General features: G+C 43.3%; 47 protein-coding genes (1 of these 47 running past the window's edge). 22 read left to right on the top strand and 25 right to left on the bottom strand.

All coding sequences use genetic code 11. The annotated features are described in order from the left end of the window. The 3 genes from BACCOP_RS07895 to BACCOP_RS07885 all read left to right on the top strand — a co-directional run. On the top strand, positions 1–213 hold the end of the coding sequence (locus BACCOP_RS07895; RefSeq protein ID WP_007568022.1) for a glycoside hydrolase family 28 protein. Its footprint begins 1,395 nt before the window's first position; the window shows 213 of its 1,608 coding nt (coding positions 1,396–1,608); the start codon falls outside the window, past its left edge; its stop codon occupies positions 211–213. 196 nt (positions 214–409) lie between these two features. After that, positions 410–1,636 (top strand): DUF4861 domain-containing protein, encoded by a 1,227-nt coding sequence (locus tag BACCOP_RS07890; protein ID WP_007568018.1) that lies wholly within the window; start codon positions 410–412, stop codon positions 1,634–1,636. A gap of 153 nt (positions 1,637–1,789) precedes the next feature. Beyond that, complete coding sequence (locus tag BACCOP_RS07885; protein WP_007568015.1) at positions 1,790–3,457, top strand: glycoside hydrolase family 43 protein; 1,668 nt, start codon at positions 1,790–1,792, stop codon at positions 3,455–3,457. 140 nt (positions 3,458–3,597) lie between these two features. On the opposite strand, the gene BACCOP_RS07880 is transcribed toward BACCOP_RS07885, so the two are convergent. Continuing rightward, entirely contained in the window at positions 3,598–4,572 is a 975-nt protein-coding gene (locus BACCOP_RS07880) for an ROK family protein (RefSeq protein ID WP_007568014.1), read from the bottom strand. A 155-nt stretch (positions 4,573–4,727) separates the two neighbouring features. Between BACCOP_RS07880 and BACCOP_RS07875 the strand changes: the two genes are divergently transcribed. From BACCOP_RS07875 to BACCOP_RS07855, 5 genes are read left to right on the top strand one after another with little or no spacing between them, the layout of a single operon-like run. Beyond that, complete coding sequence (locus BACCOP_RS07875) at positions 4,728–5,447, top strand: ABC transporter ATP-binding protein (protein ID WP_007568013.1); 720 nt, start codon at positions 4,728–4,730, stop codon at positions 5,445–5,447. An 18-nt stretch (positions 5,448–5,465) separates the two neighbouring features. Continuing rightward, entirely contained in the window at positions 5,466–6,716 is a 1,251-nt protein-coding gene (locus BACCOP_RS07870; RefSeq protein WP_007568012.1) for an ABC transporter permease, read from the top strand. Position 6,717: 1 nt separating this feature from the next. Further along, positions 6,718–7,962, top strand: a complete 1,245-nt coding sequence (locus BACCOP_RS07865) for an ABC transporter permease (protein ID WP_007568011.1) — start codon at positions 6,718–6,720, stop codon at positions 7,960–7,962. 50 nt (positions 7,963–8,012) lie between these two features. Beyond that, positions 8,013–9,110, top strand: a complete 1,098-nt coding sequence (locus BACCOP_RS07860; RefSeq protein WP_007568009.1) for an efflux RND transporter periplasmic adaptor subunit — start codon at positions 8,013–8,015, stop codon at positions 9,108–9,110. 13 nt (positions 9,111–9,123) lie between these two features. Next, a complete protein-coding gene (locus BACCOP_RS07855) occupies positions 9,124–10,443 on the top strand; it encodes a TolC family protein (protein WP_007568007.1) in 1,320 nt (439 codons plus the stop codon). A 111-nt stretch (positions 10,444–10,554) separates the two neighbouring features. Here the strand turns inward: BACCOP_RS07855 and BACCOP_RS07850 are convergent, their stop codons facing one another. The 17 genes from BACCOP_RS07850 to BACCOP_RS07775 all read right to left on the bottom strand — a co-directional run bounded on the left by BACCOP_RS07850 (position 10,555) and on the right by BACCOP_RS07775 (position 31,870). Beyond that, complete coding sequence (locus BACCOP_RS07850) at positions 10,555–11,205, bottom strand: hypothetical protein (RefSeq protein ID WP_007568006.1); 651 nt, start codon at positions 11,203–11,205, stop codon at positions 10,555–10,557. A 120-nt stretch (positions 11,206–11,325) separates the two neighbouring features. After that, positions 11,326–12,090, bottom strand: a complete 765-nt coding sequence (locus BACCOP_RS07845; protein ID WP_022125662.1) for a glycerophosphodiester phosphodiesterase — start codon at positions 12,088–12,090, stop codon at positions 11,326–11,328. Between the two features lie 30 nt (positions 12,091–12,120). Further along, entirely contained in the window at positions 12,121–15,321 is a 3,201-nt protein-coding gene (locus BACCOP_RS07840) for a TonB-dependent receptor (RefSeq protein ID WP_007568004.1), read from the bottom strand. Positions 15,322–15,585: 264 nt separating this feature from the next. Then, a complete protein-coding gene (locus BACCOP_RS07835) occupies positions 15,586–16,251 on the bottom strand; it encodes a hypothetical protein (protein WP_040311928.1) in 666 nt (221 codons plus the stop codon). Positions 16,252–16,385: 134 nt separating this feature from the next. Next, a complete protein-coding gene (locus tag BACCOP_RS07830; RefSeq protein WP_007568001.1) occupies positions 16,386–17,156 on the bottom strand; it encodes a hypothetical protein in 771 nt (256 codons plus the stop codon). Positions 17,157–17,565: 409 nt separating this feature from the next. Next, positions 17,566–18,849, bottom strand: coding sequence for a DUF4302 domain-containing protein (locus BACCOP_RS19250; protein WP_007567997.1), 1,284 nt, complete (start codon positions 18,847–18,849; stop codon positions 17,566–17,568). A gap of 16 nt (positions 18,850–18,865) precedes the next feature. Next, the gene (locus BACCOP_RS07820) at positions 18,866–19,747 is read right to left on the bottom strand and encodes a zinc-binding metallopeptidase (protein ID WP_040311938.1); all 882 of its coding nucleotides are present in this window, start codon (positions 19,745–19,747) and stop codon (positions 18,866–18,868) included. A gap of 24 nt (positions 19,748–19,771) precedes the next feature. After that, the gene (locus BACCOP_RS07815; RefSeq protein ID WP_007567994.1) at positions 19,772–21,358 is read right to left on the bottom strand and encodes a RagB/SusD family nutrient uptake outer membrane protein; all 1,587 of its coding nucleotides are present in this window, start codon (positions 21,356–21,358) and stop codon (positions 19,772–19,774) included. A 21-nt stretch (positions 21,359–21,379) separates the two neighbouring features. Next, complete coding sequence (locus BACCOP_RS07810) at positions 21,380–24,694, bottom strand: SusC/RagA family TonB-linked outer membrane protein (protein ID WP_007567992.1); 3,315 nt, start codon at positions 24,692–24,694, stop codon at positions 21,380–21,382. Between the two features lie 399 nt (positions 24,695–25,093). Further along, entirely contained in the window at positions 25,094–25,534 is a 441-nt protein-coding gene (locus tag BACCOP_RS07805) for an N-acetylmuramoyl-L-alanine amidase (RefSeq protein ID WP_007567990.1), read from the bottom strand. A gap of 137 nt (positions 25,535–25,671) precedes the next feature. Continuing rightward, positions 25,672–26,082, bottom strand: a complete 411-nt coding sequence (locus BACCOP_RS07800) for an HU family DNA-binding protein (RefSeq protein ID WP_007567986.1) — start codon at positions 26,080–26,082, stop codon at positions 25,672–25,674. Between the two features lie 251 nt (positions 26,083–26,333). Further along, on the bottom strand, positions 26,334–28,637 hold the full coding sequence (locus BACCOP_RS07795; RefSeq protein ID WP_148315624.1) for a SusC/RagA family TonB-linked outer membrane protein: 2,304 nt from the start codon (positions 28,635–28,637) through the stop codon (positions 26,334–26,336). A gap of 62 nt (positions 28,638–28,699) precedes the next feature. Then, positions 28,700–30,148, bottom strand: coding sequence for a metallophosphoesterase N-terminal domain-containing protein (locus BACCOP_RS07790; RefSeq protein ID WP_227994719.1), 1,449 nt, complete (start codon positions 30,146–30,148; stop codon positions 28,700–28,702). Further along, on the bottom strand, positions 30,145–30,315 hold the full coding sequence (locus tag BACCOP_RS21055; RefSeq protein WP_227994717.1) for a hypothetical protein: 171 nt from the start codon (positions 30,313–30,315) through the stop codon (positions 30,145–30,147). The genes BACCOP_RS07790 and BACCOP_RS21055 overlap by 4 nt, the downstream gene beginning before the upstream one ends. A 594-nt stretch (positions 30,316–30,909) precedes the next feature. Further along, positions 30,910–31,131, bottom strand: coding sequence for a hypothetical protein (locus BACCOP_RS07785; RefSeq protein ID WP_007567980.1), 222 nt, complete (start codon positions 31,129–31,131; stop codon positions 30,910–30,912). Further along, positions 31,128–31,601: a DUF3990 domain-containing protein gene (locus BACCOP_RS07780; protein ID WP_007567978.1), complete on the bottom strand. Its 474-nt coding sequence runs from the start codon at positions 31,599–31,601 to the stop codon at positions 31,128–31,130. Before BACCOP_RS07780 ends, BACCOP_RS07785 begins: the two co-directional genes overlap by 4 nt. After that, entirely contained in the window at positions 31,598–31,870 is a 273-nt protein-coding gene (locus tag BACCOP_RS07775) for a DUF3791 domain-containing protein (RefSeq protein ID WP_235776952.1), read from the bottom strand. The genes BACCOP_RS07780 and BACCOP_RS07775 overlap by 4 nt, the downstream gene beginning before the upstream one ends. Before the next feature lie 269 nt (positions 31,871–32,139). Between BACCOP_RS07775 and BACCOP_RS07770 the strand changes: the two genes are divergently transcribed. Next, positions 32,140–32,409: a helix-turn-helix domain-containing protein gene (locus BACCOP_RS07770; RefSeq protein WP_444875203.1), complete on the top strand. Its 270-nt coding sequence runs from the start codon at positions 32,140–32,142 to the stop codon at positions 32,407–32,409. Beyond that, the gene (locus BACCOP_RS07765; protein ID WP_007567972.1) at positions 32,402–33,817 is read left to right on the top strand and encodes a type II restriction endonuclease; all 1,416 of its coding nucleotides are present in this window, start codon (positions 32,402–32,404) and stop codon (positions 33,815–33,817) included. The genes BACCOP_RS07770 and BACCOP_RS07765 overlap by 8 nt, the downstream gene beginning before the upstream one ends. Here BACCOP_RS07765 and BACCOP_RS07760 read toward each other — a convergent pair. From BACCOP_RS07760 to BACCOP_RS19245, 6 genes are all read right to left on the bottom strand, one after another. Then, complete coding sequence (locus BACCOP_RS07760) at positions 33,809–34,972, bottom strand: DNA (cytosine-5-)-methyltransferase (RefSeq protein WP_007567970.1); 1,164 nt, start codon at positions 34,970–34,972, stop codon at positions 33,809–33,811. The genes BACCOP_RS07765 and BACCOP_RS07760 overlap by 9 nt on opposite strands. Further along, positions 34,969–36,816 carry an Eco57I restriction-modification methylase domain-containing protein gene (locus BACCOP_RS07755; protein WP_007567968.1) on the bottom strand — a complete coding sequence of 616 codons (1,848 nt, stop codon included), beginning with the start codon at positions 36,814–36,816 and terminating at the stop codon, positions 34,969–34,971. The genes BACCOP_RS07760 and BACCOP_RS07755 overlap by 4 nt, the downstream gene beginning before the upstream one ends. A gap of 115 nt (positions 36,817–36,931) precedes the next feature. After that, positions 36,932–37,171 (bottom strand): DUF4248 domain-containing protein, encoded by a 240-nt coding sequence (locus BACCOP_RS07750; RefSeq protein ID WP_007567966.1) that lies wholly within the window; start codon positions 37,169–37,171, stop codon positions 36,932–36,934. Further along, entirely contained in the window at positions 37,158–37,604 is a 447-nt protein-coding gene (locus BACCOP_RS07745; protein WP_227994712.1) for an HU family DNA-binding protein, read from the bottom strand. Before BACCOP_RS07745 ends, BACCOP_RS07750 begins: the two co-directional genes overlap by 14 nt. Continuing rightward, the gene (locus tag BACCOP_RS07740; protein WP_007567962.1) at positions 37,558–38,967 is read right to left on the bottom strand and encodes a replicative DNA helicase; all 1,410 of its coding nucleotides are present in this window, start codon (positions 38,965–38,967) and stop codon (positions 37,558–37,560) included. Before BACCOP_RS07740 ends, BACCOP_RS07745 begins: the two co-directional genes overlap by 47 nt. Positions 38,968–39,167: 200 nt before the next feature. After that, positions 39,168–39,782, bottom strand: coding sequence for a hypothetical protein (locus BACCOP_RS19245; RefSeq protein WP_007567960.1), 615 nt, complete (start codon positions 39,780–39,782; stop codon positions 39,168–39,170). 345 nt (positions 39,783–40,127) lie between these two features. Between BACCOP_RS19245 and BACCOP_RS07730 the strand changes: the two genes are divergently transcribed. The 12 genes from BACCOP_RS07730 (at position 40,128) to BACCOP_RS07675 (ending at position 56,925) form a co-directional block, all read left to right on the top strand. Continuing rightward, on the top strand, positions 40,128–40,556 hold the full coding sequence (locus BACCOP_RS07730; protein ID WP_007567958.1) for a hypothetical protein: 429 nt from the start codon (positions 40,128–40,130) through the stop codon (positions 40,554–40,556). Positions 40,557–41,035: 479 nt separating this feature from the next. Then, positions 41,036–41,575 carry a UpxY family transcription antiterminator gene (locus BACCOP_RS07725; protein WP_148315623.1) on the top strand — a complete coding sequence of 180 codons (540 nt, stop codon included), beginning with the start codon at positions 41,036–41,038 and terminating at the stop codon, positions 41,573–41,575. A gap of 37 nt (positions 41,576–41,612) precedes the next feature. Next, positions 41,613–43,997 (top strand): SLBB domain-containing protein, encoded by a 2,385-nt coding sequence (locus tag BACCOP_RS07720; protein WP_007567953.1) that lies wholly within the window; start codon positions 41,613–41,615, stop codon positions 43,995–43,997. 106 nt (positions 43,998–44,103) lie between these two features. Further along, complete coding sequence (locus tag BACCOP_RS07715; protein WP_007567952.1) at positions 44,104–45,222, top strand: GumC domain-containing protein; 1,119 nt, start codon at positions 44,104–44,106, stop codon at positions 45,220–45,222. A gap of 15 nt (positions 45,223–45,237) precedes the next feature. Beyond that, complete coding sequence (locus tag BACCOP_RS07710) at positions 45,238–46,776, top strand: lipopolysaccharide biosynthesis protein (protein ID WP_007567951.1); 1,539 nt, start codon at positions 45,238–45,240, stop codon at positions 46,774–46,776. 15 nt (positions 46,777–46,791) lie between these two features. Next, complete coding sequence (locus BACCOP_RS07705) at positions 46,792–49,989, top strand: polysaccharide pyruvyl transferase family protein (protein WP_007567950.1); 3,198 nt, start codon at positions 46,792–46,794, stop codon at positions 49,987–49,989. After that, positions 49,986–51,104, top strand: a complete 1,119-nt coding sequence (locus BACCOP_RS07700) for a glycosyltransferase family 4 protein (protein ID WP_007567949.1) — start codon at positions 49,986–49,988, stop codon at positions 51,102–51,104. Before BACCOP_RS07705 ends, BACCOP_RS07700 begins: the two co-directional genes overlap by 4 nt. A 21-nt stretch (positions 51,105–51,125) precedes the next feature. After that, positions 51,126–52,283 (top strand): EpsG family protein, encoded by a 1,158-nt coding sequence (locus BACCOP_RS07695; RefSeq protein ID WP_007567948.1) that lies wholly within the window; start codon positions 51,126–51,128, stop codon positions 52,281–52,283. A gap of 7 nt (positions 52,284–52,290) precedes the next feature. Next, positions 52,291–53,526, top strand: a complete 1,236-nt coding sequence (locus BACCOP_RS19240) for a glycosyltransferase (RefSeq protein WP_185150258.1) — start codon at positions 52,291–52,293, stop codon at positions 53,524–53,526. Positions 53,527–53,528: 2 nt separating this feature from the next. Beyond that, on the top strand, positions 53,529–54,563 hold the full coding sequence (locus BACCOP_RS07685) for a glycosyltransferase (protein WP_007567946.1): 1,035 nt from the start codon (positions 53,529–53,531) through the stop codon (positions 54,561–54,563). Next, entirely contained in the window at positions 54,560–55,735 is a 1,176-nt protein-coding gene (locus tag BACCOP_RS07680) for a polysaccharide pyruvyl transferase family protein (protein ID WP_007567945.1), read from the top strand. Before BACCOP_RS07685 ends, BACCOP_RS07680 begins: the two co-directional genes overlap by 4 nt. Further along, positions 55,732–56,925, top strand: a complete 1,194-nt coding sequence (locus BACCOP_RS07675) for a Coenzyme F420 hydrogenase/dehydrogenase, beta subunit C-terminal domain (RefSeq protein WP_040311927.1) — start codon at positions 55,732–55,734, stop codon at positions 56,923–56,925. Before BACCOP_RS07680 ends, BACCOP_RS07675 begins: the two co-directional genes overlap by 4 nt. Before the next feature lie 32 nt (positions 56,926–56,957). Here the strand turns inward: BACCOP_RS07675 and BACCOP_RS07670 are convergent. Then, a partial coding sequence (locus BACCOP_RS07670; RefSeq protein ID WP_007567942.1) for a transposase occupies positions 56,958–57,671 on the bottom strand: 714 nt, incomplete at its 5' end.

Below are 57,671 nucleotides of genomic sequence, written 5' to 3'. Positions count from 1 at the left end.
CCTATCAAAAATATCCACATCGAAAACGTAACCATGTCGGATGCTAAAGACGGCGTAATACTGAACCGTGCAGATGGAGCTACACTGAAAAACGTGAAAGTCATTACTACTAAAGGTGGAAACAACCTGAAAATGCAGAATGTAACAAACGTTACTGTAGGCGACAAACAATATAAAAAGGTAGGAAACCAGGCAGAATCGTATAAATTCTAACCCGAATCCTTCCGTTATCAGAAATAAGAACGACGAAGGGTCTGTAAACATCCGGTTCAAGTCACGCAAGCTCGGTTCTCATGTTTACAGATCCTTTCTTCCTTTTCGGAACTTCCGACTATAAAATCATATACTACTCCGACAAGTTCTTTGATATCCGGAACTTATCGGATACCGATAAAATGCTGAATATATTATGAAAACATTCTCTGCAATCTGTCTGGCACTGCTGGCAGGAGAACTGAGTGCATCGGCACAAGGTCAGGAAAAGAAAATAGAAGTCATCGTTGAAAATCCGTGGAACGCTGAAAAGGTGGACGAGCCTGTCGTTATTGATCTCAGTTCCCTTGGAGCAGGATTTACTGTCAAGTCGGCTACTGTTTTCGACGGGACAAACGAAATTCCCTCACAGCTCGACGATATGAACGGTGACACCCGTGCCGACGAACTGGCTTTTGTCATCAACCTGCCGGCTTCGGGTAAGAAGACACTCAACGTCACACTATCCAGTCTTAAAAGCGACAAAACATATCCGGCACGTGTGTATGCCGAAATGTTGTTCCGTACTTCCAAGAAAAACAAATATGCCAAAGGATATGCCATCTATGCCGACGGTGCTTCGGACACTTACAACGTACAGCATCACCACGGAGCGGCTTTCGAAAGTGAGCTGGTAGCATACCGCATTTATTTCAATGAGAAACAGACTACCGACCTGTACGGAAAATTCCACAAAGGTCTGGAGCTGGAAGAAAGTCAGTTCTACCCTACCGGCGAACAGTTGAAGCGCGGCTTCGGCGATGATGTCATCAAGGTAAACAGCAGCTGCGGAGCCGGAACACTGAGAGGATGGGACGGTACACAGTCTACACTTATCAAACCGGTTGCCGTACGCGGACAGCGTATCCTAGCTTCAGGACCGGTACGTACCATTGTCGATGCAGAGGTAAAGGGCTGGCAGTATCAGAACAAGGAACTGAACATGATAAACCGCTATACACTGTATGCCGGACACCGCGATGCACAGGTAGATGTGCTGTTCGATGCTCCGCTGGATAAGGAAGTATTCTGTACCGGTGTACAGAACATTACAGGACACGCCGACATGTTTTCCGACCATAACGGGCTGGTTGCAAGCTGGGGTACAGACTGGCCGGTAAACGATACAGTGAAATATAAAAAAGAAACCGTAGGACTGGCTACTTATATTCCCAAGAAGTATGTGGTAAAAGAAACATCCGACAAGGAAAACTTCCTTTATACCATCAGCGCTCCCGGAAAAAGTTCGTTCCGCTACTATACATCATTCACCTCGTGCAAGGAAACCTTCGGTTATCCCGACAAGGAAAAATGGTTTGCCTACGTACAGGAATGGAAAAAGGCGTTGGAACAGCCGGTCAAAATTACAGTCGTCAAGAAATAGTCACAACATAAACACCACATCGGAACACAGAAGTTAAAAAAGACAAAGCGAATGGATGTTTCAGGCACTCCGGACGTATTTTATAAAAGTCAGACGATGTGAATAACACACAAATGCGAACAAAATAATTTATTAACTAAATAACCATAATCCATGAAATCAATCGTATTCTCAATCTTACTGGGAAGCTGCCTCGTACCCTCGGTACAGGCACAAAACTATGTATCGAAGGTATGGGTTGCCGACCAGGGTGACGGAACATACAAGAATCCGGTACTATATGCCGATTACTCCGATCCCGATGTTTGCCGTGTAGGCGATGACTTCTACATGACCTCATCCAGCTTCGGATGTCTGCCGGCTTTGCAGATTCTCCACTCCAAAGATCTGGTAAACTGGAGTATCGTGAGCGCAGCCGTTCCGGCTTCACTTCCACCTCATACAGATGTGACGCCTCAGCATGGCAACCGTGTATGGGCTCCGTGTATCCGTCATCACAACGGTGAATTCTATATATTCTGGGGAGATCCTGATCAGGGTATCTTCATGACAAAGGCTAAAGATGTAAAAGGTCCGTGGTGCGAACCGGTACTGGTAAAGGCTGCCAAAGGTATCATTGATACTACTCCGCTATGGGACGAAGACGGACGGGTATATCTGGCACACGCATATGCCGGAAGCCGTGCCGGACTGAAGAGTGTGATCGCCGTATGCGAACTGAGTGCTGATGCTACCCGTACCATCAGTCCGTCACGTATCGTTTTCGACGGTCATGAGGCACATGAAACTTGCGAAGGACCGAAGTTCTACAAGCGCAACGGATATTATTATATCTTCCATCCGGCTGGTGGTGTTCCTACAGGCTGGCAGGTCGTACTGCGTTCGAAAAACGTATACGGACCGTATGAATGGAAAACCGTGCTGGCACAAGGCAACAGCCCTGTCAACGGACCTCATCAGGGAGGCTGGGTAGATACCCCAAGCGGAGAAGACTGGTTCCTGCACTTCCAGGATGTGGGTGCAGCCGGACGTCTGGTTCACCTGCAACCGGTAAAATGGGTAAACGACTGGCCTGTAATCGGTGAAGACAAGGATGGCGACGGTTGTGGCGAACCTGTACTGACTTACAAAAAACCGAACGTAGGAAAGACATATCCTATCTGTACCCCGCAGGAAAGCGATGAGTTCAATACAAACGAACTGGGCCTGCAATGGCAATGGAATGCCAATATCAACGACAAATGGTACTTTGCCGATCAGGAACATGGAGTATTGCGCCTCTATTCTTATCCGGTTCCCGAAAACTACAAGAGCCTGTGGGATGTGCCCAACATGCTGCTGCAAAAATTCCCTGCTCCAAGCTTCAGCGCTACCATGAAGATGAAGTTCTCTCCTATCGCCAAGTACAAAGGCGAACGTACAGGACTGGTAGTTATGGGTATGAGCTATGCAGGTATCGTGCTCGAAAATACCGAAAACGGACTGGTTCTCTCTCAGGTAGAATGCAAGAAAGCCGATCGTGGCGGTCAGGAAACCGTAAACGAAACCCTTCCGCTGAAAGGTAATGAAATTTACCTGCGTGCCGAAATCACTACTACGGGTGAAAAGATCGGCAAGAGCGAAGGCGGACACGACCTGGTGGTAAAATGTCAGTTGAGCTACAGCACCAACGGAAAGAAATTCCACAAGTTCGGAAAAGAATTCCAGGTGAAAGAAGGCAAATGGATAGGTGCCAAAGTAGGTACATTCTGCACACGTCCTGCCATCAAGACCAACGACGGCGGCTGGGTAGATGTTGACTGGTTCAGAATCGACAAGTAAAAACGTACAAAAAAATAAAAAACTTGCCCACGTTTATCACAAAACATGGGCAAGTTTTTTTATATATATCAGCATAAAAAAAGCCCGGAAATCTCACGACTTCCGGACCCCAAATATGCTAAAATACAAAATATTCTATCTTATGATTCTCTTACTTCCCATCCCAAAGCACTAGCTCCGAGTACGGCAGCATCAGCATCTTTCAACTGAGAAAGAAGCAATTTTGTTTTTCCTTTATAGATATTCAATACATTTTCTTCCAATGCTTTCTGGATAGGCTTCATGATATAGTCACCCGACTTAGCCAGACCACCGAAGAGAATGATTGCTTCAGGGCTAGAGAATGCAACGAAGTTAGCCAATGCAGTACCCAAAACTTTACCGGTAAATTCGAAAATTTCCAAAGCCAGCTTATCGCCTTTTACAGCTGCATCGTAAACATCTTTAGACTGGATTTCTTCTGACGGGATGTTTCTCAACAAGCTTGGTTCAGAACGTGCAACAAGGAATTCGCGAGCTGTACGTGCCACACCTGTAGCCGAGCAGTAAGTTTCCAGACATCCTTTACGTCCGCATCCGCACTGACGTCCTGCCGGATCAACAACAACATGACCAAGTTCACCAGCAAAACCATCATGACCGTAAACCAGCTGACCGTTGATAACGATACCGCTACCTACACCTGTACCCAATGTAATCATGATAAAATCTTTCAGACCGCGTGCTGCACCGTATGTCATTTCACCGATAGCCGCCGCATTTGCATCGTTTGTAAGCGCTGTAGGAACACCCAGACGTTCTTCGAACATAGCAGCCAAAGGAATAACTCCCTTCCATGGCAAGTTCGGAGCAAATTCGATTGTTCCACTATAATAGTTACCGTTAGGAGCACCTACTCCCACACCTTTAATCTTTTCTGCACCGCCAAACTGCTGGAGCAACGGAAGAAGCTTCTTGCATACAGCGTCCACATATTCGCTTACTTCAGCGTACTGCTGTGTTTTTACAGAATCGGAAGCCAATACATTACCACGAGAATCTACTACTCCGAAAACAGTATTAGTACCACCGATGTCCATTCCCACTACGTAGGGTTTTTCCATATTTATTGTCATGACATTAAATTGTTAAAGGTTAGTTATATGTGGCAAATGTACGCAATCGGAGAAAACCGAACAAATTTTTTTATAAGTTTATTCAACCCTTGTGTAACTTTTTATATCTTAGCCGCGTCTAACGACACGTAACCTGACACAAATCAATCTTAATCATGATACGCTTACAAGGCATCAACAAGACATATCACAACGGAGCACCGCTACACGTGCTGAAAGGCATAGATCTCCGCATCGAGAAAGGTGAATTCGTTTCTATTATGGGGGCCTCCGGATCGGGAAAGTCTACCTTACTAAATATATTAGGAATTCTCGACAACTACGATTCGGGCGAGTATTACCTGAACGATGTGTTAATAAAAAATCTGAACGAAACCCGTGCGGCGGAATACCGGAACCGCATGATCGGATTCATCTTTCAGTCGTTCAACCTGATTTCGTTTAAGAATGCCATGGAAAATGTGGCACTGCCGCTGTTTTATCAGGGAGTGGGCAGAAAGAAAAGAAACGAACTGGCTATGGAGTATCTCGACAAGCTGGGACTGAAGGAATGGGCACACCACCTGCCCAACGAGCTTTCGGGCGGACAGAAGCAGCGTGTGGCCATAGCCCGGGCACTGATATCGAAACCTCAGATTATCCTTGCCGACGAACCTACGGGTGCACTCGACAGCAAGACGTCGGTAGAGGTAATGAACATCCTGAAGGAGCTGCACGACAAAGAAGGACTGACCATCGTGGTTGTGACGCACGAAAGCGGAGTAGCCAACCAGACCAACAAAATCATCCACATCAAAGACGGAGTGATAGAACGGATAGAAGACAACATCGACCACAATGCATCTCCTTTCGGCAAGAACGGATTTATGAAATAAACGCACACAGAACCAGCCATGACCGACTTGATACAGGAAATATACGGAACCATCATGCGCAACAAGCTGCGCACCATACTGACGGGATTTTCCGTAGCATGGGGAATTTTCATGCTGATTGTATTGCTGGGGGCAGGAAACGGACTTATCCATGCTTTCGAGGGACAATCGCAGAACATGAAAATGAACTCTATCAAAATTTATCCGGGATATACATCGAAACCGTTCAACGGACTGAAAGAAGGCCGAAGACTCTCGCTGAATGAAAGCGATCTTCAGCTTACCGCAGAGGCTTTTCCCGATAAAGTCATCACCACCGGAGCCAGCATCAGCAAGAGCGACGCCATCCTCACCTTCGGCAAGGAACACGTTTCCATTTCGCTGGAGGGCGTCTTTCCCAACTATACGGAACTGGAAGCTGTAAAACTGAAACAGGGACGTTTCATCAACGACCGCGACATGAAGGAACGCCGGAAGATGATCGTACTGCACGAAAAGACTGTCAAGATGCTGTTTCCACGTACCCAGGCGATAGGAAAGTATATCGATGTACAAGGAGTGGCCTATCAGGTAATAGGCATCTACACCGACCAGAACAGTTTCTCGCCCTCGGCACTTGTTCCCTTCACGACACTTCAGCTTGTATACGGCAAGGGCGACAGTATAGACAACCTGACATTCACTACGCAAGGGCTGACAGACGAAGTCACCAATGAGAAATTCGAGCAGAGCTACCGCCGTGCCATGGGGCTCCACAAAAACTTCGATCCTACCGACCAGAGTGCCATCTGGATGTGGAACCGCTTCACTCAATATCTCCAGCAAGAATCGGCAGCCCGTATGCTGCACATAGCTATCTGGGTAATCGGTATATTCACCCTGCTGAGCGGCATCGTGGGGGTAAGCAATATCATGCTTATCACCGTACGCGAACGTACCCACGAGTTCGGCATCCGGAAAGCTCTGGGAGCCAAACCGATGTCTATCCTGTGGCTCATTATCTCGGAGAGTGTGGCCATCACTACTTTTTTCGGCTATATCGGCATGGTGGCAGGCATTGCCGTCACAGAATATATGAATCAGATAGCAGGCAGACAGACCGTCGATGCGGGTGTGTTCAGCGTAACGGTTTTCGAAAACCCGACAGTAGACCTCAGCATAGCTGTTCAGGCCACACTCACACTGATAATCGCCGGCACGCTTGCCGGACTCTTTCCGGCACGTAAGGCAGCCCGTATCCGTCCTATTGAAGCATTAAGAGCAGACTGACATGAGAAGAGTAGATTTTGACACCTGGGAGGAAATCCTCCTTACCATTACACGTAACAAGACACGAAGCGTGCTTACTGCCTTCGGTATCTTTTGGGGAATATTCATGCTGGTTGCCCTCATGGGCGGAGCTCAGGGTATGCAGGACATGCTTTCACGCCAGTTTCAGGGATTCGCCACCAATTCCGGCTTTATGGCGACAAACAAGACCTCGAAAGCCTACAAGGGTTTTCAGCAGGGAAGGGGGTGGAACATGGAAAATCAGGATGTGGAACGCATACGCAACTCTGTGCCAGGCATCGATGTGGTGACTGCCACCATCGCACAATGGGGAGTAAATATCGTACGCGAGGAATACACGCTGTCGGGAACCCTGAAAGGACTTTATCCGGAATACGACAAGATAGAAGAACCGATTATCCGTATGGGACGTTCGCTGAACGAAACCGACATACGCGACCGCCGGAAGGTGTGCGTCATCGGGAAGCGTATCTACGAAACGCTCTTTCCCAAGAAAGACAATCCGTGCGGACAATTCATCGAGATAAATGGCATCTATTACCGTGTAGTAGGTGTAAACGAGGCTACAGGCAACATGTCGGTCAACGGACAGTCGGAAACCTCGGTGGTTATCCCGTTCACCACCATGCAGCAGAACTATAACCGTGGGAAGCAAATCGACATGCTGGGATATACAGCCAAGAAAGGATATTCCATCAGTCAGGTGGAAAAGGATGTGGAACGTACCATCAAGCTGGCACACGCCATTCATCCCGACGACGAACAGGCAGTCATCCGTGTAAATGCGGAAGCAATGTTCAGCATGATGGACAACCTGTTTACGGGCATCCGGATGCTGGGATGGCTCGTAGGACTGGGTACACTGCTCGCCGGAGCCATCGGAGTCAGCAATATCATGATGATAACCGTCAAGGAACGAACAACTGAAATCGGTATCCGCCGCGCCATCGGTGCACGTCCCGACGACATTCTGCAACAGATTCTGCTGGAAAGTATGGTACTTACTACGCTGGCCGGTATGGCGGGCATATCGTTTGCCGTCTTCCTGCTCAACATCGTAGAAACGGCCACTTCAGAACCAGGACTTCCGGCACATTTCCTTATCAGTTTCTGGCAGGCTGTCGGAGCTTGCATCCTGCTCGTTGTTCTGGGACTGCTTGCAGGACTGATACCTGCTTACCGTGCCATGGCTATCAAACCGATAGAGGCGATACGCGACGAATAAACGCTTACCTGCTGTTAGTAATGAAGAAATAAAAACATAAACCAATTTATATGAAGAAGTATATCAAAATAGGCATATTGGTGCTCATCGCACTGATATTTATAGGAACATTCGTTTTCCTGTATCAGAAGTCACAGCCTAAAGACACGAAGTACGACATTCAGAAAGTAGAAACCACCAATCTGGTACAGACTACCGTAGCAACGGGAAAGATTGAACCGCGCGACGAGGTACAGATCAAGCCGCAGATTTCGGGTATCATTGCCGAAGTATACAAAGAAGCGGGCGAGAAAGTAAAGAAAGGTGAAATCATAGCCAAAGTAAAGGTTATCCCCGAACTGGGACAACTGAACTCTGCCGAAAGCCGTGTCCGCCTGGCAGAAATGAACGGACGTCAGGCAGAAACCGACCTGACACGTATGGAAAAGCTTTACAACGATAAGCTGGTAAGCAACGAGGAATACGAAAAGACACTGCTGGCTGCCCGTCAGGCACGTGAAGAGATTCAGGCAGCCAAAGATAATCTGGAGATTGTAAAAGAAGGTATCACCAAAAACAGTGCTTCGTTCAGCAGCACTCTTATCCGTTCTACCATCGACGGTCTGATACTGGACGTACCTGTCAAGGTGGGAAACTCGGTTATCATGAGTAACACATTCAACGACGGTACGACCATCGCTACCGTAGCCGATATGAGCGACCTGATTTTCCGCGGCAACGTAGACGAAACGGAAGTAGGACATATCCGTGAGGGAATCCCCGTAAAGATCACTCTGGGAGCCTTGCAGAACATGAAATTCGATGCCATACTGGAATATATCTCGCCCAAGAGCGTAGAAAACAACGGAGCCAACCAGTTTGAAATCAAGGCAGCCATTACCGTTCCCGACAGTGTCACCATCCGTTCGGGCTACAGTGCCAATGCCGAAATGGAGCTTCAGCGTGCAGATAATGTGCTGGCTGTACCGGAAAGCACACTGGAATTTTCGGGAGATTCTGCCTTTGTCTACGTACTGACCGACAGTGTTCCGCTACAGAAGTTCGTACGCCGTGCTGTCAAAACCGGTATCAGCGACGGAATCAAAATGGAAATCAAACAAGGTGTCAGCGCCGGCGAACTTGTCCGCGGACTGAAACACGAAGACTAATCTTTATGCAATCATGAAACTGAAACAATTATTTATCATAGCTTCCGTTGTCACAATGCCGGCTTATGCCCAGCAGAAATGGGACTTGAAGCAATGTATCGACCATGCCATTGCAAACAATCTGACCATCAAGCTACAGGAAGCCCAGCGCGAGCAGAGTAAAGTAGAGTTGAGCACAGCCAAAAACAGCTTCCTGCCCGACTTGAACGGAAGCGCATCGCACTCATTCAATTTCGGCCGGAGTCTTCAGGCAGACAATACCTATCAGAGCCTCAACACCCAAAATACGGGACTGAACCTGAGCACCAGCATTCCACTGTTCAGCGGACTTCAGAAAATAAACAACGTAGCACTCTCGAAACTGAATCTGCAAGCGGCTATGGAAGACCTGAACAAAGCCAAAGAAGATATCAGCATACAGGTAGCTTCGGCCTACCTGCAAGTGCTTTTCAATGAAGAACTGGTGAAAGTAGCCAACGAACAGCTTGCGCTGAGCAAGGAAATGCTGGAGCAGAAAACAGCTTTCTACAAAAACGGAAAGGCTTCGCAAGCCGAGTGGTATGAAGCCAAGGCTCGTGTGGCACAAGACGAACTATCAGCCGTACAGGCGGAAAACAACCGGCGTCTTTCGCTGCTCGACCTGAGCCAGCTGCTGGAGCTTCCCTCTCCCGATGATTTCGCTATCGTATCACCGGCTACCGACTCCATTGCCGGCCTCAAGATACAGACATCACCGGCCGAGGTATATGCCGAAGCGGTTCTGACCAAACCTTCCGTCAAGGCAGCACAGTACCGGCTGGAGGGAGCAGAAAAGAGCATCCGCATGGCTAAGGGAGCCTATTATCCGCAACTCAGCTTCGGAGCAGGTATCAGTACCAATTTCTATAATGTCTCGGACATGGAGAACGGTAATTTCGGTTCACAGTTGCGCGACAACTTCAGCCAGTATATCGGTTTCTCGCTCAGCGTTCCAATCTTCAACCGTTTTGAAACCCGTAACCGCGTACGCAGCGCCCGTATCCAGCAACATACATACTACTGGCAACTGGAGGAAAGTAAAAAGAACCTCTACAAAGAAATACAGCAGGCGTACTACAATGCCGTCAATGCCGAAACCCAGTATCAGAGCAGCCTTACTGCCGACGAAGCGGCACAGGCTTCCTTCCTGCTGATGAAAGAGAAGTACACCAACGGCAAGGCAAACGCTACGGAGTACAACGAATCGCGTACGGCCTGGATGAAAGCCGTATCCGACCGTCTTCAGGCCAAATACGACTACCTGTTCCGCACCAAGATACTCGATTTCTACCGGGGTATTCCACTTACGCTGTAATACAACCCGAAACGATATACGTCTATATAAAAAGAGAGCCGCAGGCGATACTCCACGTACGACCTGCGGCATTTTTGTTGTGTATATTTCGGAAACTCGATATCGTGCCTACTATTTATCGATGCTTTTTATGATAGTTGATGCAATTTTCGATGAACTTTTGCGGCTAGCCTTGCTCAGTTTGTCAGCTTTTTCCAGATTCATGCAAGTAAAGTAATTGTTACCTTTCGTCACTTCTTTCTGGTTTTTGTCGTAAAGCGAGTAGCTCACAAAGTGGAACAATGTGCGCAAAGGTTTTTCCTGCCACTTCAAATAATGCTGGTTCAGGAACAATACATAATCGGCATGCGCTTCGTCCAGCAGCTGCTTGTAATTCTGGCTGTCTATCTGGCTCACATTAGCATAACTCTCTTCGTTTTCTCCACTCACCTGTATGTTACCCAACAACTTCTCTGCATCAGCAAATTTCTCTGAAGAGATAAATGCAAATTCCTTATTCTTGTTTGCATGGATGATATTGTCCGTAATAATCCGGTTGTAAGTATCGCCGATACTGTCTTCCGGAATACCCGTTTCTTCAGTAATCATGCTTTCAGGAAAGTAGTTCGAGCTGACATTGTCGAGTCCTACTACCAGCACCTTAACCGTAGCACTGCTTTCTTTACCGACAGCCTCTTTACCGGCCTCTTCAGCCTGTACGGTTGCAACGGAAGCCATAGCAAACAATCCTAAAATAATGCTTTTCACAAATGTTGTTTTCATTGTTTTTCTGCTTTTAGTTTGACGATACAAAAATAGGGATGTCATGTTACATCCCTATTTCCTGTGTGTGATAATATTATTTAGAATCGGTTACAATCGGAGCAATCCATGCTTCCGCCATTACTTTCCTGCCACCAGAGCAGCAGCTTCCAAAGGTTGGTCGGTCGTGATATAATCTACATTCAGGTCTATCATCTTTTTCATGTCTTTCTCATTGTTCACAGTCCAGACATTAACCTTCATGCCCAGTTCGTGAGCCTCTTTCACCCATTCCGGATGTTTTTCGAATGCTTTATAATGATAGTCTATGCCATTAGCACCCTTTGCCTTTACGTCCTTGGGAGCGATGTCACTCTTCAGGTAAGCGATTTCCGATTTGGGAGTAAGACGAGCAAGCTGCTCACAGATATTCATGCTGAATGAGATATATTCCACCTGCTTTTCCAATCCGTATTCCTTTACCATTTTTACAGTAGTTTCTGCAATCTGGTCTTCCTGTGCCTTTGTTTTATGAGGCTTGATTTCCAGAATCAGCTGTACATCCGGCAATTTCTTTCCGGCTTCCAGATAATCGGCAAGCGTAGGAAGTTTCTCACCGTTCTTCAGTTTCAGGTCCTTCAGCTTATCGTAAGCCGTTTCACCGATAACCAGTCCGTCTATCGCATCATCGTGGTTTACTACCACCACTCCGTCGGCTGTGAGCTGTACGTCAAATTCAGAACCATACACTTTAGCTTCGGCAGCTTTTTTCAATCCTGCAATAGAATTCTGTGCCGAACCTTCTGCTTTCCAGAATCCGCGGTGAGCGATCACCTGTGTCTGAGCCTGACCTGCCAGTGTAAAGAGTGCACAGGCACAAGCCATCAGTAAATTTCTTGTTTTCATAATCATCGTTATTTATTTTCAGTTTGTTTATCAGAACGCATATCTCAACCCGATCTGAACCTGATAAGGAGTACCGTTCAGACTAGACACACCGGTATTTGCATTGACATTGTATACATACTCTTTTTTCTCCTTATCGAAGCTCTTGATGGTATAAATCTTCTGAGCTCCCAAGTTATGTCCTGCACCCCAGTCCTTGTTCAGCATATTCAGTACGTTGAATATATCGACCGAGAGTTCCAGACTGTGTTTCTTGTAGAACTGGAATTTCTTAGCCAGACGCAAGTCGAGTGTACCGTAGAATCCGTTTACTCCACCGTTACGTTCGGCTACCTTTCCGAAACTCTTGCGAATATAATCTTTTGTACTTTCCTCTACATCCGGATTAGAAAGAATATTGTTAATACCGTCTTTCAGATACTGCGGAGTATTCGGATCGTTCGGATTGTAAATATAAGCCAAATCATTTGAATCTACAAAGTCACCGTTCACATTTCCACCTACGATGAGTGAATAGCGTGTACCGCCGATACCTGAGAAGCGTGCACCCACACTGATTCCCCAGAAAGTAGGAGCTGTACCATATACTACCACTTTATGACGGAACTGATTGCTTGAATAGCTCATCTGGCTCAAATCACGCGGATCGTCTACAACCATCTGAGAAAGTGTAGCCGAGTTTGCCACGTTACCGTTGTAAGAAGTATTGTCTTTTGTATCGTTCCATGTATAGCTGAATGAAAGTTCTCCATCCTTGAAATAACGCCATGTACCATCGATAACGAAAGCAAACTGATTAACCTTACCTTCACTTACCATTTCGAGCACACGTCCTACCTTGTCGCTCTTTCTGCTCTCTTTCCAGTCGGCTACCCCCTTATCGTCGATCGTATTTGCAGGGACATACACTCCACGGTTTCCTTCGGAAGCGATACGGAAGTACGGTTCATCCACCATGTTACGGTCTACATACATATAGTTGTTGCGTCCCAGTGTCATATATCCGGCTACACTCATTTTCAGGCGGTCGCTGAAGAAATGTGTATACGAGAGGTTAGCCTTATAGATAACCGGCACCTTACAGTCAGCACCATTCATGTTAATGGTAGAAAGTTTTTCCACATTCGGGTTATTGAAAAGTCCGGCTCCCGGTGCTGTAGACGGATCCTTGCGGTACGAAGGGAAATCCGGACGGATGAGGTTCAGCATTTCCTGATAGTTGGAAGCTGTTTTGTCAAGTGTAATATCCAGCGAAGCAGTACGTGTACCGTCGAACACCATGTTGTTGATCATGGCATAGTTGTTGATATCGGAAGCAAAGATACCAGCACCGGCACGGATGATATCTTTATGTTTGTCATTGATATCCCAGGTAAACTGCAAACGCGGCTGAACCTGGAAAGTAGACAAGCCATTGTCTGTTCTCAATCCCAATTCATCGTATACAGTCTGATTGAACGTACCCTTGTTGAAATAAGTAGCATTATCCAGACGCAAGCCGGCAATCAGTTCAAATCCCGGGAAAAGCTTAGTCTGCAACTGTGCATAAGCACCGGCATTCAGAATGTTTTGTTTCACACGGTCGTCGGGAGTAAGATACAGTTCACGAACATAACGGTACGGTTCCAGATTGTCGAAAGCGTCCAGTCCGTTGAAGTAGAAACGTCCGTTCGTTTCACTACCATAGCGTGAGTTCATGTGTGTATACATCATGTCTACTCCAAACGTATAATTGATTTTGTTTGTATTGTAGTAGAAATTATCGACAAGCTGAAGCACATGATTGTAGAAGTTTTCAGGGCAATAACGCTGTCCTCCCAACTGAATGCTGGTAGTAGCCGTCTTACCGTCAATCTGAGATTCTACATTGCTGACAACAGCTCGGGGAATATTGGAAGAAGGCAACTCATCGCCCGGCATAGATTCTTCCAGCGTATAAAGGTGCTGCAACTTCAGTTCATTGGTTCCTTTCGGACCTGCTACCGAACGCAAGGTAGCCATGGCACTGTTGTTCAGCGAATGTACATTACCATAAGTTTCGTACAGACAGATAGAGGTATTGTCCCCCAATCCCAGATTATTCATATCGTTTACAAAGTTATCTGTAAACGTCAAAAGATTGGTAGCATTGATCTGCCAGTCTAAACGGGCAAATACGGCATCAGTGCTTTGCTTCTTATCGAAAGCACCAAACTGAGGATTGGATGATACTCCATATTTATCGCGTGCAATTTGTAAGAAACGGTCGCGTACGTCTGTGGTCAGACTATAACGTTTTTCATCGGCAGCACTCTGGATATCGGCAATATACAGCGGACGAGAGTCTGCCTGATGATCCCATGCAATGAAGAAGTGAGCACGGTCTTTTACCAGCGCGCCTCCCAGTGAAGCACCAAACTGATAAGTAGAGAAGTCATTGTCGCGCTTGTTTCCGCGGATATCATACGGACTGGACAACCAGTTGGCACGGGCAAAAGTAAACGCGCTACCGGTCAGCGTATTGGTACCCGACTTGGTAACTGTACTCACCGTACCACCTCCGGCACGTCCGTTGGTCACATCGTACTGATTGGTTACCACCTTAAACTCACGGATAGCCTCCATAGAAATAGCATACGGCACACCGTTTCGGCTTGTCGTACTACCTCCCGAAGTCGGATTCTTTGCCGTCATACCGTCGATGGTATAGTTGGTAGACGATGCAAGCTGTCCTGACAGGCTGGAGCCGGTACTAAGTGGAGAAAGATCTACCAGCGAAGTAAAGTTACGTCCGTTTACAGGAAGCTTTGCCAGGTCGCGTTCCGTAACGGAAGTAGCAGCTCCGGTAGTGGCAATAGTATTCTTCAATGAATTTGCAACTACTTCTACCGCCTCCATCACTACACTCTCTTCTTTCAACTGAAAATCCAGTCGGAGCAAATCTCCCTGATTCAGTGTATATCCAGTTTTCTTCTGATCGCCATAGCCTACGTAAGTTACCGTTATACTGTATGGTCCACCCAGCGGTAACTGCTTGATGGTATATTCACCATTCTCATTTGTAATAGAACCGGTATTAAATCCGGTTGATTCATTCTTTACCTGAATAGCAGCTCCGATAACCCCCATTCCGGTTTCATCGGTTACAATACCCGAAATGACAGCCCGGTTGTCCTGAGCCATCACTTGTCCTGCCGAAAGCAGCAAGACCATAAAAAACAATAAGAACCGTTTAAATTTTGTTGTCATCATATTCTTTAGTTAAGTGTTTCTAAATTGACGCAACAAAAGTAAAAGCCGGGTATTACACCCACATAAACGCGATGTAAAGAAACCGTGTGATTCGTGTGAAGAAACTATTACAGGTCTTTTCTCACGACCTGTATACCTATGAGTACATAAAAAAGAACGTTCCGCCAAGCCTTATAAGCCTGACGGAACGTTTTCCTTATCTCCTCTTATGAACTTTGTCCAGAAACATTCCGGACAAAGCCATGCAAGTAATATCCCAAAAGATTATTTTTTCATTGATTTAATCATTGACTGAGACTCGATAGAAGTCTTAAATGTATACTTCTTATCCAAGTACTTCTTGACAGCAGCTGCGGCAGCTTTAACATCGAGGTTACCAGCTTTCTTAAACAGAACTTTCGAAGTATTCAAATCCAAATACTTGTCAATTTCTTCAACTGGTGAGTAAGTACTTTCATTTACTTCAAGATCAACTGATCCAACTTTAGAATTCTTTTGAGCCTCATCAATTGTCATACTAAGCACTACCCAACTACCTTCTGAAGCAAGCCACAATGACTGTCTATCTGGAGAGCTATAATCAGCAAAAGCATTCAAAATTACAGCATAGAGAGTTTCATCAGTAATTTCTTCACCCGGATTTTGTTCTTCAACTTGCTTTCTCAAATCGGCCAATTCTTCAACTGTTACCGGATAAGTAAGTGTATAAGTACCGTTAGTTTCGATGTTATTGAACAAAATCGGTCTGCCTTTCAAATCATCTAGACCCAAATGTGCAGCGAGTTCATCACCATCAAATGCCAATGCTGTCATGTCCAAAGTCAAGTTTTCAACCACCTGACCTTCTTCTGCTGTAAATCTAGTAACAACCAACTTAGTTGTTGCTGTATTGCCAGCGCGTCCGATAGCAGCACAAAACAAGGTATTCATGCTGACACATTGTATTTTCACCTTCCGGTCCATAAAAAAAGGCGGAATAATATCTCGCCCAAGATGAAAAAAAATTCCCCTCACCATCCGGTCGGCATGGTAAGGGGAATATCGAAAAACTCAGGAATTACAATTCAGTCGAGCACATGTTCGGGCATACTGTGTGTTTGGACTATAAAATAGCAGTCGACACCGGTTTCAGTATCCGTAGCGTGCATGACAATAGGCGACACTTCCCGAGTGACTGCCCCACCGTTCATATACTCTCTCCAGTCCCATCCCAGCAACGACTTTATTACAGCAAACATCTGCTGGTTTGTCAAAGATATATCGTACAGACGGATCTTTTTCCCGTCCGTACCCTTTGCAAACGTCAGTTCCAGAAAAGGAGTTTCACCGTCGACATAAAACTTATAGCTGCCACTATCACGCAGCTGCCAGTTTTCGTCGTACAAATAGAAATCTCTATCCTCATTATTTATCAGGAAAAGTTCATCACCCTGAGCGTAAGGTTCATGTACCGGATTGGCTACCAAAAGATTCAGATAAGCGTCTACTATCTTTATTTCCAGACTAACGGTTTCATGGGTAACATTATCTTTCACCGTAACCATTGTTTTCCCTTTTTGTCTGGGAGCTATACGCAGGCTGCCCATCCCGACCGGACTCGACAAATCGACTGTTACCTCCATAATTTCAGGATTCGCCACTTCCACGTCATAATCTCTGTTTCCCCCTCGTACCATGATACTCTTGGTCCCTATCAAAGGACATTCGTAATAATCTTTCTCGAACGAGAGATGGTAAACTTCAGTTGCCGGTTCGTCTGTGTCACTGCTGCACCCGTTTAAACCGAGCAGGCATAACAAGAAAATACATACACTCCATAAAAACGTTGTCTTCATATCCCAATAAATAAAATCAATATATAATAATTTGCCGTTTATTAATATAAGGTAAACTCATCACCAAATATACAATTATTATTATAAAATAATGAATGTCATGCACACTTAGTTGTGCATACGATATTTGTCTATTAAAAAGTTTGATCACCTTTAATTTACTAAATATCAACAATATGCACAACTTTTTAAACATAAATCTTTTATAATTTAATTCCGCCAATAGGTAATCTATAAGATTTTTACTTTCGCAGTCCCATTTTGAAACAGCTCAAAGTGCCTAGCGCAAAATGTATACAGCCACTTGCCTTCACACCCGTCCAGCAATAAAAAAGTGAGGGCTACCCCTATCACTAGGAATAGCCTTCCAATCATTCTTTAAGAGAGAAATTAATTGAGAAAATTATTATTATTCATGATAACCAAACGGAGTTTCCTGATTGGTTACAACGATTACATTCTTCGTATTGCCTACCTGAGTCAGTGTCATCTTAGTCGGATTAATTGGATCATCAGCAGTAACTGTAAATGTAACACCACCGTCCAGGTATGCAATCGGACGAACCACAGTATTAAATCCGGCATTCCACAAATCAAGTCCTGTCTGGTCACAGTTACCAGGCAAGTTCAGGTTAATCTGATTGTCAGACAAAACAGTCGTTTCCAAAAGCATTACTCCATAATAAGATCCATAAGCAATGTTTACAGCATTATCTCGATAGAAATAACTACCAAGAATCAAATAATCCAAAGAATTATTACCCGAAATATTGCTGCTCATCTTCTCCAATCCAGAAGTCACATAACTCTGTCCGTATGAACTCATACCGTCGTAAGTAACAAACCACGGACCACCGTTGGCAAATAACAATGCCGGAGGAGTAGTTTCACCGCTCAATACAGCTTTTCCATCTTCAGACTTCCAAGTACCAGAAGCACTATCGTAAACCAATTTCGATACTTCCATTCCACCCAGTGTAATCGGGCTGTAGAATTCCATACCTTCCTTGGTCTGAATGTATGAAAAGACCTCTGTCACATTCTCACCGTCAACTTCATGCGAGATAGCCAGTGTTCGATATGATTTTGTTACGTCATATTTCTCACCATCAGCAGCATAAGAGAAAAGTACATAATTTACTTTTTGCTCAGCTTCCTCGATATCAGTGAGATATGCTTCCCAAGTTTCATTTTCCGGCATCGGAGTCATGGTAATGGTATTACCAGTCTTTTTACCTTTCAATACAACCTGTTCCGGAGTGGCCGACTGGATAGTAAACTCATAGTCACCTTCCATACCAAGTCCTGTAGCACCTACACCCGAGGCCGGATCAGAGAAGAAGTGGAAAATTTCATTATAAGTATCTACAGTCAGTGTAGGACCAGCCTGTTCTTTCAAACGGTAAAGACTTGTCGACTTAGCACTGGGATCAGCGATATCAGCACTTACCGTTACTTCACCTTCTGCAGTAAACGACATCAACACGTTATATCCGCCAAAACTCTGCTGAGAAGAAGGATAATATTTCATCAACCATCCGTTCGGTGCCTCAACCAAAATTTTCCGGGCGTTTTCCATCGCTTCCTCCACACGGTTCGAAGCCGATTCACCGAACAAGTTTTCCGTTTCTGAAGTACAGCCCGCCAGCAAGAACGAACTGATCAGAGTAAAAATATATAATAACTTTTTCATACTCATTCCGTTTTTATCATTTTAATGTTGTCCAATCCATTTCCAGTATATGCGACTGGCGTTCCTGCACCTCTTCATGCAAAGCCTGAATATCAATTCCCCAAGAGTCACTCAGATATTCGGTAACCATATCCAGTTTTTCCTGAATCAATGCGCCACCTACTGTTCCGGCCTGGCTCATGATGTTCTGCCATTCAGCGTCCGATTTTACCACGTAGTTTGCAATGGTTTCTACAAAGTCTTCATCCGGTTTGCTGGAACCATAGGCGGTTACGAAACCGTCTTTACGTACATCAGCGTCCTCCAGATTCACCCAACCTTCACCCGAATACTTACCGGCAGTAATGTCATTAAAGTCTGTAGAGTAATTCTTGGTCTGATGCAGGATATGAGCAAACTCATGGTGCATGGTTTTGAAATACCATTCATTCAGTACCTCCATGTTCGGATTTTCGACATCCAGTCCGTTTACGTTGAACAACGTAATCTTCATACCGCCTTCCGCAGTACCCAATACAATGGAACCGCTGGCTGCGTTATATTCCGGTGAACCTACAAAGTGCATGATTTTCGGACAGTAAGTAGGAAGAAACTCCGGAGCAGCCAGTTTGGCATACACTTCCAGCCACAGGTATTTCACCATCTGCGCCAAAGCAATCGACTTGTTGTAATCGGCCGGTATCACGTTATAGTCCATATCCGATTCGATATCCTCAAAACGATACTTCAAGTCGATATTATATGGAGTTGTATAGTTCGTAAGAATCCATTTATCAAACTCATTGCGCTGAGGAGCCGTCGTATCAAAAATGCTATCAGGAGACAAATCGTCTTCGCTGCATGAGGTAGCAGTACACATGGCTACCAATATCAAAAATAAGTATTTTATCTTTTTCATAACAACTATCATTTTAAAGTTCATTTATCGAGGATTAGCCTCCAGACCAGCTTCTATAACATCTTGTGGCAACTGGAATGCGCGACGCGGATCATCTTTCGTCAATACGATCGGGTCCATACCATCACGGTTATGAGTAATTTCAATACCGTAGCGTTTTACATCCATCCAGCGTGAACCGTCGTGAATAGTTTCAATACGGCGCATCTGCAACACACAGTGGATCATATTTTCCTGTTTCTTGTTTACAAACGAGAAGCAAGGATTCAGGTGTTTCTTCACTGTACGTTTGGTTTCATCGGTTACAGGTATCGGTGTATATCCCACACTTTCATAGAAGTCTACAATTTTATCTTCTGTCAGTGTTTCCGGATATCCGTATCTTCCGTCACCCTTCGATGCATCCAGCCATTCGTTCATATATTCTACAGCAGTAGCATAGTCAGGCTGAGCCTTCAGAATATTAGCCTCGATGCAGCAAAGCAATGTTTCGTTGGTACTGAACGGAACGATTACAGCGTGACGCCAACCGATACCGTTTACCTTATCTGTATACTCAAAGTACATACGATACTTGAAGAAACACAACTTCTGTTCCATACCGTTCAGGCTGGCATAAAACAACGTATTGGGGTTCCATGGAGCATCTGCCCAGAGTGTTTCGTAAGTGGTTACGGTACGGTTCATGCCATAACGTTTTGCCATGTTGTAAGGACCATAAATATAAGGCCATGAACTGTAAATCGGAGTAATCAGCAAGTTAGCGTCTACCGAAGCAGAGATATACGCATCGCCTCTTTCATCTATATTAGTGATAGAACCCAGATCGGCCTGCAGCTGGCGCAGTGATCTTGCCGGATTTGTACCCAAAACAGCCTTACCATATTCCAGCACCTTTTCATAGTTCGACTTATCTTCTTTTACATAGAACAGGTAGAAACGTGCGGCAAAAGCATTGGCAGCCTTCTTGTTGAAATGATATTTAGGCACTGAATATAAATTGTCATTAATCAGCGGAAGTCCTTCCAGCAAATCAGCCTCAATATGCTGATAAGTTTCTTCCAGTGTACCTCTGGTATATTCAGGAGCTACTTCTGTTTCCGGTTTCGTAGCGTAAGGAATACCCAATTTTTCCGCAGCGGTAGCCGGATCGTAAGCTTCACAGAAGATATTAGCCAAGACAAAATGTGCATATGCACGGCACAACAGCGCTTCACCTTTCTGAGCGTTCAGCGAAGCCGGATTTCCCATCTGTTCGATAGCCTGCAGTGCATGGTTTGCCGAAGCAATCGCCATATAAAGTCCGTTCCACATTCCCTGCGGAGAGTCCTGACTCGTATCTGTCTTGATATCACTCCACAGATAGGCATCCTGTTCCTGCTGGAACTCAAAGCCATACATTTCACCGTTGTCAGCCGTATTGTCCGAAGCCTGCTCAAACATCATTATCGGATAATAGTTAGGATAAGCCGAAACCAGCAGACTGGTAACCTTCGACTCCGTATCAATTTCTGCACGATTATCTGGCACTGTATCCAGGAAATCGCTACACGAAGCGAAAGCCCACGCCATCAATAAAGCAGCACTGTATGTTTTTATATTTTTCATCATAATTTTCTCTTTTAAATCAAATTAAATACCCAATCTCAAAGTCAAAGTAAACTGCTTAGGAACAGGAGCAGCCACACCACCGGTGTTGAAGAATTCCGGATCCTGACCGTTCAGCTTCTTGTCGGCATAAATCAGGAACAGGTTGGTTGCCTGAAGTTTCAGTGACAGGTTGCTCAGTTTCATACGGCTGGCCAGTGATTTCGGGAAATCATAGTTCAGTGAAATTTCCTTCATACGGATGAAGTCACCTTTGGCAATACGTTCTGTAGAGTAGTTGTATGCATTGTATGCGCGGCTCAACTGAGAATCCTGACGGTTCATACGTGTATCGGCGATAACCGGTATGTTGGTAATATTTTCGTCACCCGGCTTAGTCCAGCGGTTTACAAACTCTTTCGGTGTTGCATCCAAGTCAGTATATTCATTGCTGAATACCGGATCCAGACGGATTACATTTCCGAATGAGTAAGTGATAAATACATTCAACTTAAAGTTCTTGTAGGTAAATACGTTACCGAAACTACCGGTAATAGTCGGATCGGTCGGACCTTCGTAAACCAGATGATCTTTAACGTTACGTTCCTGGAAGTTGATGTCACTTACAGTCACTTCACCTTTTTCATTGATGAATGTCGGGAGACCTTGTCCGTTCAGTCCCTGGAAGTCCATAGAGAACAGTGAACGTACCGGATAACCTTCCAGAGCAAAACCTGTACCTGCAATCAGGTCGATAACACGTGAGTTAGCATCCAGTTCGGTAACTTCGTTCTTCGCGTTAGAGAAGATAAAGTCGGTATTCCATTTGAAGTCGCGTGTTACAATGTTTCTTGTAGACAATGTAAATTCCACACCGTGTGACTTCATGCTGGCAACATTGGCATATTTTGAAATCTGTCCACCTACACCCATTGTGTTGATGATACCGATCAAGTCGTAGTTGTTACGCTTGTACCAGTCCATAGCCAGATTGATGCGGTTATCCAGGAAACCGATTTCAGCACCGACATTCAACTCATGTTTCTTTTCGTAAGTCAGCTCACTGTTTTCCAGTTCTGTAATCTGAAGTCCGGATTCACTTACACTGGCAAACGGGCGGTAAGAGTTATAACTGTTGACGATTACACGTGAGTTAGAAACCTCAGCCGGACCACGGTCGGCAGTCAGTGAGTAAGAAGCCTTCAGAGTCAGGTTAGACAAGGCCGGTCTCAGGTTTTCAAACCAGCTTTCTTCGTGTACGTTCCATGCACCCGAAACGTTCCATGTAGGAAGCCAGCGTGCCGAACGGCTCTTACCCAGCTTGTTAGAACCTTCATAACGGACTGTACCGTTTATTGTATATTTACCTTTCCATGAATAAGTAGCTGTACTGAAGAAAGCCACGTCACGAGAGCGGGTTGTAGACACACCGTAGTAAGCAGCATTTTCCTCATTACCCTGTTTGAAGTACAGATAGTCGTAAGAAGGAAGCATACCCATATCATACTGCAAACCTACACCCTGGAACCAAGTCTGTGTACGGTCGGTAGCGTTCAACTCCATACCACCGAAGAAGTTGAAGATATGGTTTTCATTAAATACATCATTGTAGCTGGCAGTAGCACGGAAGTCGTAGCTGTTCATGCCATATTTAGTTTCACGGTAGAAACCTCCCACCGGAAGAACCGATACCGGCAATGCGTTCGATACATCCGGGTCAGTATACAACCACGGGTTAGCGTCACGGATAGTAGCATCATCCATTGCACGGTAAGCCCATGCCTGATTAGAATAGTCAGTAATCTTGTGAGCCTGAGTAGTAGTAGAATACTTGTAAGCGCCCAGCACACTCAGTTCTACCTTATTGATAGGTTTGTATTTAAACTCACCCTGGAATTTCATATCTACTACATCCAGGTCCATATAGTTATTGTCCAGTTCATGCAAGATATTGAACGGCGCATAGTTACGTACGTAGTATTCATTCGGGTCGAGTGCACGTGAAGTATTCAGCGCGTAAGAATACGGGTTGATATCGAAGTCACGTTTTACTTCACCACTTATAGGGTCCAGATTCGAGCTTAACGAACCCGGTGCACGCTGTTTACGGTAAGAAGCGTTACCGATCAGGTTCAATGAAATTTTCTTGGTAATGTTATACAAAGCGTTCAGGTTGGCAGTGTAACGCTGTACCTTGCTCTGTTTGGTCCATCCCGGGTCGTTCATCACACTCAGTGAAGTATAGTACGAAGCCTTTTCAGTACCACTTGTCATACTGATTGCATGGTTCTGCGAAATGCTGTTGTTGAACAAAACATCAAACCAGTCTGTATTTCTGTATTCAGCCTCACGCAGATAAGCATTTCTTGCTTCCGGAGTGTTTGGCATGCCAAATCCTGTGTTTGCGTCGTAACTGTTGATCAAATGATACATCTTACCATATACACCACTGTTAGAAGCACGGTATACATCGGCAAATGTCAGGTAACCGTTGCTTTCCAGTGTCTTGTATACGTCCATCTGCTCCTGAGAGTTCATGATGTTGAAGTTACGGTAGTTCGGTTTCATACGCATGGTGAATTCACCTGTATAGCTGATCTTGTTAGAACCTGCCTTACCTTTCTTGGTAGTAACGACAATCACACCTGCCATGGCACGAGCACCATAGATAGAAGTAGCCGAACCATCCTTCAGGATCTGGAAGTTTTCGATATCGTCAGCATTCAAACCAGAGATAGCCGAACTGATCAGTGTAACGGCATCACCCGAAGACAAATCGTCAGCGCCTACTTCCGTTACATCCTCCATGATGACACCATCTACTACCCACAACGGTTTAGAGCTACCGTAGATAGATGTGGCACCACGTACACGGATTTTCGGAGCTGTACCGAAAGTACCTGATACGTTCTGAACCGATACACCGGCCGCACGTCCTTCCAGGGCACGGCTGATTTCCGGCACACCGTCAAGTTTAGAGTCTTCGGCAGATATTTTTGTTGACGCACCTGTAAATAATCGCTTGTCCATACGCTGCATACCGGTAACTACGACTTCATCCAGTACCTCTGTATCCGATTCCAGCACCACCTTCATATTATTTTTGGCAGCTACTGTCTGCGATTTCATACCGATATAGCTGATTTCAAGCTTATCCCCCTTGTTAACTTTCAGTATAAACTTTCCGTCGATATCCGTAATTGTACCATTAGAAGTTCCCTTAACCAAAATAGAAGCTCCCACGACAGGCATGTCATCCTCCGCAGACATCACGACACCTGTCACTTGTACAGCCTGAGCTATCGCCAGACTTATGCCTATTAACAAAAAGGCACAAAAAAGTGTAATTCGCTTTTTCATATTCTAATAAAATTTTAATAACGGACGCAAATATACATATCATTTCATTAAAAAACAAAAAATTAAAGCAAAATACATAAATATTCTTGCATATTCTATAAATTATCAAATAGACAGTTTTAGCTTTATTTTTTACCATAAACACCAATATCCTGCTAACACATTGAACACTTTTATACCCTTTTCGAGAATTTATGGATAAAACCATATAAAAACAAACAATAACAAATATTTAAAAAATAAGGGACTCCTCAAAAGAGTCCCTTAATACAAATTACTATAAACCAAAGATTTATATAAGTGTTAAAATTTAATAATGCACATATTTATTTTACATATTACATTTTGACAGCTTTTTAACATAAAAACATATCATTATAACACTGTACATAAATTTTCTTATAATTCCGTCCCAACATCAAAGCAGGGACACACCTTTGTCCACTCTTCCGGTTCTATCACACCGTCACCGTCCAGGTCCGGACTCAGGTCGCGATGTCCTACTATCCGGCGTGTCTGGAAGTCCATGGCAAGCACTCTCACCAGCACCCTGAGCGAACGCTTCTGAAGTTCCGTACGTGTGTCGGCAGGACGTCCCTGCTCGTCCAGTCCTCCTTCGTAGCACACACCGATACTGTGCCGGTTATATCCTTTGGCGTGCGCTCCGGGACGGTCTACCGGACGCATCGTACATATTTCTCCGTCGCGCCTTACATAATAATGATACCCGCATCCGTCGAACCCGCGCTGCCGGTGCATTTCCTCCAATTGACGGGGCGAGAGCGGAACATCCGCTCTCGTTGCCGAACAATGAATGACAATCATGTCAATCTTTCTCATCACACCCTCCTTTCTTTCCGGTCAGTATGCAATACAGACACTTGATTATCCTGATCAGAATCCATTTTACCTTTCCAGTCATACATTCCTCCTTGTTTTTTATATTTCACATCTGTCCGCATCTCCCTTCCGGAGTCTTACTCCTCTTTTTTAGGCTTTACCGGCACACGTTCGTAGCTCAGCGAATTCAGAATGTCCGACAAATCGGCTCCCGGACGGAAGTTGATATGCGCCTTCTTTATCAGTCCGGTGTGATATTCTTCCTCCGTGACACTACCCTCACCGTTCAGACCGATCTGAAACGAACCCAGGTCGCCCAGACGCACGATTTCTCCGGCACACAGACCGTCACGCATCACCGTACCCAGCGAAATCAGCACCGCCATCGTATCGGCACGTGTCACCGTACACATCTGCTGAATACGGTCCGCCATTTCACGGATTCCCATCTCGCCGCGTGCCTGTGCCAGGGCATAATATTTGGCACTACCTTCCAGATCATTAGGTTTCTTTCTTGCTACTACCGAATAAGTCACTGCTCTTTCCATAATCTTTTTACTTTTTAAATGATTAAAACGAATACCTGTTGAAAGCTTTCAATCTCTTTTCTGTATCACAAAGATACATAGCCAGTTCCGGGCAGTGTCCGTCACCGTCCGCCTACAGGATTGCATTGTTACGATAAAAATAAAAAAACCACAGGCCGTACAGCTCGACGCCTGCCGGTGGAAAACCGTCTGCGTAAATGCTGTACAGCCTGTGGAACCTCTCTGCTACCGCACCTGTCAGTTGGCGCGGCTCAGTTTGATATTGTCGATAAACCAGCGGCGATAGACACTGCTGCCCGAAGTAGCGGCAGTTCCACACCGTCGGTCAGCATGTTCAGTGTGTTGCGCACATATCCGTCTACGGTAATGTTCAGGCGGTTCTTCAGCATGGTCAGGTCGAAACCGAAGTCCCACTGCTGGCTGGTTTCCCAAGTCAGGTCCGATGCCACCGGCGCACCCAGTGTAGCATATTTCGCCATCGAGCTGCCCTCGCCGAACGTGAAACCGGCAAAGTCGCTTACCGAAATCAGACGCATGTATGTATAGTAAGAAGAAACATTCTGGTTACCCAGGCTACCGAACGAAGCACGCAGCTTCAGGTTGTCTACATATCCGCTCAGCGGCTTGAAGAACGGTTCTTCCGAGATACGCCATCCCACCGAACCCGAAGGGAAGAATCCCCAGCGGCTTCCGGCAGCAAAACGCGATGTACCGTCGTAGCGTCCGCTCGCCTCAAACAGGTAGCGTCCCTTGTAGTCGTAGTTCACACGGCCGAAGAAACCAGCCAGCGCATATTCGCTCTGTCCGCCGCCCACTTCGGTCAGCACTTCACCCTCGGCATTCTGTCCCACCAGGTCGAGGTCGTCCAGCGAAGTAGAAGTCAGGTTCTGTCCCGCAGCCGAAACATTCTTCAGATACATGCGTTCGTAGTTGAAACCGACCACTCCCGTCACGTGATGTGCTTCGCCGAATGTATCTTCGTAGTTGGCAAAAACGTTTGCCGAATAATAGTTGCGTGTGTTCACCGATTCACTCAGCTTGTTCAGACCGGCTCCGGTAGCATACGACAGCAGCGGTCCGTCCGGATATTCGCGGTAGAACAGGTTGTTCGAACGGTGTGTATTGCGTGTCTGGTACAGACGGTAGGTAAAGTCACCCGTCAGACTCAGCTGTTTGATCGGTGTGATGACCAGTCGTGTAGTATTCGAGAAGTCGTTCGTGCGGTTCACGTTGCGGTGCGATCCCTCACCCGGCATGATATGACGTCCGTTGCCCACCTTATAGTTCAGGTAAGGAGTACCGTACAGCCATGAGCCGTCGGGGTTCTTCATCGGGAAGCATGCCAGCGCGTGACGTCCGCTGTAACCGATGGTATCGTCGATGCTTCCGTTACCCTGGAAAGTATACTGCGAGCCATAGAACGAAGTATTGTTGCTCAGCGTAGCATAGCGGTTGATGGTAAAGTCAATCTTCGAACGCAGGTTATACTTGCGGTAGATATCCGGATTCATGTTCAGGATACCTTTCTGATAATCGTATGCCCCGCTCACCAGGTATTTCACATCCTTCGTACCCCCGCTCAGCGAGATGCTGTGCTGCTGGGTAGGACGACGGTCGTTGTACATCATGTGCCACCAGTCGTAGTTGCCGTAGTACACCCACTGACGGCGACCGTTTCTTGTATCTTCCACTACCCACGGGCGGTCGGGGTTCTCCGTCTTGTCGTTCACACGGGCCAGCAGCTGCTGCATGTCGTAGTCGGTATAGTCCACGTAGTTCGTACCGTTCTTCGCACGCCAGAAGGTATTCACCGTATACACCGACCAGTAACCGGTTGTTTCGTAATCGGTAGTCGTGGTAGGAGCCTGCCATCCCAGACGGCCGCTGTAACGCACGGTAGCCTTTCCGTCCTGTGCCGAGCCCGACTTGGTTGTGATCAGAATCACACCGAATGCCGCACGCGCACCGTATACTGCCGCAGCCGACGCATCCTTGATGACCGAGATAGACTCCACGTCGTTCGGGTTCACACGGTCCAGTTCACCCACCGCACCGTCTATCAGCACCAGCGGACCGGCACTGTTGATAGAAGTCGTACCACGCACGTTGATGCTGGGCGAGCTGCCCGGCACACCCGACGAGGTAGTGACATTCAGACCGGCTACCGAACCTTGCAGCATGTTTGCCAGCGACTGCGTCGCACGGTTCTCCAGCTTCTCGCTGCCCACCGTAGCCACGGCTCCCGTCAGGTTCACCTTCTTCTGCGTACCGTAACCGATAACCACCGCCTCATCCAGCATGATGGCATCTTCCTGCATATATACCACAATATTTTTCTGTCCCGGTTTCACCTTCACCTTTTCGGTAAGATAACCCACATAAGAGAAATTCAGAGTAGCCCCGCCGGCAGGTATCTGAAGCTCGAAGGCTCCGTCTACATCAGTAATGCTTCCCTGAGTAGTTCCATCGATGACGATAGACACCCCGATAAGCGGTTCCTGCAAGGCATCCAGTACCTTACCCGATACTGTTCTGCGCCGACAGCGTAGAAACACTGCCCGTCAGCAACAGCAACAGCAAAAAAACATACGAATTGAAAACTTTCATAAATAAATATTTAGTAAAACATTAAGTAGCTTGTCGGTACACCGGCCGGCATCTGCGGCACATCCGCCATCGAGAAATGCACATTGTTCAGGTCGTAGCTGCGGAACTGGTAATCCTCCGTCCATCCCGTAGCCTTGTATATCCATTCGATGTCCGTTCCGTTCACATCCCATACCGAGTATCCGCCCGGTGTTCCGTCGGGACTGATGTGCACACCCGGAGTAAGGTAGCCCGACCACCACCACGAAGCGCATATCGCACCCGCGTTATGTTCGTACACCTCGCGTCCGCCCGTTACGTCATCCTCCGGAGTCACGTTGAAACTCAGGTGCGTATGTCCGGTCACGAAATGCACCTTGTAGCCGTCCAGCACGTCCAGCAGCTGCGTAGTGTTCAGCACGTCATGGTCTATCTTGAAACCTTCCGTCTGCGACGGGTAGAACAGCTGTGCGTGCATCACCACTACCAGCGGTGTCGACTTGTCGACATATGCCAGATCCTTCGACAGCCAGCTCAGCTGTTCGGCCGACACACGCTTCTCGTAGTCGCGCGAGGTAGTGCCGTCGTAGTTGCTGCAATCGATGTCATCCAGCACCACGTAGTGCACCTTTCCGATGTTGAACGAATAATATGTCGGAGCGATATAATCCATGAAACGGCTTCCCGCCTCCTCATCGCTCGTAGCCTTGTAGTCGTAGTCATGATTTCCGATAGTATGGAAAATCTGAAGTCCCTTCACCTGATTGTTGATGGTATTCAGGTACTCAGGCAGCGCATAACTGTTCGAATACCAGTACAGGTCCCAGGTCATGTCGCCCAGCGTAATGGCATACATCTTTTCGTGCTGATGCAAGGCACGGTAGCTGTTCAGATCCTCGGTAAAGTCCATAAACTGTCCCAGGTCGCCCGTGCGGTTGGCCAGATGCATATCGCCCAGCATAAACACCTTATAGCTATCCTGTCCTTCCACCTCAGTCAGCGAGAAGTCCACACGCTCCGTTGTAGCGGCATCCCCCTTCATCATCTGGTAGAACCGAGGCAAGACTTCCTCGGCAGGAACTTCATATCCCGAAGGAACGGAGATAAACACATACCCCCATTTCTTTTCCGACTGAAGCTGGTAGATACCCCGTTCGTCGGTCACGCTCACCTCTACACCGTCCGATACCACAACACCCTGCACCGGACCGTCGGCTGTCGATACCACCCCGTACACCGTCGTTCCGGCATCCGGTGTGAAATCAATTCCCTCTACAATATTAATATAGGTAGTACCAATCTGTTTCTTGCGGTCACCACGCTTGACGAACACCCGGTACGTACCGCTTTCGCATCCGTCGGCAAGCTTTATGGTAAAACTGTTTTCCGAAACACTCACCAGCACACACGTATACGAGATTCCCCCTGTCGATTCCAGAATAATCACATCCGATTCCGCCGGCTTGTTACTCCCGGTCACCTGGAACGTATATTCCCCTCCCTTGCCACTTCTATCAGCGAAGGGCATTCAAACTGTACATCAAAGCTGCCTGCCACAGCTTCCGTCATTCCATCGTTGCTGCACGCCATCAGCGGCAAGACAGCAATCAGCAAAAAGCAAAGTAAATACGCTGCAAATTTTTTCATTTTATTTTTAAATTGTAAATTTTCCCAACCTGTTCCTTACCTTTTCATTACCAGCTATCTACATGACAACCAGCGTTTTTCAAGCAATCAAAAATCCTTAATTTTCATTGCGCAAAATTAAAGGCAGCGTATTTCAAAACAGAAACGCGCATGTGGCAATCCTGTTTCAAAACGGTTAAGTTTCCGATGCAGCATACACACAAAAAACGGGGCGTGAATACCTGGCTATGTCTTTGTACGGCACAGCATATTGCCGGCAGATAAAATCAAAGCGCAGATGAAGCTAAAAAAGTTGTGGCACAGACTTCTAAACTCGAATGTTGAACAGCCCTACTGTTTGGCGGAATAAAAAATAATGCTTACCTTTGCAATACGAAAGTGCCCGTGCGAGCTTAGTCGTCGCATCTGCACTATAAAAAGGAATTAGAGAAGTCTCAGTCATTACGACTGGGACTTCTTGCTTTTAACAGTCAATCATCCTCAGAAAGTTTCTTTCAATCTATTTTTTCCTCATCCGATTCTGAAAAAGCGTCCAGGCCTCCGCCGTTAAGTTTCCGATGCAGCATACACCCCGTGTCAGTTAAAATAAAATCCTTATCCGACCTTTCCTGTTAACAGTTCTTCTTCCAAAAAAGCAAAAACATACTTAGGACTCTGATAATAAAATGCAGCCTCCTCATTCATTACTTTCTGATACGTATCCGAGTTAAAAACAAATGAAAGCGCCTGTTCCATTGTTAATTTCCTGTTCTTCTCCATCAGTAACAGTGCAAGGTTCTTTACCATATCTGCCATCATTTCCTTTTTCTCATTCATATTCGCTTCAAGTATTTTATAGCACGTTCCGTACCGAAAAAATATTGTATTGTTACTCCTTTCATATATTGCAAATTACGGACAAGTGTAGGCAAATCAATTGAATGATTTTCATACTTCCATAACTGTACTCCCACTCTATCGTCAGCAATAGGTCCTATTACCACATCATAATCATGAACAGGCTGATCAGACGGATTATTACGGTTTAAAAGTATAAATTCAGCCCATTCTTCAGAGTAATTTTCAAACCTTAATACGCGCAAACTGTCCCATGCATCTTCGCTTATTTCATATTCCAACACAACAGGGCTTCCGGATTCCAGCTGTTCCATTTTCACATGCGCCATATTTAAAGCCTGATTGTAATCTGCTGAAAGATAAAAACCTCTCCCAAAATCCTTATTAGGTTTAGACTTCAGCAAATCAATTTCCAGAAACTCCTTATTCGTCCCATGATACAGCCTCATACCAGCGCCCCTCCGTGACGGTGACAATACTCAGCTATATCGTCCACCATCGAAGCAAACGACTGAGTATGCACATAATCATAATGGCGATCGATAAAATCAATCCCTTTGAAACGACTCAGGTAATTGAATGCCTGCTTCATCGAAAGTCCGTATTTACGTCCGAACTCCCTGATGAAAATAATCGTCCACTCCATTTTATCCTTTATATCATAATCCATATCTACAGCTGTTGATGATACATATGCAAATATAATGATTTTACTCATTCTTTCCTCATCCGATTCTGAAAAAGCGTCCAAACCTCTAGTGTTAAGTTTCCGATGCAGCATACACACAAAAAACGGGGTGTGAACCACGCCGCGATGCCGCAAACGTGAGGTTCACACCCCGTGCAAGTATATATCATAGTTTCTTAATCTTACGGCTCCCCCAGTCCCCGCACGATCACCTCCACCTCCGGCTTGAGGAAAAACTTGCGGTGTATAAGCAACAAACCAGCAAGAACAAAAAATACCCCCAAAATGCTAACTATAGTATGTTGAATTTCAATCTAAGCCTACATATTTTTGTAAAAAAACATACTATGAGTAGCAATTCCATTCTAGAAATATTCGGCAGAAATGTCCAGAAGTACCGAAAAGAGCAACACCTTTCGCAAGAAAAACTTGCGGAATATGCCGGACTTCACCGTACCTATATAGGAATGATAGAGCGTGCAGAAAAAAACATAACTCTTGTCAATATAGAAAAAATAGCAAAAGCATTAAATATTAATCTAACTAAACTACTGGAAAACAATGAATAAAAAACAAGAAGAAGGTATTGACAGAAACTGGCATCCCGAATTTCAAAAATACACAGAAGCCATTGTTTCAGCTTCCGAATATGAAGGGCTTTATTTTGAAAGAAAAAAAGACACGCAGATTAAATGGGTTGCCACCAAGAAATCTTCCGCCGGACAGAAACGTCTGGCATGGTGGAACAAGAAATGCGAGGAACTGGGTATTCCCGTAAAATCCGGAAACTATGCCGTTGCAGTCAGGGAGATACATCCTACAAAAAAACATGTATGCCAGATCTGTGGAAAGGCGCTCAGCATATATTATGAATACCCCACTAAGCAAACGCTTTCCAGAATCAACCAGAAACTCGGCACCAAGCTGAAGCAGACAGATTATACCATAAAGGAAATAATAGAACAGTTTTGCAAGAATACCAATGACCTGCAAAACATAGCCCACATATTCAAGGTAAAATCTTTTACAGATACAGCCGACCTGATCCGGCAAATATATGATACACATGTAGCCAAGTGTTCAGGCAAACTCTCTCCGGGAGCCATGTCAAATTGTCCGGACCGTTTCGACGGCTACCATTCCGACGGACTGTGCTGCCGGCAGTTTACCGACAAGGGCAGACATACAGACAACATGAAAACCTATGTGCAGGACCGGCGTGCTTATGAAGAATGGTCCGACGGCAACTATAACCTGGCCAACAGACTGATGGGAGAATACCAGAAAGCTCCAAAGTGCACATGTCCGGTCTGCGGAGAAACAGCTAAAATGACGGCCGACCATATAGGTCCGATTTCGCTCGGATTCTGCCACAGTACGAACTTTGCCCCTAAGTGCAAAGCGTGCAACAGTGCGAAGAACAATCGCCTTTCCCTGTCGGATGTCCGTAAGCTGCTGACACTGGAGGCAGACGGCAATCAGGTGGTAAGCTGGCATTCCCAATATATCTGGGACAAGTACAAAAATACTATCACTTCCGACAAAGATGCCCGGAAACTCAGTTCCCTCATGCTTAAATGCCACCAGAACGTATTGAAACTGTTCTCCCTTATTTACAAAAAAGGAGGGAAAGAATTTCTCCAGACTTATCTGCATCCCGAATACTCCATGTACGACTACCGTTTTTCGGATTTCAACCCGCTGGAACCCGACAAACTGAAGATACACGAAAGTCCTCTCGACAGTGAAAACAAGCGGAAAAATCAGAAAAGATACCTGCGCATTGCTTTCGAAAGTCTGAAAGAATTCGACATGAAGGAAAACCGTAAAGTAACATTTTACACAGACCAGTTTCCCCAAGAAACGGCTGCCGTCATACAGAGCATCAAAGCCAGAAATTTCACACAAGCCGACCAGGAAGTCAGGAAACTCATCACACTTCTGTGCGACAAGATTATTACTTCCGAGTCAGAGTAGATTATAAAACTCTTCGAAAGTCAACTCTCCATACATGAGCCTGTCGTAAGCCGATGCCTGCACAGGCTCATAATCCATTTCCAGACTTCCTCCCCCGTTTTCCAGTTCCGGCAGCGAACCGATAGCATCTCTCACCGTAATGGCTACGGGCAAGTTCCACATATTCGGTGTCTTGACAGATGGCATGTAAAACAAAGGCGACGGCTGAGGTATGGAAATCTCTTCCAGTGAACCGATGATGAAAACCCGCTTTCTACGCTGCGGCACACCAAATTCCTCGGCATTCAACTTGATGGGTACATTTACACGATAACCGATTTCAGTAAAAGCCTCAATAATTTCTTTAATGGCATCCCCCTTACGCATAGTCAGAATACCTGGCACATTCTCCATAACGAAAAATTCCGGCCTCAGCCGGTTTACCATTTCAACAAAATCCTTGAACAACTGGTTTCTCTTGTCGTTCGGATCTCTCCAGCCCGCATACGAAAATCCCTGACAGGGCGGACCACCGACAACCACATTAACCGGTGTATTTCCGCAAGCTTCCATAATGCGCGCCTTGGTTTCCTCCTGGGTAATATCTCCCAAAATAAAATTCTCAGCCGGTGCATACTGCGAGTGATTATATCGGTTGGTAGCCATAATGCTCTTGTCTATTTCATTTGCGGCTATCAGCTGGAATCCGCTCATAATGAATCCTTCCGACATACCTCCGCATCCGGCAAACAAATCCACAAAATTCATTCCTCTTAAATGAGGCATGATCAGTGAAGCGACGAACCTGGCCAGCAAAGGAGGCACAGCGTTTCCTATCTGCTTGTACTGTGAAGCATTAGAGCCCTGAAAGATAAAACTGTCGGGAAACGACTGAAGCCTTGCCGCCTCCCTGTTGGAAAGCACACGACATTGCGAAGGGTGCAGATTGCACCCGTTCCCTACCCGATTGAAATAAGTGGCGATCGTATAGCTTGGCTTGTCCCAGCACAACCTGCCGTAATAAGTAGTCCGTCCTCCGGTTTCCCTTATTTTATCCAGACGAGTATCCGATATGCTCAGAGGAATATCCTGCCAGTTTCCACCTTCAGGAATGTGAGGGGCTATTTCCGCCTCATGTTTCCCCATCTTAAACACAACATGATTATATAATTTCATCGTACTATCCAGTTTATCTCTTCCGGTGTCAAACCATACAGTTCGCCTACATACCTGTCCAGTTCCTCCTGCGAAGAATAAGTAAAGTTTTCATCCACTCTGTTCAGATCAACTACCGGCAAATCGTCTATTTCGTAGTTATTTATATGATTATTAGAGCTGGTCACCTTAAATCTCCAGTTCAACAAGCTGCTGTTCAGCAAAATATACATCTTCTTCAAGACTGTTTCTTCGGCCGATATATAATTGCAACTATTTCCCAGTATATCATTTTCCTCACAATACACAAACCTCAGCCTCCGCGATATTCCCATATTGGAAACCTGCTGACAGACCAGCCTCCTTCTGCCAAAATCACATTTCAGAAATTCAGCCGAACGAGTTCCGAGAAACTCGCCCTTCACATATTCGTGATTGATATCCTCAATATCGTTGTCAGCAATCATATTTCCCCGTACCAACCGGTAGGGAGTCTGCTCTTGTGTTATAAACCGCTTATATAAAGTGAGATCCAGTTCCCCCCTTCTGTTCCGTATTTCAGGATATTCCTTCAGCTTCCGTACCTGTGACAGCTTCTCCAGAATCTTCCACCCCCTATCCGACATCAGAGGTATCTCCATATTTTCCCCGAAAATCTTCCGCACACTTCCGATTTCTACTCCAAAACATCTCCCGTCCACTTCCACATTTATCCTGCCGGTAATACCGTATCGCTGCAGGTAAAATATATTAGTCGACTGCGTTACATTGTCAAACAGCGGGATGCTTTCTCTAAAGTATTTTATTTCACAGACCTTGTTCTTTTCCAACAAAAATTTCCGCAATTTTGTTGTTGACAAATCCGCGAATAATGTAGAAGGGCATATTACTCCCAAATAACCATTCCGCTTAAGCATCCGTATCATCTTTTCAATGGAGAGCTGATACAGATTCAACATTCCCTCCAGCGCATAATGATAAGCCCCCGAAGTTCTGAACCAGGACACCCACATTAAAATCCGGTCAGCTTTATTTCCCGAAATCTTCTTCTTGTCCGGTTTCAGAACCAGATAAGGAGGATTTGAAACAATCACATCAAATCCTCCGTTTACCTTTCCCTCAAAATCAGAGTTTTTCAACGGACATTCATCAGAAAACATTATATTCTCCTGTATCAGTGCATTTCTCCGAATAATATTTCCACATATTTTTTCTATGTCCGAAACAGAAGGTTCTTTCAGCCTTGCCAAGGCCTTCATACGAGTAATCGCTACAGCTACAGGGTCTATATCCACAGCAAAAATATTATTCAAAATACTTTTTTCCGGCGGTATAGCATATTCTTTATCCAATATATCGACAATGCAATCATAAAAGCGTCCTGTACCACAGGCAAAATCAAGCACAGACACGTCAGCCCCTGCATCACACCGCGACAAGGTATTTTTCACTATTTCATAAGCGACATAAGATCTGGTATAAACCGCTCCCTTATCAATAAGATTATGCTTCGATTTTTTTCTGTAAACAAGGCCGTTCTTCCGCTCTATCACAGCATTCAGAAATACGATATGCAGTTCTTCACATAAAGAAGGGATTACTTCTGCCGGAAACTGAGTATAAAGAGAATATTCTCCATCAGGCAAAAATCCATAGCTGCCTGAGATTTCCACCGAGTCCAAAAGTTTTTTTTGGTAGAGAAAAGTATATATAAGGCTGTTTATCAGAAAGGAATGCACATTTTCTGCCAATGCAGCAACTGTTTCCGTGTTCAAATCTTGTTCCGAAATCCGATTTGACGACTTATATTTTTCGCATTCTTCCGCTATCAGATCGTTTTCCAATTCAATAAGTCCGTCAATCATTATTCCTTGCTTGATTTAATTATTACTGAGACAAAATCCTGTATTTTCGTGCAAAGATAATGTTTTTTGTTTCACCAGCCCCGTTCCCGTTCCGAAAAAACAGCCTCTCTTAATCTTACGGCTCCCCCAGTCCCCGCACGATCACCTCCACCTCCGGCTTGAGGAAAAACTTGCGGTGCTTGTCGTGGCCCAGTGCCGCCAGCCCTTCGCGGATGGACGGACAGCGGTACATCCACCGGTACAGATTGCGCCGTGCCGTTTCCGGCGAACGGTCGGGAAAATACAGACAAGCCAGCTCCGACTTGCCGTAGATACGCAGACGGAATTCCCCGTCGCCGTGTTCATTTTCTTTCATACCGCATCCCCTTTCCGGCACGTCCGGCTTCCTTGCGCGGCGAAACCCGTTCGAAAGCCGCCCCGTCCAGCATCCCTTTCAGCACCATGCCCGGACGGAAACGCACCCATATCTTGTTTATCATCGATTCGTGGAAGTCAGCCTCCAGCCGCACTCCCTCGCTTTTCACTCCCACCTGAAGCGAACCCAGCTCACCCAGACGGACAATCTCGCCGTTGCACAGCCCGCGGCAGACCTCCTCTTCCAGCGCTACAAGCACCGCCAGCGTATCGGCACGTGTCACCGTACACCGCCGCTGAATACGGCGCGCCATGTCGCCCAGCGTCACCTCTCCCCGCGCCTGTGCACGGGCATAATACGTCATCTCTGCCGAGATATCACGCGGATCAACCCGCGGAACCACCGAATAAGTCACTGCTCTTTCCTTCATCATTCTTCCGTTTTAAATTGTTTGCCGGCGCAGTCACAGGCGTACCCGCGAACTCGCCGATTTTCGTCATGCTGGGATTATACCCGTAATATACCTTTCCCGTCGCCCCGTTGCGGTGCTTGGCTACCGTGGCGATGCCCATGCCCCGCGTAGACCACCCCGTATCGGGATCCACCCGGATGTGATAACGCTCCGGACGGTGCAGCAGAATCACCAGATCGGCATCCTGCTCGATGGCCCCGCTCTCGCGCAGGTGACGCAGCTCCGGACTCCCCGCCCGGTCTTCCGCCTGACGGTTGAGCTGGCTCGACACGATGACCGGACAGCCCAGCGAGCGCGCCAGCCCCTTCAGCTTGCGGCTGCACTCCGCCACCTCCTGTTCACGCGTACGCCCCGGATTCACCGTGGCAAGCAGTTGCAGATAGTCGACGATAAGCAAGCCCAGCAGCCCCTTTGCCCGCAGCGACTTGGCGATGACACACAACTGGTCGACGTTGATGTACGGCGTATCGTCGACATGTACCGGCAGCGCGCTCATCCGTTCCGCCGTACGGTGCACATCCTCCACCTCCTCCGGCGAGAGCCTGCCCTGACGGATACGCAACGGATCGGCCGAACTCTCCGCCAGTACCATGCGCTCGCCCAGTTCCGAAGCCGTCATCTCCAGCGTGAAGAACACCACCGGCACACCCGCCATCGCCGCCTGACGCGCAAAGAACAGGTCGAGTGCCGTCTTCCCGTCGGCCGGACGCGCCGCCGTAAAAATCAGGTTGCCCGGCTGCCATCCCCCTGTCATCTCGTTCAGCCGCTGCAAGCCCGTAGGCACACCCGTCAGCCCGTTCACAGCCAGTTCCTGCCGGCGGTCCACCAGCGCCACCGTATCATCCATCACCTCCGGCATGGGGTGCAAGTGATTCTCCAGCGGCGAGTCCTCGAGCAGCGCCCCCAGTTCCCGCTGCGTATCAATCAGCACATCATACACATCACACGTCATATCGTTTGCCGCCGCCAGCTCCCGTGTCAGCGCCTCCACCAGCTTCCGCCGCAGGTAATACTGAAACAGGATGCCGCAATGATACTCCAGGTGAGCCGACGTAGCCACCCCCGCCGCCAGTTTCGCCACGGCAAACGGACCGCCCGCATCGTCCAGCCGTCCCAGAGCACGCAGCTCCTCGGTCACCGTCAGCATATCCACCGCCGCTCCCCGTGCATACAGCGCGTTTATCGCCTCAAACACCACCCGGTGCGCCGTCAGGTAAAACATCTCGGCACGCAGACTTTTCAGCACCACCGCCTGAGCCGAACGTTCCAGCAGGCACGCCCCCAGTACCGCCCCTTCTATTTCTTCCGCATAAACCATCCCCATAATCCTAAAAATATGACTGCTGTCAGATACTGCTTTTCACATTACTGAAAATCCGATTGCCTTTACGGATAATCCCTCCTGTTAAAATTATTGCTTAATTCTTATATATCAACAAGTTAGTGAGGGTTTGAAAAGTTTTATCGGACAGCAATGATTGACAATTTAAAAAGTTTCATCAGACAACACAGATAAAAATATAATCAATTGAGTACAAAACTCTTCATCTGCAAATACTTCAGCGCCGTACGAGCCCGGTCGATAGACGGCAGCATACAGAGATACATCTCGATGTTTCCCACCGCCTCCTCTCGCTCGGCCAGCGTCAGCTTCCCCCACGCCTTGCGCGCCGCCTCGATGTCGAGGGCAGGCTGCCGCGTCATGTCGTGATACTGTTCCCAGAACACCTCGAACATCTCGTCGCCCGCGCTCCTGCGCCTTCCGTCCGCACCGTTTTTCACCCGCATGCGGCACAGCGTATCGTAGTGCAGCAGACGCAGCTTCGAACAGTTCTGCACCTTCATCACCTCCACCACACCGTTCTGCTCCAGCTCTCCGATAAAGTGGTTCACATGCCTCCGGCTCCAGGCGAAGCGCAGACTCAGCTCCCTTCCTGAGAAAAACAGCTCGCCCCGTTTCAGGCATCCAGGGGTATCACCCTGATCGGTAAAGCACGCCGCCATGAGCAGATACACATACGCCTGCGAGTCGGAATGCCACTTTCCATACATTTCGGCAAACATCTGGGTAAGCAGTCGCCTCGAAAGTACCAGAAAGCCCAGATTGCCAGGATTTTTCATAGTTGTTATCACCTCCATAATTCTTCATTTTTTTACGCAACCCGAAAGGGCGGGCCACCACCGTCACCAAAGTGTAGCATAGCAAACCCGCAGAGTTACAAGTTATTACAATGTCCGGCGGACCACAAGAGCACCACCAGGGTTGCCACCCTTTCCTATTATATATTAAAAGAAAGAGTAAAAGCAAGGGAAGTTTTTCTCGCAAAGAAAAACGTTCAGCCACGATTTTTCCGTTATCTTTGTGTCATCAACAGAACCTGACAGGTAAACTTCCGTTCTTGTCTTTCACCGGTAAAAATACCGATTGGCAGAGTATTAATTACTGCCCTATACGGCAGAGATAACCCCCGAGAGACAAGACTAATGAAATATTTCGAAAAATTATACGCTTCGTGCGAGCCTACGAAGCAACAGACAGACGAGTGGCTCAAAGAATTAAGAAAGTTCATCGATACACTTTGCGCCCTGTCGCACGTATCGAAGTCGGAAATCCAGCGCATCACGGGCATCGGCACGCATACGTGTTTCGACACCGTCCGCAACTTCCGTTTCAAGACGCTGGCCACCTTCTTCAAGGCAGCCGAACAGGTGTGCGAGATAGATTTCGACGTAACTACCCTGAGGCTGATCATAGAGAGCTGCATCATGCACAAGACGAACCTGATAGTACGCGAGGCCGATCCCGACGAGGAGCCGGGAGAAAACGAGTTCAGGATTCTGAAGCAGCTTTCCGTGGGCACGGACTCCCGAAAAGGCAGCCCGACGGAAAAAAAAGCTGAAAAGTTGAAGTAAACATCAGGAAGTTTACCCGGATATTCGTACAAAAGCTCCGGCTTTTCGTACGAATATCCAAAAAAATCTCCGGACATTGCCTGCACATGATGCCGGCATCCGGAGATTTTTTTTGTACCAATCGACAAAAAAACGGATAAATTGACAAGCCAGCCCGTTTGCGTCCACATTCGGAAAAAGACGGCAGTCCTTGTGTAAAAATAAAAAAATTGAACAATCATATCTAAAAAAAGGGTTAAAATAAACCTTTCTGCATATAAATTTGTTATCTTTGCGCCGAAGAACGACTTCCTATGCGGCTGTGGGAGCGGATCCTAGACAGAAGCACGATGTGCGTCATCTTCCGTTTTTGGAGATAGCAAACTGATTCATAGTGTTTTTCAGACGCTAGGAAGGAGAGAGAGGTGCATCCGTACCTCAACAAACATTCAATCAAGAAAAAAGGGAACAAAAAACCAGAAGGACAAACATCCACAGACATGGAAAAAGAACAGGTATGGCTTCCCCTGCAGACGGTGTACAACAAAGAACTTACAGTAGCCGCCTATCTCAAAGAGCAGGGCATCGAGCATTACATCCCCATGACATACGAGCTCCGCGACACCGGACGCGAGGGTGAATGCAGCCATGTACTGGTACCGGCCATCCATAACCTGATTTTCATCCACTGTCCTTATGACGCCAACTGGTGCCGGCAGTTCGCCTCCGAAGCCCCGCTGCCCGTCTATTTCCTGAAGAAGGAACGCAACGGCAATGACTACTGCACGGTGAGCGAACGCGACATGCAGAACTTCATGCATGCCACCAACCCCGACATCCAGGGCACGCGGTTCATCGATTCCGAAAAGCTTCGCGGCAAGCGCAGCGTCCCCGTCCGGGTAGTACGCCGCGGTCCGCTCTACGGTGTGACCGGCAAGTTCCTCCGCTACGGAGGCCGCCACTACATCGCCATCGAAATGCCCCAAAGCACCGCCCTGCTCAAAGTGAGCTACACCTGGTGCGAAACCATCGAAGAGTAAATTCAGAAAAACAATATAAAATCACTAACAGACAAGCATGAAACTAAAAGCTTTATCACTTGTTATTTTTATGGCATGTTCGCCCCTGCTCATGGCGCAGTCGGGCATGACCGACCAGCAAGTGCTGGAATATGCTAAAGATGGAGTAAAACAAGGCAAAGACCAGCGTACCATAGCTACCGAGCTGGCACGCCGAGGCGTAACCCGCGAACAGGCGGAACGCGTGAAGAAAATGTACGAACAGCAGACAGGTACCGCTGCCGGCGACATGACCGGAACCGCCAAAGCCGAAGCACGCCTGCGCGAGCAGACACAGGAAGACAATTCCACCATGCTCGACGAACAGCCACAGGCACAGGAAGTGGCACAGCAGGACGCCGTATTCGGCCGCAACATCTTCAACACCCGCAACCTTACGTTCGAACCGAACGTCAACATAGCCACCCCGCCCAACTACCGTCTCGGTCCGGGCGATGAAGTGGTAATCGATATCTGGGGAGCCAGCCAGAACACCATCCGCCAGCAGATCTCGCCCGACGGAACCATCAACCTCGAACAGCTCGGTCCTGTATTCCTGAGCGGCATGAGCATCGAGCGCGCACAGCAGTACCTCACCAGCGAACTCCGCAAGATCTATTCCGACCAAAGCAACCAGATACGCGTCACGCTGGGCAACACCCGCACCATCCAGATCAACGTGATGGGCGAAGTGGTACAGCCGGGAACCTACGCCCTCTCGGCCTTCTCTACCGTATTCCACGCCCTCTACCGTGCAGGCGGTGTGAGCGACATCGGTAGCCTCCGTAACGTGAAAGTATCGCGCGGCGGACAGATCGTAGCTACGGTAGACGTTTACCAGTTCATCATGCAGGGCAAGACCCGCGACGACATCCGCCTGGAAGAAGGCGACGTGATCATCGTTCCTGCCTACGAAGAACTGGTACAGATTACAGGCAACGTGAAACGCCCCATGCGCTACGAAATGAAAAAAGGCGAAACCCTTTCTACCCTGCTGAAATATGCCGGCGGATTTACCAGCGACGCCTATACCAAGAGCCTGCGCATCGTGCGCCAGAACGGTAAGGAATATCAGGTAAACACCGTGGATGACACCGACTACAGCGTATGCCAGCTGCACGACGGCGACGTAATCACCGCCGAAGCCATTCTGGACCGCTTCACCAACAAGCTGGAAGTGCGCGGCGCCGTATACCGTCCGGGCATCTACGAGCTGGGCGGCAAGCTGAACACCGTACGCGAACTGGTAGAGAAAGCCGACGGACTGATGGCAGACGCCTTTACCGGCCGTGCCGTACTGTACCGCGAGCGTGAGAACAAGACCCGCGAAGTGAAGCAGATAGACATCCGCGCCATCATGGACGGCAGCCAGCCCGACATCCCGTTGCAGAAAAACGACGTACTCTACATCCCCAGCATCCACGACCTGGAAGACCTGGGCAACGTACAGATATTCGGCGAAGTAGCTCATCCGGGCGACTATCCGTATGCCGACAACATGACCCTCGAAGACCTCGTGATCACCGCAGGCGGTCTGCGTGAATCGGCTTCCGTAGTACGCGTCGACGTGGCACGCCGCGTAAAAGATCCGAAGAGCACCGAAAGCCCCGCTACCATCGGACAGAACTTCTCTTTCGGCCTGAAAGACGGCTTTGTGGTAGACGGCGAACCGGGATTCACCCTCCAGCCTTACGACCAGATATTCGTACGCCGCAGCCCGGGCTACAGCGCACAGCAGAACGTGGTAGTAGACGGTGAAGTGCTTTACGGCGGAACCTACGCCCTGAGCAGCAAGAACGAACGCATCAGCAGCATCATCGCCAAGGCAGGAGGCGCCACTCAGTTTGCCTACGTCAAGGGAGCCAAGCTTACCCGTGTGGCAAACGAAGAAGAAATCCGCCGCATGCAGGACGTAGTGAACCTGCTCCGCCGCCAGGTAGGCGACGCCATGATCGACTCCCTGGGCATCAACGTACAAAGCACCTTTACGGTAGGCATCGACCTGGAAGCCGCCCTTGCCAACCCCGGCAGCGATGCCGACATCGTGTTGCGTGCAGGCGACGTGATCAGCGTGCCCGAATACAACAACACCGTGAAGATAGACGGCGCCGTGATGATGCCGAACACCGTATCCTATCAGGAAGGCGAAGGCGTGAAATACTACATCAACCAGGCAGGCGGCTACGGCCAGAACGCCAAGAAGAGCAAGAAATTCATCATCTACATGAACGGCCAGATAGCCCAGGTGAAAGGCAGCGGCAAGAAACAGATGGAACCCGGGTGCGAAATCATCGTGCCCAGCAAACGCAAGAAGCAGTTCAACATCGGCAACGTTGTCGGCCTGACAAGCTCTATTGCCTCACTGGCGACCATGACAGCTGCCATTACGGCATTGATTAAGTAAACTACTGATTATAAACAGCTACAGGAAGCGCGGTAAGGAAGATTTTACTGCAACTTTTCTCACCCACCGAGCCGTGCCGACTGTAGCCTTTTCCCTATAAGCATCTATGAGCGAAAACAAAAACTATCAGCATCCGGACGTACAGGAAGCGGAAAACGATGAACTCGAAATAGACTGGATGGAGATACTGCGTAAAATCATCGCCATCCGCAAAACCCTCTACAAGGCTGCCGGCGTAGGCGTGGTGCTGGGCATTATCATTGCCCTGAGCATCCCCAAGCAATATACCGTAACAGTCACTCTTTCTCCTGAAATGGGTGGAGATAAAGCAAGTGGAGGACTTGCTAGCCTGGCTTCCTCTTTCTTAGGCGGAGGAAGTAATAATAATTCTGATGCCTTGAATGTAACATTAGCGCCGGATATTGTATCTTCTACTCCGTTCATTTTGGAGTTATTCAATACTCGTGTACAGACACTTGATGGAGAAATTGATACTACATTAGTAACATACCTAGATGAACAGAAAGGTCCTTGGTGGGGATATATAAAATCGGCTCCTAGTATGGCTATCAAAGCTATTAAATCATTATTAACGGACAGAACTGATACAATATCTATCTTAAATCCATTTCAACTAACCTATCAAGAAAAGAGTAAAGTAGAATATTTAAAAAAGCAGATAGTTGCAGAGATAGATACAAGAACAGGTATGACAACTATTAATGCAACCTTACAAGATCCCAAGGTTGCTGCTATTATTGCAGACAGTGTGGTCGCCAAACTCCAACAGTATATTATCGACTACCGCATCAAGAAAGCTAAAGAAGACTGCACTTATCTAGAAGAACTTTACCACGAACGTCAGCAAGAGTATTATAAGGCACAAAGCAAATATGCCCATTACTTCGACTCTAACCGTAACATCGCTTTCCAAAGTGTACGTGCTGAACAAGAACGCTTGCAAAACGATATGAATCTTGCCTATCAGGTGTATAGTCAGGTTGCACAACAACTTCAGGTAGCACGTGCTAAAATACAAGAAGAAAAACCTGTTTTTGCTGTAGTTGAACCTGCAACTATTCCACTATTTCCCTCAAATACAAGCAGAAAAGTTATTTTACTTGGTGTCACAATATTAACTATATGCATTACTGGAATATGGCAACTTATAGGTAAACATTATTTCAGAAAAATAAAGTCAATAATATCAAATAAAATTTTATAGACAAAATTTCACCTTATGAATAATTCATCAGAAAACAATAAGCGGATTGCTAAAAATACATTATTATTATATTTCCGCATGTTGTTTATGATGGCTGTAAGCCTATATACTTCACGTATAGTTTTAAATGCATTAGGAGTAGAAGATTTTGGAATTTATAATGTAGTAGGTGGAGTAGTCGCAATGTTTTCTTTACTATCAGGTTCTCTATCTACTGCTATAAGCCGGTTTATTACATATGAGTTAGGAAAAGAAGAACAAGGAAATCTTAATAAAATTTTTTCATCGGCTGTAACTATACAAATAACCTTAGCTGCTATTATTATATTGTTTGCAGAACTCATAGGAGTGTGGTTTCTTAATACTCAAATGACAATACCTGTATCACGTATAACTGCTTCTAATTGGGTTTTTCAAATATCACTATTAACTTTCGTCATAAATCTAATCAGTATTCCTTACAATGCTAGTATTATTGCACATGAAAAGATGTCTGCGTTTGCTTACATCAGCATTTTAGAAGCTATTGGTAAATTAATAACTGCCTACTTCATTAGTATATCTCCCATAGACAAACTGATATTTTATTCTTTTCTAATGTGCGTAATTGCCTTAATAATCAGATTTACTTATGGATATTATTGCAGAAAGCATTTTGACGAATGTACATATAGTTTTATATGGGATAAACAGCTGTTAAAACAAATGTTTAGCTTCGCGGGCTGGAATTTTATTGGTACAGCCTCTGCTGTATTAAGAGATCAAGGAGGAAATATTCTCATAAATTTATTCAATGGCCCAATAGTTAACGCTGCACGAGGCATTGCATTTCAAGTAAATAATGCTATACAGGGATTTGTAAATAATTTCATGATAGCTCTAAACCCTCAAATAACTAAATCGTATGCAGCTAACAATCACAAATATATGATGACCTTAATTTTTCAAGGGGCAAGATTATCTTTTTACATGCTGCTAATTTTATCTTTACCAATTTTACTTAATACTCAATATATCCTAGAAATTTGGCTAAAAACTGTGCCAGAACATTCTACCTTATTTGTGCAGTTAGTACTAATCTTAGCTATGAGTGAGTCCATATCGTATCCTCTCATTACTGCCATACAAGCTACAGGAAAAATCAGAAATTATCAACTCTTGGTAGGAGGCCTTCAACTATTGAACTTCCCCATATCATACTGCTTACTACATATAGGTTTTTTTCCAGAAATCATAATGATAGTAGCCATCATTTTAACTCAAGTATGTTTAGGAGCAAGACTATATATGCTGCAAAAAATCATAAAACTTCCGACAAAAGTTTTTTTAAAGAAAGTATATCTTAATATCATAATTGTCAGCACTTTATCTTCCATTACACCCGTTCTTTTATTCAGAAATACACCAGATACACTAAGTAAGTTTATCTTAAGTAGTTCTATTTCTGTTACATGCTGTATAATAATCATATACTATATAGGCTGCAACTCAACAGAACGAAATTTTATTTCAACAAAAACAAAACAAATTTTAAGAAAAATATTTACCCTATAATAAAGAGGTTATACAATGACTATTGTTCTAAACATTTGTATTTATATTTTTTCCTTTATAAACTTTATAAAAATTGGAGACGTCAACAACCCTCCTTCCGAAAATGGTTATGGAAAGGTAACATACGAATATAGTATTAGCGAAACAGAATTAACAAACGAATGTTACTGCTTTTTCCTCAATTCCGTAGCAAAAACATACGATCCTTATAATTTATATAATCCAATAATGGGAGAATATTTTTGGGGGGGAATTGTACGAAAGACAGATTCAAACGGTAACTTTGTTTATTATGTAAAGCCAGGTTTTGAAAAATATCCTGCAATAGGTATAACTTGGAACAGTGCAATAAGATTCATTAATTGGCTGAATTACAATTGGGAAAATATTAAAAACAAAAAAGATATTACTTATTATATATCTGAGACAGAAGGAGATGATAACCATGGAGCTTACAATACTCAAAAATATCTTAATAGTTCACTACATATAAAACGCAATAAAGGTGCACGATTTTATCTCCCCAATAAAAATGAATGGATCAAAGCCTGTTTCTATAATGGAAAGGAATACATAACAACCAATCAAAATTTACAAATAGCCAATTGTTATACAGAAGATGGGTGGAAATATCCCTACCCTCATCTATTATCTTCAGAAAAAGGTACTGTTAGTCATTATGGTACGATTAATCAAAATGGAAATTTAGGAGAATGGATTGAAGATCCATTTGGTACAGATGGAAGAAACTGGAAACAGTTCTTGGGAGGAAGCTTAATTAGACCAAAATATTCTTTAGATATAAATTATACTGAAGGAGATGCTCCCGATAAATCAATAGCTTCAGTAGGTATTAGAATTATTCAATTAACAGCATCAACAACCAAGCAAACTCCTCCAACTATTTCTTATACCCCAAAACATAATACACGCTTAAGCCAACAACAAGACGAGAAATGGATTAAAATTGGGGATATACAAAATGAAGGTGACCTATATAATCAATTTATAGGAAATGTAAATTATGAATATGAAATATCCAAATATGAATTAACGAATGAAGAATATGCTCAATTTCTATCAGCTGTTTGCAGATATGAAGACCCTTATCATCTATATAATAAAAATATGGAGATAGGAGCTATTGGCGGCATAAATAAAATAAAACAAAATAATGGAGAATATAAATATCAAGCTAAGCAAGGCTGGGAAAGAAAACCAGTTGTCTATATCAGTTTCTACGATTTATGCAGATATGCCAATTGGATGCACTATGGATGCCCCAATACTGGGAAATGTACAATCGGAACAACTGAAGGAACAGCTACTCAAGGGGCTTATGATACTGGCAAATTTGGTACTAAAAGTAAAAAATCAATAAGAAGGAATAAAGGAGCTAAATATTTTATACCAAACAGAAACGAATGGTATAAAGCAGCTTATTATGACCCAACAATACAAAGTAAAAATAAATATCATATATATCCGACTCAATCTTCAACACCTCCCAGTTTCCAAGAAGCAAATTACATGATTGACAATCAATTATGTATAGGGCCTCCATTTTACGTCTGTAATGTAGACTCATTCCAAAATGCTCCAAGCCATTATGGTACACTTCAACAGGGGGGAAATGTATGGGAATGGATTGAAGACTGGCAATTTAATAAATACGGTCATATTGCGCTAAGAGGAGGTTCTTTTTCGTACACAGAATACGGATTATCTTCAATAAATGAAGATCCGGGAGGAATCAATGATATTTCTTATGTATTTGGAGGACGTTTAGCAAGAATCAGTCAAGATACAGGCTATATTTATATTCCGATGAATGGAAAGAACTACTATTATTATATAATTTCTCAATTTTATCAATCACCCAAAAAGAGTTTATTAATTCTTTGTTGCATATTAATCATTTTATCCCTTATAATATTTACTATTATGTTGAAATTTAAATCTGTTATAAAGAACATTATTTATACACTTCAATATCTAACAAACATCATTATATGGATCTTTTTAAAAAAGAAAAAAGCGTTATTACCAACCAATGAATCCAGAATATTATACATCCCCTGCGACCCATGGAGCGTATGGGGCTCAAGAGGAGATGAAGCTATGATATATGCTTCGATGAAATTACTTAAAGAAAAGCATAAAACAGAACAATTTTATTTTATAACAAGCACAGATAAGGGTATTACAGAAACCCAAAATAGAGGTTATAAAGCTATAAAAGCATGGAAAGGGAAAAGTCCTATCTATCACATATCACAAGCACTAAGAGAACTTAACCCAACTCAGGTCATTATTATTGGCGCAGATTGTATGGATGGTTATTACAGTCCAGATGTCAGTTTTACCCTTATGGCAACAGCAGATCTTTGCTCAAGCTATAATATACCCTATCACATATTAGGATTCAGTTTTAATGAAAATCCGTCATGGAAAGTTAAACTCGCCTATTTATTCTGCTCCTCGGCTGTAAGATTTAACCTGAGAGATTATTTCTCACAGCAACGATTTGAGCATTTTACACATAAAAAATCAACACTTGTAGCAGATATGGCTTTCCTATTAGAGCCCAATCCTAATTTTTATGATTTTAAAGAATATCAACAATGGTGTCAGCAAGAAAAAAATAAACAACAAACAATTGTTGGATTTAATTTTCATCCAATGCTGAAAAAGAATCAAAGCATAGAAGAGATACATGAAGCTTGCTCTTCACTTGCAGATATGATAATACATCTATTAAACCAACACAGTGAACTATCGTTTTTATTTATTCCTCATGATAATCGAGGCAAATTATCTGATACAATAGTATTACCAATTATAGCGAATAAAATAAGAGAAAAAGGATATGCACAACGTATTAAAGAAATAAAGGAAGTGTATCACGCAGATGAAATAAAGGCAATAGCAAGTTTATGTGATATTATGATTTGTAGTAGAATGCACTTAGCTATAGGTTCATTAAGTTCAGGTGTACCTGTTATGGCAGCGACATATCAAGGTAAATTCCACGGATTATTTAAACATTACGGTTTACCAGAAGATTTACTATTATCACCTGCTACTTTTATTACAAAAGAATTCATTTCAACTTTTGAAAGACTACTTAAAGAGAAAAAAAGTTTAGCAAAAACTCTACAAGAAAAACAACCTGAAATAAATATTTTATCTGCAAAAAATATAGAAGAATGAAAAAGGTCTTAATTATCTCAGATACCCCAACTCACCCAACAAATACAGGAAACAAAATGTGCATATTATCATATGCTACATTGTTACAAGATATGGGATATGATGTATATTTCCTTTATTTTACACGAGAAAGAAATAGCAATACATTTACTCAAAATAAAGACTATTGGAGTGATCATTTCCTTTCTTATCAAATGTCTATAATACAAAAAGCTGTAATAAAAATAGTTAGGCATTTACCTTTTCGATGTTTTTCAGACATTTGGCTACACGAACCATGGTTTATAAAATCATATATAAAACAAATTCAGAAAAAATATAAATTTGATAGCGTTATACTAAATTATATTTGGCTTTCAAAAATTGCAAATTATTTTCAGGGAAATACTGTATTATTCACCCATGATGTTTTTTCATATAGAAATCTCCGGCTTAAAGGAAATTACTGGGTATCATGTACACCCAATGAAGAAGCAAAATGCATAAATCGAGTAAAAACTGTATTAGCAATACAAGAACAAGAAGCATATTACTACAAATACCTATCATACAAAGCAAACGTATATTGCATGTATAGCCCTTTTACTTTCCATAAGCAAGAAATACTCAACAACAAAAAATTACTATTTTTCTCCGGAAGCAATATATTAAATATTGAAGGCATAAACCATTTTATAAAAAATATATTTCCAGAACTTATAAAAAAGTTCCCTGATTTAGAGTTAATTATAGGAGGTGGAATCTGTAAACATTTAGAAAAAGATTTACGTACCACACAGATTATCTTAAAAGGAGGCTTTGATAATCCCGCAGACTTCTATGCTTTAGGAGATATTGTCATAAACCCTGTATTTAATGGTACTGGATTAAAAATAAAAACATTTGAAGCACTATCATATGGGAAAACAGTATTATCTTCAACTCATAGCATGGAAGGAATATTTTCACCTCAATCATGTCCCATTTATAAAGCTGACACAATAGATGAATATATCAGTCATTTAACCAATATATTGTCAACACCACATATTCTAAAAAACAACAGAGAACAAGCTGAGAGTTACATTGTTTCATTAGACTCCTACATTAAAAATATATTACATAATATTTTGTAAGTTATTATACAAAATAAAAATATGATTTATTATATATTATTTATATCCTTATTTTTAACCTCTCTATTAGATTTTACAAAAATAAACAAAGCATTTAAAAATAGACTTTTTATATTATGGATAATTATTTTCATTTTATTTAAAGGGTTAAGATGGGATACAGGTACTGACTTCAATCAATTTTATGCTTGTTTTAAGTATTCAGATTGGAGTAATATTTTTTCATATTGGAGATATGGTCCTGATACAACAAAAATGGAACCAGGATATATGTTATTAAATATCCTAATCAAGACAATATGTCCATATTACACAGGTTTTTTACTAATCACAGACACATTCATACTTTGCTCTTTCGGATATCTTATAAAAAAATATGTTCCAAATCAATCTTTAATAGCACTATCAATAATGATAGTTTCCACAGAAATATTTCCAGTAAGACAAACATTAACAACAGCTATACTATGCTATTCTATAATATTTATAGAAAAAAGACAGTTAAAATTATACTTATTAAGCATATTTGTTTGTTTTACAATTCATAGGTCATCATTAATCATGCTGCCTTTATATTGGCTATGCCAATATAAAGTTAAATTCAGACATTACATAATTATTTATATTGGATTGATACTCAGTCGTGCAATTCTCACAAATATATTAGCTAATATATTTAATCTATCAATCTTATCAATTATCTCAGCAGGATTAACAGACACATATATGGTTAATAGTAATGAAGTGTCTTCTTTTTCTATTTCTACAATTTTGAATTCCATTCTTCATTTATATCTCTTTGAATTTACCAAAAAGCAATATAAAGAAGAAAGTGAAAAGCAATATAATATTTTTACCAACATATATTTTATCTATTTATGTATTAATGTAATAGGAAGTATACCTGGTTTAACAATGCTTTACCGCATAAGTAACAATCTAATCATCGTATACCCACTCTGCCTAACATTATCATTTATAAAACTAAAAAAATATCATTTTTTAATACCTATATTTTTATATTTGGGATTATGGTTCATCAAATTAAAAGCCAATCCATGTATAGATAGCAATGGTCCTTTTTATCGAACATGCTATGAGCCTTATTATAGTATATTTGATAAGAATGATCATAAAGAATTTATTCGTACAAACAATTGGAGATATCCACATAAATAAATCTATCATGAAAATAATATTAATCACTGATTATACTCCAACAGAAGATAATTTCAACGGTCCATCAGCTATTACTTACCACATATTAAAAGAACTCAAAGATATACATGACATTTATATCTATACAACAAATGCCAATAAAGTATCATATTCTATGATACAAAAAAGTATCAAAACTTTTAATGGCAAATTGAAAGTTACTCCAAGAAATTTATGGATGAAATTATTAATTTCAAGAAAAACCCATTTCTTATTTAACTTTTTATATAAAAACAACAACATATCTCCTGTTTCTCGATATAAATTACCGAAGAATATTTTAGCTGAAATCACACAACTAAATCCTGATTTAATTTTAGTATATCCTTATTTTTTACTAAACGTACAAAAGCAATTATGTAATTTCAACATTGCAGCTATAGGGCCAGATTGTTACACTCTACATACATTGCGTGCATTTCAAGACTCTTATCTATATAGTTCTAAAAATGAAAAAAAAGAAATAAAACATCTTTTACAGCAAATTACATTAGAACAAAAGATAGCCCAATATACGAATAAAATATTCCTTGTTGGCATAGAGGATAATATTCAATACCAAACAATTATACAAAATAAAAATAAATCTTTTTTTCTTCCTCACCCTCATTACAACTTAAAAGAAAAAGATATCAATTTTATAAATAAGAAAAATTTTAGTGTTATTATAACAGGAAAATATGATTTATATACCTATTCAGATATCAATGCACTAACAAAAACTTTACAAGAACACCAATTACTATTATCTAACTTTCAGTTTACCTTTTTAGGGAAAACATGGAAGCCGATAGTTGAACAACTTTCCAAACAGATAAATGTAAGTCTTATAGAATGGGTAGAAGACTACACGAAAGAAATTATGAAACATGACATTCAGATTTGCCCTATCAGTTTAGGAACTGGAACAAAAGGAAAAGTATTAGATGCACTAGCCAATGGATTACTATGCATAGGAAGTAAATATGCTTTTGAAAATATCGCAGTGAAACACAACATATCCTGCATCCAATATAAAAATGTCAATGAAATACCTCATATACTATTATCTATTACACAATTTCCGCAAAAATATGCCGAAATAGCCCAAAATGGTAGACAACAAATCCGTACATACCATTCTCCTAAACTCATAGCAGATCTATTATTAAAACTAGCTATTAATAATGACAATCAGATTAATATAAATAACTATTTACAATAGAAATGAGCCCCAAAGTAAGTATTATAGTTCCAGTATACAATGTAGAAAAATACATACATCGATGTGTAGAATCTCTTATAAATCAAACATTAAAAGATATTGAAATTATATTAGTAGATGATGAATCACCTGATTCATGCCCATCCATATGTGATGAATACGCCCAAAAAGATGCACGAATAAAAGTTATCCATAAAAAGAACGAAGGACTTGGATTAACAAGAAATGCAGGACTAGAAATTGCTAGTGGAGAATTTATTGCATTTATTGATTCAGATGATTGGGTAGACCTGACGATGTACGAAACATTATATAATACAGCTAAAAATAATCAATGTGATACTGTATATTGCAGCCTACAATATTACTATTCTCCCAATAAAATAATTCCATTTAAAGAAGTTAATGAAGAAACATTCTTTCAAGGTAGAAAAGAAATAGATACTTTCCTACTAGATATGTTAGCTCCATTACCAACCTATCATTCTGATGTAAAATATATGGTATCTGTATGCAAAGCAATATATTCTAGAAACATAATTAGAAATCACCATTTAAAATTTGTTTCAGAAAGAATTATTGCATCAGAAGATATGGTATTCCACACTCAATATCTAAAACTTTCTGAAAAAATAGGATTTATACCTAAATATTTCTATAACTACTTCCAAAATGAGAACTCTATTACCCACACTTATACAGAAACTAAAATTGAAAGATTAAAGAAGTTCATTCAAGAAATGGATGTCACATTTTCCCAATATTTTAACCAATCTGAGTATTACATAAGATTACAGAGAAAAGCCTTGCATTATTTAAGAACCTCTCTTTACATTAAATATCAAATAACTAAATCACATCCATTTATAGAACAAATTAAAGAGTTTAAAGAGTTATGTGATGATGAAATATTTTCTAAAACATTAGTAGATTATCCATATCATTTATTACCTCTAAAACATAGACTCTTTTATTTTTTTATAAAATTTAAAATCACTTCTTTATTGATATTAATGTATAAACTCCATAAAGTATGAAACCGATCGGATTAGTAACTTGTTATTTTCATCATAATTATGGAAGCATGCTTCAAGCATATGCAACCGAAATGATTATGCAGCAAATGAAATTGCCATATCAAACGATAGCATGTAAAGCTCCTATCCTTTACATGAAAGAAAACAAAATACTTTATATTATCAAAAAACTATTAATAGCTGACTGGAAAATGAAAGTTGGAAAATTGAAAATAAAGTATTATAAAAGAAAATATCCTGAAACATTTGGAAAAAATGTCACATTAAGAGATTCATATTTTGATAGATTTGCTCAAAAATATTTCCATATATCTCCCTATTGTAAAAATAGAGAAGAACTAACTAAAATGGCTAATAACTATTCTGCTCTTCTAGTCGGAAGCGATCAATTATGGCGAACAGACAGTGTTGAACACGGATACTATACACTAGAATGGGTCCCCGATAATATAAAAAAGATAGCATATGCAACGAGCATAGGTGTTAAGGAAGTTCCATGGTTTCAAAAGAAAAAAAATAGAACATTTATGAATCGTTTTGACCATATTGCCTTACGAGAAAAAAGTGCTTGCGACTTAGTTTATAAGCTAACTGGCAAAAATGTGCAAGTTGTACTTGATCCAACTTTACTCTTTACAGGAGAACAATGGATGCATATTCAACACAAAGAACCACTAACTAATGGAAAATATATTTTTTGCTATCTACTTGGAAACAATCCAGAACAACGTCTATTCATCAAGAGTATACAAAAAAAAACTAATCTAAAAATTGTTGCATTTCAACAATTAGATGAATATATCCCTTCAGATGAAGGATTTGCAGACGAAGCTCCTTATAATGTAGGACCAGCTGAGTTTTTAAATTACATAAGAAATGCAGAATATGTTTTTACAGATTCATTCCATTGTTCTGTATTCAGTATTTTATATAAAAAGAATTTTTTTACATTCAGTCGATTTAGTGAAAATGCCAAACAAAGTACAAACACCAGAATTGATAATCTTCTAAACTTAACAGGATTACCCCAAAGAAGAATTTCCGTTTCAAGCAGTATAGAAGATATCTTAACTATGCCTTTAGATTATACTGGAGTAGACGAAAGGCTGAATATTTTGAGAGTTTCCTCATTAGACTATTTACAAAATGCATTGAAAGATATAGCAGTATGATAACTATCAAAGATAAATCACAATGCTGTGGATGTTGGGCCTGTGAAAATATATGTCCCAAAAATTGCATATCCATGAAAGAAGATAATGAAGGATTTAGATATCCTGAAGTAAATACAAAAATATGCATAGAATGTGGACTTTGTGAAAAAATTTGTCCTATCCAGAACACTCCTCACAACAATAATGAAATTACAGATAGCTATGTAATTCAACATAAAAATAACGAAATAAGAAGAGATAGTACATCTGGAGGTTTTTTCAGTGCTATATGCGATTATGTAATAGCACAAAACGGTTATGTCTTTGGAGCTGTTTATAATGAAAAAATGGAAGTTGTACATTATGGAACTAATCAAAAAGAAGAAATAAAACGATTTAGAGGTTCCAAATATGTACAAAGTCAAATAGGTAACACATATCAAGAAACTAAATCATTATTACTAAAAGGATATCTAGTTTGCTTCAGTGGAACCCCTTGTCAAATAGCAGGATTAAAAAACTTTCTTCGAAAAGAATACACAAATCTTATAACAGTTGACTTAGTTTGTAGAGGAAACCCCTCACCTCTTTTATTAAAAAAATATTTAGCATATCAAGAGAAATACTATAACAGTAAAATTACTAAAGTTAAATTTAGAGATAAATATTATGGCTATGATTTTTCAACTATGACTCTTGAATTTCAAAATGAAAAGATTCAATATCACTATGGAATGGAAGGAGATCCCATGCTCAAATTCTTTTTTTTAGACTTATGTTCAAAACCTGCTTGCCATCAATGTAAATTTAAAACTATTGAAAGAGTCAGTGATTTCACAATCTTTGATTGTTGGAATGCTAAATCATTTACCAAGAAAATGGATAAAAAAGGAGCAACTCATGTATTTATTCATTCTTCTAAAGGTCACGAAGTTTTCGAACAGTTAAAATCATATTTCCATTATCAAAAGACAGATATACAACAAGCTGTACGTCAAGATGGTTGTATGATTCTAAGCTCCACAACTCCTAGCAAAAATAGAGAGCAATTTTTCAATGATTTAAATAGTTTACCATTTGATAAAGTTCAAAAAAAATATTTCCCACTTACATTAAAAAGAAAGCTCATTATCAAGTTAAAACCTTTTCTCTATTATATAGGAGTTTTCAAATTCTACATGAGGCTAAAAAATAAAAAGCATGCTTAAATTTATAATAGTTCGTTAAAAATTCGCCAAGCCTAAGCGGCTCTGGCAGTAAATAAAATGAGTTCTTTGAAAAGTTTGTCAATAACTTGCATGTCTGGGTTAATCCCGAACACGCAAATAAATCGTTCAAGCATATAAGCATTGTGTATGAATGACTTGCAAGAGGATATGGAATAGGCTATTCCGAGCCTCTTACATGCCGCTTTGGCCAAGTTGACAGCTGCGAGCGATGCATTGAAGTGAAAATCCAACTTCCTGAAGTCGGTTGACTGGCAGTTGGTGATTCCTGCATGCTGCTTGCCATCTCTAAAGCAAAATTCCAGTTGGAACCTGGTTCTGTAATAATCCAGCACCTCACGTCCATCCATGGAATCGTCTGTAGAGAAGTAAAGCTGCCACTTGTCTGTCCTCCCGTCCATCGGATACCAGACGGCTAAGGAAACATACCTTTTGAGAGCTTTTGCATATACCCTCAATCCGTATAGCTTTCCTTTGTTCACCTCGTATTCCTTGCACCGGGTCAAATCCAGATTGGCAAAGTCAATCCTGCCGTCAAACCACTTGGGATGACCACGTTTTCCTGTTTTCTGCTCCAATGTCGGATAGTACAGGATTACGTCATTCCGAAAGCGGCTGATGACATGGAAATCGTTCTCACACATAGGTGTTATGAATGTTTCCTTGGAAAAGAATGCGTCTGCAACCACCCTTTTGGACAGGCTCTGTAGCTTGTCTTTTCTACTGAT

Source organism: Phocaeicola coprocola DSM 17136 (genome assembly GCF_000154845.1).
GTDB classification, from domain to species: Bacteria; Bacteroidota; Bacteroidia; order Bacteroidales; family Bacteroidaceae; genus Phocaeicola; species Phocaeicola coprocola.
Note: the sequence above shows the minus strand (reverse complement) of the source record. Positions and strands in the feature narration are given on the sequence as shown.

Excerpts from the sequence above, each read along its gene's own strand:
- BACCOP_RS07730 (WP_007567958.1), top strand. The coding sequence starts at position 40,128 with ATGAAATATTTCGAAAAATTATACGCTTCGTGCGAGCCTACGAAGCAA.
- BACCOP_RS07725 (WP_148315623.1), top strand. The coding sequence starts at position 41,036 with ATGGAAAAAGAACAGGTATGGCTTCCCCTGCAGACGGTGTACAACAAA.
- BACCOP_RS07875 (WP_007568013.1), top strand. The coding sequence starts at position 4,728 with ATGATACGCTTACAAGGCATCAACAAGACATATCACAACGGAGCACCG.
- BACCOP_RS07700 (WP_007567949.1), top strand. The coding sequence starts at position 49,986 with ATGAAAAAGGTCTTAATTATCTCAGATACCCCAACTCACCCAACAAAT.
- BACCOP_RS07760 (WP_007567970.1), bottom strand. The coding sequence starts at position 34,972 with ATGAAATTATATAATCATGTTGTGTTTAAGATGGGGAAACATGAGGCG.
- BACCOP_RS07850 (WP_007568006.1), bottom strand. The coding sequence starts at position 11,205 with ATGAAAACAACATTTGTGAAAAGCATTATTTTAGGATTGTTTGCTATG.
- BACCOP_RS07785 (WP_007567980.1), bottom strand. The coding sequence starts at position 31,131 with ATGAATGAGAAAAAGGAAATGATGGCAGATATGGTAAAGAACCTTGCA.
- BACCOP_RS07860 (WP_007568009.1), top strand. The coding sequence starts at position 8,013 with ATGAAGAAGTATATCAAAATAGGCATATTGGTGCTCATCGCACTGATA.
- BACCOP_RS07840 (WP_007568004.1), bottom strand. The coding sequence starts at position 15,321 with ATGATGACAACAAAATTTAAACGGTTCTTATTGTTTTTTATGGTCTTG.
- BACCOP_RS07675 (WP_040311927.1), top strand. The coding sequence starts at position 55,732 with ATGATAACTATCAAAGATAAATCACAATGCTGTGGATGTTGGGCCTGT.
- BACCOP_RS07870 (WP_007568012.1), top strand. The coding sequence starts at position 5,466 with ATGACCGACTTGATACAGGAAATATACGGAACCATCATGCGCAACAAG.
- BACCOP_RS07800 (WP_007567986.1), bottom strand. The coding sequence starts at position 26,082 with ATGGAAAGAGCAGTGACTTATTCGGTAGTAGCAAGAAAGAAACCTAAT.
- BACCOP_RS07715 (WP_007567952.1), top strand. The coding sequence starts at position 44,104 with ATGAGCGAAAACAAAAACTATCAGCATCCGGACGTACAGGAAGCGGAA.
- BACCOP_RS07695 (WP_007567948.1), top strand. The coding sequence starts at position 51,126 with ATGATTTATTATATATTATTTATATCCTTATTTTTAACCTCTCTATTA.
- BACCOP_RS07845 (WP_022125662.1), bottom strand. The coding sequence starts at position 12,090 with ATGAAAACAAGAAATTTACTGATGGCTTGTGCCTGTGCACTCTTTACA.
- BACCOP_RS07745 (WP_227994712.1), bottom strand. The coding sequence starts at position 37,604 with ATGATGAAGGAAAGAGCAGTGACTTATTCGGTGGTTCCGCGGGTTGAT.
- BACCOP_RS07810 (WP_007567992.1), bottom strand. The coding sequence starts at position 24,694 with ATGAAAAAGCGAATTACACTTTTTTGTGCCTTTTTGTTAATAGGCATA.
- BACCOP_RS19245 (WP_007567960.1), bottom strand. The coding sequence starts at position 39,782 with ATGGAGGTGATAACAACTATGAAAAATCCTGGCAATCTGGGCTTTCTG.
- BACCOP_RS07865 (WP_007568011.1), top strand. The coding sequence starts at position 6,718 with ATGAGAAGAGTAGATTTTGACACCTGGGAGGAAATCCTCCTTACCATT.
- BACCOP_RS07885 (WP_007568015.1), top strand. The coding sequence starts at position 1,790 with ATGAAATCAATCGTATTCTCAATCTTACTGGGAAGCTGCCTCGTACCC.
- BACCOP_RS07685 (WP_007567946.1), top strand. The coding sequence starts at position 53,529 with ATGAGCCCCAAAGTAAGTATTATAGTTCCAGTATACAATGTAGAAAAA.
- BACCOP_RS21055 (WP_227994717.1), bottom strand. The coding sequence starts at position 30,315 with ATGAAAAAATTTGCAGCGTATTTACTTTGCTTTTTGCTGATTGCTGTC.
- BACCOP_RS07750 (WP_007567966.1), bottom strand. The coding sequence starts at position 37,171 with ATGAAAGAAAATGAACACGGCGACGGGGAATTCCGTCTGCGTATCTAC.
- BACCOP_RS07775 (WP_235776952.1), bottom strand. The coding sequence starts at position 31,870 with ATGAGTAAAATCATTATATTTGCATATGTATCATCAACAGCTGTAGAT.
- BACCOP_RS07710 (WP_007567951.1), top strand. The coding sequence starts at position 45,238 with ATGAATAATTCATCAGAAAACAATAAGCGGATTGCTAAAAATACATTA.
- BACCOP_RS07890 (WP_007568018.1), top strand. The coding sequence starts at position 410 with ATGAAAACATTCTCTGCAATCTGTCTGGCACTGCTGGCAGGAGAACTG.
- BACCOP_RS07855 (WP_007568007.1), top strand. The coding sequence starts at position 9,124 with ATGAAACTGAAACAATTATTTATCATAGCTTCCGTTGTCACAATGCCG.
- BACCOP_RS07820 (WP_040311938.1), bottom strand. The coding sequence starts at position 19,747 with ATGAAAAAGATAAAATACTTATTTTTGATATTGGTAGCCATGTGTACT.
- BACCOP_RS07830 (WP_007568001.1), bottom strand. The coding sequence starts at position 17,156 with ATGAAGACAACGTTTTTATGGAGTGTATGTATTTTCTTGTTATGCCTG.
- BACCOP_RS07835 (WP_040311928.1), bottom strand. The coding sequence starts at position 16,251 with ATGAATACCTTGTTTTGTGCTGCTATCGGACGCGCTGGCAATACAGCA.
- BACCOP_RS07805 (WP_007567990.1), bottom strand. The coding sequence starts at position 25,534 with ATGAGAAAGATTGACATGATTGTCATTCATTGTTCGGCAACGAGAGCG.
- BACCOP_RS07740 (WP_007567962.1), bottom strand. The coding sequence starts at position 38,967 with ATGGGGATGGTTTATGCGGAAGAAATAGAAGGGGCGGTACTGGGGGCG.
- BACCOP_RS07815 (WP_007567994.1), bottom strand. The coding sequence starts at position 21,358 with ATGATGAAAAATATAAAAACATACAGTGCTGCTTTATTGATGGCGTGG.
- BACCOP_RS19250 (WP_007567997.1), bottom strand. The coding sequence starts at position 18,849 with ATGAAAAAGTTATTATATATTTTTACTCTGATCAGTTCGTTCTTGCTG.
- BACCOP_RS07770 (WP_444875203.1), top strand. The coding sequence starts at position 32,140 with ATGTTGAATTTCAATCTAAGCCTACATATTTTTGTAAAAAAACATACT.
- BACCOP_RS19240 (WP_185150258.1), top strand. The coding sequence starts at position 52,291 with ATGAAAATAATATTAATCACTGATTATACTCCAACAGAAGATAATTTC.
- BACCOP_RS07755 (WP_007567968.1), bottom strand. The coding sequence starts at position 36,816 with ATGATTGACGGACTTATTGAATTGGAAAACGATCTGATAGCGGAAGAA.
- BACCOP_RS07705 (WP_007567950.1), top strand. The coding sequence starts at position 46,792 with ATGACTATTGTTCTAAACATTTGTATTTATATTTTTTCCTTTATAAAC.
- BACCOP_RS07720 (WP_007567953.1), top strand. The coding sequence starts at position 41,613 with ATGAAACTAAAAGCTTTATCACTTGTTATTTTTATGGCATGTTCGCCC.
- BACCOP_RS07680 (WP_007567945.1), top strand. The coding sequence starts at position 54,560 with ATGAAACCGATCGGATTAGTAACTTGTTATTTTCATCATAATTATGGA.
- BACCOP_RS07765 (WP_007567972.1), top strand. The coding sequence starts at position 32,402 with ATGAATAAAAAACAAGAAGAAGGTATTGACAGAAACTGGCATCCCGAA.
- BACCOP_RS07780 (WP_007567978.1), bottom strand. The coding sequence starts at position 31,601 with ATGAGGCTGTATCATGGGACGAATAAGGAGTTTCTGGAAATTGATTTG.
- BACCOP_RS07880 (WP_007568014.1), bottom strand. The coding sequence starts at position 4,572 with ATGACAATAAATATGGAAAAACCCTACGTAGTGGGAATGGACATCGGT.